Annotated in this window: 50 protein-coding genes and 2 pseudogenes (1 of these 52 only partly in view); 30 read left to right on the top strand and 22 right to left on the bottom strand. The window is 72.5% G+C overall.

Annotated elements, in window-relative coordinates:
- Nucleotides 1–825: 825 nt before the first annotated feature.
- A complete protein-coding gene (locus ACZ4VL_RS08295; protein WP_468197230.1) occupies nt 826–4,113 on the bottom strand; it encodes a tetratricopeptide repeat protein in 3,288 nt (1,095 codons plus the stop codon).
- A 192-nt stretch (nt 4,114–4,305) separates the two neighbouring features.
- On the bottom strand, nt 4,306–4,866 hold the full coding sequence (locus tag ACZ4VL_RS08300) for a superoxide dismutase family protein (RefSeq protein ID WP_468197232.1): 561 nt from the start codon (nt 4,864–4,866) through the stop codon (nt 4,306–4,308).
- Nucleotides 4,867–5,033: 167 nt separating this feature from the next.
- Here ACZ4VL_RS08300 and ACZ4VL_RS08305 point away from each other — a divergent pair, with 167 nt between their 5' ends.
- The 3 genes and pseudogenes from ACZ4VL_RS08305 to ACZ4VL_RS08315 all read left to right on the top strand — a co-directional run bounded on the left by ACZ4VL_RS08305 (nt 5,034) and on the right by ACZ4VL_RS08315 (nt 6,141).
- The gene (locus ACZ4VL_RS08305; RefSeq protein ID WP_468197234.1) at nt 5,034–5,702 is read left to right on the top strand and encodes a hypothetical protein; all 669 of its coding nucleotides are present in this window, start codon (nt 5,034–5,036) and stop codon (nt 5,700–5,702) included.
- 73 nt (nt 5,703–5,775) lie between these two features.
- Nucleotides 5,776–5,934 (top strand): annotated as a pseudogene (locus tag ACZ4VL_RS08310) (DUF255 domain-containing protein); the annotation flags it as partial.
- 57 nt (nt 5,935–5,991) lie between these two features.
- A complete protein-coding gene (locus tag ACZ4VL_RS08315; RefSeq protein WP_468197236.1) occupies nt 5,992–6,141 on the top strand; it encodes a hypothetical protein in 150 nt (49 codons plus the stop codon).
- A gap of 168 nt (nt 6,142–6,309) precedes the next feature.
- On the opposite strand, the gene ACZ4VL_RS08320 is transcribed toward ACZ4VL_RS08315, so the two are convergent.
- The 4 genes and pseudogenes from ACZ4VL_RS08320 to ACZ4VL_RS08335 all read right to left on the bottom strand — a co-directional run bounded on the left by ACZ4VL_RS08320 (nt 6,310) and on the right by ACZ4VL_RS08335 (nt 10,107).
- Nucleotides 6,310–7,242: a HEPN domain-containing protein gene (locus ACZ4VL_RS08320; protein WP_468197237.1), complete on the bottom strand. Its 933-nt coding sequence runs from the start codon at nt 7,240–7,242 to the stop codon at nt 6,310–6,312.
- A 2-nt stretch (nt 7,243–7,244) separates the two neighbouring features.
- Nucleotides 7,245–8,543, bottom strand: a complete 1,299-nt coding sequence (locus ACZ4VL_RS08325) for a DUF262 domain-containing protein (protein ID WP_468197432.1) — start codon at nt 8,541–8,543, stop codon at nt 7,245–7,247.
- 57 nt (nt 8,544–8,600) lie between these two features.
- Nucleotides 8,601–8,788 (bottom strand): annotated as a pseudogene (locus ACZ4VL_RS08330) (IS701 family transposase); the annotation flags it as partial.
- Between the two features lie 752 nt (nt 8,789–9,540).
- Nucleotides 9,541–10,107 (bottom strand): Uma2 family endonuclease, encoded by a 567-nt coding sequence (locus tag ACZ4VL_RS08335; RefSeq protein ID WP_468197239.1) that lies wholly within the window; start codon nt 10,105–10,107, stop codon nt 9,541–9,543.
- A gap of 232 nt (nt 10,108–10,339) precedes the next feature.
- Here ACZ4VL_RS08335 and ACZ4VL_RS08340 point away from each other — a divergent pair, with 232 nt between their 5' ends.
- Nucleotides 10,340–12,409: a thioredoxin domain-containing protein gene (locus ACZ4VL_RS08340; RefSeq protein ID WP_468197242.1), complete on the top strand. Its 2,070-nt coding sequence runs from the start codon at nt 10,340–10,342 to the stop codon at nt 12,407–12,409.
- 107 nt (nt 12,410–12,516) lie between these two features.
- Here the strand turns inward: ACZ4VL_RS08340 and trhA are convergent, their stop codons facing one another.
- Entirely contained in the window at nt 12,517–13,221 is a 705-nt protein-coding gene (gene trhA / locus ACZ4VL_RS08345; RefSeq protein ID WP_468197244.1) for a PAQR family membrane homeostasis protein TrhA, read from the bottom strand.
- Nucleotides 13,222–13,432: 211 nt separating this feature from the next.
- Here trhA and ACZ4VL_RS08350 point away from each other — a divergent pair, with 211 nt between their 5' ends.
- On the top strand, nt 13,433–15,265 hold the full coding sequence (locus tag ACZ4VL_RS08350) for a phosphoenolpyruvate carboxykinase (GTP) (protein ID WP_468197246.1): 1,833 nt from the start codon (nt 13,433–13,435) through the stop codon (nt 15,263–15,265).
- A 134-nt stretch (nt 15,266–15,399) separates the two neighbouring features.
- Here ACZ4VL_RS08350 and ACZ4VL_RS08355 read toward each other — a convergent pair whose 3' ends face one another.
- From ACZ4VL_RS08355 to ACZ4VL_RS08370, 4 genes are read right to left on the bottom strand one after another with little or no spacing between them, the layout of a single operon-like run.
- On the bottom strand, nt 15,400–16,017 hold the full coding sequence (locus ACZ4VL_RS08355) for a hypothetical protein (RefSeq protein ID WP_468197249.1): 618 nt from the start codon (nt 16,015–16,017) through the stop codon (nt 15,400–15,402).
- Nucleotides 16,004–17,623: a substrate-binding and vWA domain-containing protein gene (locus ACZ4VL_RS08360; RefSeq protein ID WP_468197251.1), complete on the bottom strand. Its 1,620-nt coding sequence runs from the start codon at nt 17,621–17,623 to the stop codon at nt 16,004–16,006. The genes ACZ4VL_RS08355 and ACZ4VL_RS08360 overlap by 14 nt, the downstream gene beginning before the upstream one ends.
- The gene (locus ACZ4VL_RS08365; RefSeq protein ID WP_468197253.1) at nt 17,620–18,804 is read right to left on the bottom strand and encodes a toxic anion resistance protein; all 1,185 of its coding nucleotides are present in this window, start codon (nt 18,802–18,804) and stop codon (nt 17,620–17,622) included. Before ACZ4VL_RS08365 ends, ACZ4VL_RS08360 begins: the two co-directional genes overlap by 4 nt.
- A 12-nt stretch (nt 18,805–18,816) precedes the next feature.
- Nucleotides 18,817–19,890, bottom strand: coding sequence for a hypothetical protein (locus ACZ4VL_RS08370; protein ID WP_468197255.1), 1,074 nt, complete (start codon nt 19,888–19,890; stop codon nt 18,817–18,819).
- 137 nt (nt 19,891–20,027) lie between these two features.
- Here ACZ4VL_RS08370 and ACZ4VL_RS08375 point away from each other — a divergent pair, with 137 nt between their 5' ends.
- Together ACZ4VL_RS08375 and ACZ4VL_RS08380 are read left to right on the top strand one after the other, a co-directional pair.
- The gene (locus ACZ4VL_RS08375) at nt 20,028–20,540 is read left to right on the top strand and encodes a hypothetical protein (protein WP_468197258.1); all 513 of its coding nucleotides are present in this window, start codon (nt 20,028–20,030) and stop codon (nt 20,538–20,540) included.
- A 47-nt stretch (nt 20,541–20,587) separates the two neighbouring features.
- Nucleotides 20,588–21,025, top strand: coding sequence for an SCO4983 family protein (locus ACZ4VL_RS08380; protein WP_468197260.1), 438 nt, complete (start codon nt 20,588–20,590; stop codon nt 21,023–21,025).
- A gap of 86 nt (nt 21,026–21,111) precedes the next feature.
- On the opposite strand, the gene ACZ4VL_RS08385 is transcribed toward ACZ4VL_RS08380, so the two are convergent.
- Nucleotides 21,112–22,323 (bottom strand): pyridoxal phosphate-dependent aminotransferase, encoded by a 1,212-nt coding sequence (locus tag ACZ4VL_RS08385; protein WP_468197263.1) that lies wholly within the window; start codon nt 22,321–22,323, stop codon nt 21,112–21,114.
- Nucleotides 22,324–22,733: 410 nt separating this feature from the next.
- Here ACZ4VL_RS08385 and ACZ4VL_RS08390 point away from each other — a divergent pair, with 410 nt between their 5' ends.
- From ACZ4VL_RS08390 to ACZ4VL_RS08410, 5 genes are all read left to right on the top strand, one after another.
- Nucleotides 22,734–22,952 carry a hypothetical protein gene (locus ACZ4VL_RS08390; protein ID WP_468197265.1) on the top strand — a complete coding sequence of 73 codons (219 nt, stop codon included), beginning with the start codon at nt 22,734–22,736 and terminating at the stop codon, nt 22,950–22,952.
- Between the two features lie 141 nt (nt 22,953–23,093).
- Nucleotides 23,094–23,534, top strand: coding sequence for an effector-associated constant component EACC1 (locus ACZ4VL_RS08395; RefSeq protein WP_468197267.1), 441 nt, complete (start codon nt 23,094–23,096; stop codon nt 23,532–23,534).
- Nucleotides 23,535–23,542: 8 nt separating this feature from the next.
- Entirely contained in the window at nt 23,543–26,029 is a 2,487-nt protein-coding gene (locus ACZ4VL_RS08400) for a caspase, EACC1-associated type (protein WP_468197269.1), read from the top strand.
- Between the two features lie 37 nt (nt 26,030–26,066).
- On the top strand, nt 26,067–26,543 hold the full coding sequence (locus ACZ4VL_RS08405; protein ID WP_468197271.1) for a macro domain-containing protein: 477 nt from the start codon (nt 26,067–26,069) through the stop codon (nt 26,541–26,543).
- A 123-nt stretch (nt 26,544–26,666) separates the two neighbouring features.
- On the top strand, nt 26,667–27,014 hold the full coding sequence (locus ACZ4VL_RS08410) for a hypothetical protein (RefSeq protein ID WP_468197274.1): 348 nt from the start codon (nt 26,667–26,669) through the stop codon (nt 27,012–27,014).
- A gap of 49 nt (nt 27,015–27,063) precedes the next feature.
- Here ACZ4VL_RS08410 and ACZ4VL_RS08415 read toward each other — a convergent pair whose 3' ends face one another.
- Both ACZ4VL_RS08415 and ACZ4VL_RS08420 read right to left on the bottom strand, forming a co-directional pair.
- On the bottom strand, nt 27,064–27,885 hold the full coding sequence (locus ACZ4VL_RS08415) for a hypothetical protein (protein ID WP_468197276.1): 822 nt from the start codon (nt 27,883–27,885) through the stop codon (nt 27,064–27,066).
- Nucleotides 27,886–27,997: 112 nt separating this feature from the next.
- On the bottom strand, nt 27,998–29,191 hold the full coding sequence (locus tag ACZ4VL_RS08420) for a S8 family peptidase (protein WP_468197277.1): 1,194 nt from the start codon (nt 29,189–29,191) through the stop codon (nt 27,998–28,000).
- Nucleotides 29,192–29,616: 425 nt separating this feature from the next.
- Here ACZ4VL_RS08420 and ACZ4VL_RS08425 point away from each other — a divergent pair, with 425 nt between their 5' ends.
- Complete coding sequence (locus ACZ4VL_RS08425; protein ID WP_468197280.1) at nt 29,617–30,003, top strand: protease inhibitor I9 family protein; 387 nt, start codon at nt 29,617–29,619, stop codon at nt 30,001–30,003.
- A 9-nt stretch (nt 30,004–30,012) separates the two neighbouring features.
- Here ACZ4VL_RS08425 and ACZ4VL_RS08430 read toward each other — a convergent pair whose 3' ends face one another.
- Entirely contained in the window at nt 30,013–30,777 is a 765-nt protein-coding gene (locus tag ACZ4VL_RS08430) for a pentapeptide repeat-containing protein (RefSeq protein ID WP_468197282.1), read from the bottom strand.
- A 189-nt stretch (nt 30,778–30,966) separates the two neighbouring features.
- Between ACZ4VL_RS08430 and ACZ4VL_RS08435 the strand changes: the two genes are divergently transcribed.
- Complete coding sequence (locus tag ACZ4VL_RS08435) at nt 30,967–31,584, top strand: GNAT family N-acetyltransferase (protein WP_468197284.1); 618 nt, start codon at nt 30,967–30,969, stop codon at nt 31,582–31,584.
- 109 nt (nt 31,585–31,693) lie between these two features.
- Entirely contained in the window at nt 31,694–32,353 is a 660-nt protein-coding gene (locus ACZ4VL_RS08440) for a hypothetical protein (RefSeq protein WP_468197286.1), read from the top strand.
- Here the strand turns inward: ACZ4VL_RS08440 and ACZ4VL_RS08445 are convergent.
- Entirely contained in the window at nt 32,350–32,811 is a 462-nt protein-coding gene (locus ACZ4VL_RS08445) for a nitroreductase family deazaflavin-dependent oxidoreductase (RefSeq protein WP_468197288.1), read from the bottom strand. The two genes, ACZ4VL_RS08440 and ACZ4VL_RS08445, sit on opposite strands and share 4 nt — an antisense overlap.
- A 1,000-nt stretch (nt 32,812–33,811) precedes the next feature.
- Here ACZ4VL_RS08445 and ACZ4VL_RS08450 point away from each other — a divergent pair.
- On the top strand, nt 33,812–35,269 hold the full coding sequence (locus ACZ4VL_RS08450; RefSeq protein WP_468197290.1) for an APC family permease: 1,458 nt from the start codon (nt 33,812–33,814) through the stop codon (nt 35,267–35,269).
- A gap of 205 nt (nt 35,270–35,474) precedes the next feature.
- On the opposite strand, the gene ACZ4VL_RS08455 is transcribed toward ACZ4VL_RS08450, so the two are convergent.
- The 6 genes from ACZ4VL_RS08455 to ACZ4VL_RS08480 all read right to left on the bottom strand — a co-directional run bounded on the left by ACZ4VL_RS08455 (nt 35,475) and on the right by ACZ4VL_RS08480 (nt 43,157).
- Nucleotides 35,475–35,669 (bottom strand): hypothetical protein, encoded by a 195-nt coding sequence (locus ACZ4VL_RS08455; protein ID WP_468197292.1) that lies wholly within the window; start codon nt 35,667–35,669, stop codon nt 35,475–35,477.
- Between the two features lie 95 nt (nt 35,670–35,764).
- Entirely contained in the window at nt 35,765–36,775 is a 1,011-nt protein-coding gene (locus ACZ4VL_RS08460; RefSeq protein ID WP_468197294.1) for a YdcF family protein, read from the bottom strand.
- Nucleotides 36,776–36,875: 100 nt separating this feature from the next.
- Entirely contained in the window at nt 36,876–38,447 is a 1,572-nt protein-coding gene (locus ACZ4VL_RS08465; RefSeq protein ID WP_468197296.1) for an N-acyl-D-amino-acid deacylase family protein, read from the bottom strand.
- Between the two features lie 37 nt (nt 38,448–38,484).
- On the bottom strand, nt 38,485–39,768 hold the full coding sequence (locus ACZ4VL_RS08470) for an amino acid deaminase (RefSeq protein WP_468197298.1): 1,284 nt from the start codon (nt 39,766–39,768) through the stop codon (nt 38,485–38,487).
- A 238-nt stretch (nt 39,769–40,006) separates the two neighbouring features.
- Nucleotides 40,007–41,338 (bottom strand): M14 family metallopeptidase, encoded by a 1,332-nt coding sequence (locus tag ACZ4VL_RS08475; RefSeq protein WP_468197301.1) that lies wholly within the window; start codon nt 41,336–41,338, stop codon nt 40,007–40,009.
- A 124-nt stretch (nt 41,339–41,462) separates the two neighbouring features.
- Entirely contained in the window at nt 41,463–43,157 is a 1,695-nt protein-coding gene (locus ACZ4VL_RS08480) for a chitinase (RefSeq protein WP_468197303.1), read from the bottom strand.
- A gap of 406 nt (nt 43,158–43,563) precedes the next feature.
- Here ACZ4VL_RS08480 and ACZ4VL_RS08485 point away from each other — a divergent pair, with 406 nt between their 5' ends.
- From ACZ4VL_RS08485 to ACZ4VL_RS08550, 14 genes are all read left to right on the top strand, one after another.
- The gene (locus ACZ4VL_RS08485; RefSeq protein ID WP_468197305.1) at nt 43,564–44,589 is read left to right on the top strand and encodes a hypothetical protein; all 1,026 of its coding nucleotides are present in this window, start codon (nt 43,564–43,566) and stop codon (nt 44,587–44,589) included.
- Nucleotides 44,590–44,633: 44 nt separating this feature from the next.
- Entirely contained in the window at nt 44,634–45,335 is a 702-nt protein-coding gene (cpaB, locus tag ACZ4VL_RS08490; RefSeq protein WP_361100468.1) for a Flp pilus assembly protein CpaB, read from the top strand.
- Between the two features lie 7 nt (nt 45,336–45,342).
- On the top strand, nt 45,343–46,695 hold the full coding sequence (locus ACZ4VL_RS08495; protein ID WP_468197308.1) for an AAA family ATPase: 1,353 nt from the start codon (nt 45,343–45,345) through the stop codon (nt 46,693–46,695).
- Nucleotide 46,696: 1 nt separating this feature from the next.
- Nucleotides 46,697–47,101 (top strand): TadE/TadG family type IV pilus assembly protein, encoded by a 405-nt coding sequence (locus ACZ4VL_RS08500; RefSeq protein WP_468197310.1) that lies wholly within the window; start codon nt 46,697–46,699, stop codon nt 47,099–47,101.
- 1 nt (nt 47,102) lies between these two features.
- The gene (locus ACZ4VL_RS08505) at nt 47,103–48,080 is read left to right on the top strand and encodes a TadE/TadG family type IV pilus assembly protein (RefSeq protein WP_468197313.1); all 978 of its coding nucleotides are present in this window, start codon (nt 47,103–47,105) and stop codon (nt 48,078–48,080) included.
- A 2-nt stretch (nt 48,081–48,082) separates the two neighbouring features.
- Nucleotides 48,083–49,429, top strand: coding sequence for a CpaF family protein (locus ACZ4VL_RS08510; protein ID WP_468197315.1), 1,347 nt, complete (start codon nt 48,083–48,085; stop codon nt 49,427–49,429).
- Entirely contained in the window at nt 49,426–50,364 is a 939-nt protein-coding gene (locus ACZ4VL_RS08515) for a type II secretion system F family protein (protein ID WP_468197317.1), read from the top strand. Before ACZ4VL_RS08510 ends, ACZ4VL_RS08515 begins: the two co-directional genes overlap by 4 nt.
- Nucleotides 50,365–50,380: 16 nt before the next feature.
- The gene (locus ACZ4VL_RS08520; RefSeq protein WP_468197319.1) at nt 50,381–51,304 is read left to right on the top strand and encodes a DUF5936 domain-containing protein; all 924 of its coding nucleotides are present in this window, start codon (nt 50,381–50,383) and stop codon (nt 51,302–51,304) included.
- A gap of 6 nt (nt 51,305–51,310) precedes the next feature.
- Nucleotides 51,311–52,771, top strand: coding sequence for a sensor histidine kinase (locus tag ACZ4VL_RS08525; protein WP_468197321.1), 1,461 nt, complete (start codon nt 51,311–51,313; stop codon nt 52,769–52,771).
- On the top strand, nt 52,771–53,457 hold the full coding sequence (locus ACZ4VL_RS08530) for a response regulator (RefSeq protein ID WP_468197324.1): 687 nt from the start codon (nt 52,771–52,773) through the stop codon (nt 53,455–53,457). The genes ACZ4VL_RS08525 and ACZ4VL_RS08530 overlap by 1 nt, the downstream gene beginning before the upstream one ends.
- Nucleotides 53,458–53,567: 110 nt before the next feature.
- On the top strand, nt 53,568–53,765 hold the full coding sequence (locus ACZ4VL_RS08535) for a hypothetical protein (RefSeq protein ID WP_468197325.1): 198 nt from the start codon (nt 53,568–53,570) through the stop codon (nt 53,763–53,765).
- Nucleotides 53,762–54,409, top strand: a complete 648-nt coding sequence (locus ACZ4VL_RS08540; RefSeq protein WP_468197328.1) for a pilus assembly protein TadG-related protein — start codon at nt 53,762–53,764, stop codon at nt 54,407–54,409. The genes ACZ4VL_RS08535 and ACZ4VL_RS08540 overlap by 4 nt, the downstream gene beginning before the upstream one ends.
- Before the next feature lie 29 nt (nt 54,410–54,438).
- Nucleotides 54,439–55,026 carry a hypothetical protein gene (locus tag ACZ4VL_RS08545; RefSeq protein ID WP_468197330.1) on the top strand — a complete coding sequence of 196 codons (588 nt, stop codon included), beginning with the start codon at nt 54,439–54,441 and terminating at the stop codon, nt 55,024–55,026.
- Nucleotides 55,027–55,030: 4 nt separating this feature from the next.
- Nucleotides 55,031–55,609 carry the 5' portion of an OmpA family protein gene (locus ACZ4VL_RS08550; protein WP_468197332.1) on the top strand. It continues 75 nt past the right edge of the window, so 579 of the gene's 654 nt are visible here — the first part of the coding sequence; its start codon is at nt 55,031–55,033; its stop codon lies beyond the right edge, outside the window.

Consider the following 55,609-nt stretch of genomic DNA (forward strand, 5'->3'; position numbering starts at 1 on the left):
CTCCGGCCCGGTCTGACGCCGTGGCCCTGCCCGGCCGGCCTCCGGCCCGGTCTGACGCCGTGGCCCTGCCCGGCCGGCCTCCGGCCCGGTCTGACGCCGTGGCCCTGCCCGGCCGGCCTCCGGCCCGGTCTGACGGCGCGGCCCTGCCCGGCCGGCCCCAGGCCCGGCCTACGGCGTGGCCCTGCCCTGCCGGCCCTCGGCTCTGGCTGACGACGTGGCTCCGTCCCACGGCCCGGCCGTGCCGTGGTGGCGCGGGCCCGGTCGGGGCCCGGGTATGGCGACCCCGTCCGACGGTGCCCACCGCCGGGCGGGCCACCGGCATGCCGCTGCGGGTGCCGGGTGCCGGGTGCCGGGTGCCGGGTGCCGGGTGCCGCTGCGCGGAGCCGTTCCCCACCCCGCCCCTTCCCGAAACCGGGGCTCCGCCCCCGGGCCCTTTCGCCTCAAACGCCGGCGGGGCTGGGATGTGCGCCGGCGGTGCTGGGTTCCGGGCGCTGCGCGCCCGGTGCGCTCAAACGCCGCGCGGGCTGTATCTTCCAGCCCCGCCGGCGTTTGAGGCGCGGGGGTACGGGGGCGGAGCCCCCGCAGGGGTCCGGGCGGAGCCCGGTTTCGGGAAGGGGCGGGGTGGGGAACCGCTCCGCGCAGCGGCATACGGCGAGCCGGTAGCGCGCCCGGCCTGGGAAACGGCTCCGCGCGGCGGCGTGCGGCGGCGGCTGCCGGGGAACGGCTCCGCCGCAGCGGCATACGGCGAGCCGGCGGCGCGGCCGGCCCGGGGAAAGGGCTCCGCGCGGCCGGCGCGGGCGGCCGGCGCTGCGGGCCGTCAGGGGGTCATCGGCAGGGGACGCCCATGATTTCGCGGGCCCGGAGGGCCGGGGTCAGGCCCAGGCGCCACGCCTGCCACCCTTCGGCCGGGTCCACCCCCCGCCCCAGCACCACCGCGTACGCGTCCAGGCAGTCCCCCAGCCGCCCGTCCCGCGCGGGATGCGGCGCCTCCGCCAGGCGGGCGAGCTCGGCCCGCGCCTCCTCCACGCCCGCGACCCCCGGCACGGCGTACGGCAGCAGCGTGCACCGCAGGAACCGCGCCCAGTCCTCCCCCCGCCGGTCCCCGTACGAGATGAACAGCCGGGCCGCTTCCTCGCACAGGCCCAGCGCCTGTTCGACCCGTTCGTTGCCGGCGTCGACGACCGCCAGTTCGATGCAGGTCCAGGCTTCCCCGTGGGCGAGGCCGATCCGCCGGAAGTCGGCGCGGGCGTCGACGAGGAGCTGTCGGGCGAAGCCGGAGTTCTTCAGGTTGCCGGTCTGGGCGGCCCGCTGGTCGCGGGTGACGCGGCCCGAGTGGTGCCGTGCGTAGGCCAGCCCGTACACGTCCCGCATCCGCGAGAACATGGTCCGGGCCCGTTCCAGCTCGCGTACGGCCTGGTCGAGGTCGCCGGTCTCCTCCAGCGCCTGCCCGAGGTAGTAGAGGGTCCACGCCTCGCCGCGGGCGTCCTCCGCTTCCCGGTGCCGGGCCAGCGCCTCCCGTAGCTGGTCCGTGGCCGGTCCGGGGTCCGCGTCCACCACGCGGGCCCGGCCCAGCTGGGTCAGGGCCCAGGCCCGGCCGCGGTCGTCGCGGGTGCGCCCGTACAGGTCGAGGGCGAGCCGCAGTTCCTCCTCGGCCCGCGGTACCGCGCCGAGCCGCAGGTACACCTGTCCCAGTTGGAAGTGCGCCCAGGCTTCGCCGTGCACGCTCTCGTTCTCCTGGTGCAGGGCCAGTGACTGTTCGAGCAGGGCCATGGCTTCGGCGAGCCGTGCCCGGTCGCGTTCCACCGCGGCCAGGGCGTGCAGGCCCCAGGCCCGGTCGCCGGCGAGCTTGTCGGGCTCCTGGAGCTCCAGTGCCTCGCGGATCCGGGCCGCCGCCTCCGCCAGTTGCCCCTGGTGGTGGAGGGTGATGCCGAGCGAGATCAGCGCCATGGCCGCCCCGGCGTCCTGCTGCGCCTCCCGGTACTGGTCGACGACCGACGTCAGGGTGGTGCGGGCCTTGTCCAGTTCGCCGAGCTGGCGGGCCGCGATGCCGGTGCGCCACTGCACCGACCGGACGAGCCGGCCCTGGCCCGGCTGGCCCCGGCGGGCCGCCTCCACCGCCTGCGTCAGTTCGTTGATCTCGCCCAGCCGGTACAGGTCCCCGCGCAGCAGGCAGAAGTCGCACAGTGCGCCCAGCAGGTCCAGGACCGCCTGGAGGTCGACGTCCTCGGTGTGCCGCAGCGCCGCGGTGATGAAGCTCGATTCCTCGTCGAGCCAGCGCAGTGCCGCGTCGAGGGAGGGGAAGCCGTGGCCGCCGAAGTGGTCGGCGCGGGTCGACGTCTTGCCGTCGACCATGCGGATCACGGCGTCCGCGAGCTGCGCGTGGTTGCGGATCAGCCGGCCGTGCGCCGCCGAGGACTCGGCCCGGTCCTCGTCCGCGGCCAGCCGTGCCGACGCGTACGAGCGCACCGCGTCGTGCATGCGGAACCGTTCCCCGCGTACGGGGTCCAGCAGGCCCGCCCGGGCCAGCTCGTGCAGCAGCCGCCCGGCCGCCGCCCGGTCCGTGTCGATGAGCGCCGCCGCGGCCGACGGTCCGAGGGAGGCCCGCCCGGCCAGGGTGAGGCGGCGCAGCAGCCGGCGCCGCTCCTCGGGCAGGCAGGCGTAGGCCAGGCCGAGGGCCCGCTCCAGCCCGGACCCGGGCGTCCCGGCGGCGGGGTCGGGCGGCGTCTCGGCGGCCGCGGCCAGGGCTTCCGGGGCGGTCGCGGCGACCGGGGTGAGGACGCGCAGGGCCAGCGGCAGTCCGCCGGCCACGGCGAGGAGTCCGGGCGGGGTGTCCTCCCGGCCGTCGTCGGTGGTGTCCGCTGCGGCCCGGAGCAGCTCGGCGGCGTCGGCGTCGGCCAGCGGTTCCACGGGGAGCTGGTACACCCACGCCTTGGTGTCGGGCAGCTCCAGAGGCTGCCGCGCGGTCACCAGGACGAGGCTCTCGGACCGCTCCGGCACGAGCATCCGGACCTGCTCGGCGTCCACCGCGTCGTCGAGCACCACCGTGACCGGCAGCCCCTGCAGGTGCTGGTGGTAGAGCTCGGCGAGCCGCCGTACCTGCTGCTCGGCCGAGGCGCCGTCGCGGAACAGCAGCTGCTCGCGGGGTGCGCCCAGCCGGTTCAGCAGGTGCAGGAGCGCCTCCCGGGTCGGCAGTGGGGCCTCCCCACCGCCGCTTGCGCCGCCGGTTCCGCTGTCGGTCCCGCCGCCCCGCAGGTCCACCACGCACGCGCCCCGGAACTGGTCGCGCAGGGCGTCCGCGGCTCGCAGCGCCAGGGCCGTGCGGCCGGCTCCGGGCCCGCCGTGCAGGACGACGACCACCGGGCGGGTCTCCGTGCTGGCCCGTGCCGCCTGCACCCACTGCGCGATCCGGGTGAGCTCGGCCCGCCGCCCGGTGAACGCGGCCGCTGCCTGCGGGAGTTGCGCCCACGACTGCTCCAGTGTGCGGCGCCGCCGGGCCTCCGCGCTGCGGTCGCCGCCGCGCAGCTGCGGGCCGGCGGCGGGGCGCGGGACCTGCCGGGCGGCCTGGCGGGCCGCGGCCGCCACTGCCCGCTGCTGTTCCAGGAACGGGCGTATTCCGCGCACCTCCAGCGCCGTCAGCCACTGGAGCCTCAGCTGCTCGGGTCCGCCGGGCCGCCCCCGTTCGCCGGCCCGGCGGTTCGCGGCGGGCAGGTGCAGGGCCGTCACTTTGGCGACCGCGGCGGCCGCACCGGCGACCCCGGTGACGGCCCCGGCGACCAGGGCCGTCCCCGTCGCCACGCCCAGCGAGAGGTCCACGCCGGCGGCCGCGACCGCCGCCACCGCCGTGACCAGCAATGCCGTCGAGGTGTCCTGCCGCCGGAAGGCCTCGCCGAGGGACTCCTCCCCGTCGGCCGCCTCGTCCAGGGCCCGTACGTACGCCTCGTACTCGTCGGCGGCGCTCGCCGCGAGCGCGTCCAGTGTCCGGCGGCCGCGCGCCAGCAGGGCCTCCCGGTCGACCGGTGCAGCCGTCGCACCCGTCCCGGCAGCCCGCTGGGCCTCCTCGTCCACGGCCCGTTCCAACAGTCGCTCGGCCTCACCGCGATGGCTGTCCCGCATCGGCATCCCCTCAAGAGAGCTCCGGCAACGTGCCCCAAGTGTGGGACCGCACGGCCCCGCGCGACAGGGAACTTGAGCTAGATCAGAGGGAGTTGGCCCGCATTCGGGAAACCACGTGCATATATGTGCGTCTCCGGCCGGCCCGGCCGGTGAACGCCCACGCACAGTGACGGACGGGGGTCGGACGAGGGGTCAGGCGAACGGCACGGTGAGGCACGCGAGCCGCGGCCCGGCGCTCCCCGCGTGGCCCGGCCCGGTGGCGGTCGGGTGCTCGTGCACCACGACCGAGCGGGCCTCGCCGACCCGGATCCGCCAGGTGACGGCCGTCTGCGAACGGCCGTCGCCGCGCGCGTCCGTGGCCAGGTCCAGCCAGACCTCGTTGCGCGGGTTGGCGTACGCGGGGTCGACGGAGGGCTGCACCGGGTCGGCGAGGTCCTGGTAGTGCGATCCGGCGGCCGCCGGATCGGCCCCGCACGGCTTGCGGTGCACGTGCGCGCCGAAGGTCCGGTCCGCCTCGATGCCCTCCAGCCGCAGCTCGATCCAGGTGCCCTGCGCGCCGGCCCGCTCGGTCACCCGGATCCGGCTGCCGACGGGTACGTGCCCGGGGGCGTAGGTGACCGCGCCGTACCCGACGTCGTCGGCGGCCTTCCGAAAGGTGCCGGAGACGCTCACCGCGCCCTGTCCGGGGCTGGGGGTGCTCACGCCTGCCGTCAGGGCCAGCGACGCGGCGAGCACCGTCGTCATCAAGGCCATCTCGGCCCTCCTCGGTCGGGTGTCAGGCCGTACCCCATGCTGGCCCACGATCCGCCGGCCCACGACTCCCGCGCGGCCGATCGGGCACCGCGGGCCCGGACACCAGGGGCGCGCGGTGGCGGCCCGTACACTCCGGCAAGATCCAACTGCACGTTCCGGGGGACCTGATGACGGTACGAGAGATACGCACGGCGGCCCGGCTGATCGGCCGCCGCACCACCCTGCGCTACCTGGCGCTCGGCGCCGGCGCGGCGCTGCTGTCCGCCTGCACGGGCAAGGACAAGCGGGCCACCTCTCCTGCCCCTTCCACCACTTCCGCCCCACCTTCAGCACCGGCCTCGCCGTCGGCCACGACCACGGCCGCACCCACCACACCCACCACACCGCCCACGCCCGCCGCCACGGGAGTGGTGGGCCGGGCCTTCGCCGAGTTCGTCAAGGGCGCGTGGACGATCCGCTCCACCCTGCCCGGCGGCGGCATCGGCGGCCGCAAGGACACCGGCCGGGCCACCGTCCGCGAGGACGGCACCTGGACGATCGTCTGGTCCGGCATCGCCGGCACCTGGACCGGCCGCTGGTCCGTGCACCGAGGCCGGCTGGACCTCCAGGTCCTCACCGGCCCGGCACACCTCACGGACCCCGACGTCTCCACCTCCTCCGCCCAGAAGGTGCCCGAGACGGTGAAGGACGACTTCGGGATCAACCTCCCCTGGTACCCGATGGGCGCCCAGGACGTGTTCGGCCGTCTGGAGGCCGCGTACAACGGGACCGATCTGCGGATCCGCCACTTCGACATGTCCGGCACCATGTCCATCCACATGTGCAGCCGCGCCTGACCCCGGCGACACCGCCGCCGACCGCACTCCCGTCCGCGGAGCGCGGCCGCGCCCGGTGCGCAAGGATGGCCCCATGCCGAACCGCCTCACGCACGAGACCTCGCCGTATCTCCTCCAGCACGCCGACAACCCCGTCGACTGGTGGCCCTGGTCGCCGGAGGCCTTCGCCGAGGCGCGCGAGCGGGGGGTGCCCGTGTTGCTCAGTGTGGGGTATTCGTCCTGCCACTGGTGCCAATGTACTTAGACAACCAGGTAGTCCTGACCTGGGGTGTTACCAGGGGGTAGTCGCGTGAGTACGTACGATGAGGAACTGAACACGAGTATCGACGCTTGGGTGGAGGCCGAACTGGCCGCCTCGCCCGAGTGGGGGCCAGAGAAGTTCGCCACCATCCGCCAGCTCCTAGAGGGCAGCGCACCCGCTGTCGCCGCTGATGAGTAGGGGGGGGGCGGCTCACATAACAGTGCCGCGTGAGAGAACCGATGGGTTCCCTCGTGCGGCACTGCCGGTACTGTGGCGATGGTCCGCGAGCCCTGCTGCACCTGGGTCAGGTTGCACCTCACGTTTGTCCGCGCACCGTTACTGGGACTGCCCACGGCCGACCGCCAATCACGGCGTCAGGTAGACACGATCACCGCCGTGCGGCTTGCTCAGTCGGACGGCCAAGTGCTCATGCCCAGCTGGGAGTCGATCAAATGCCTGGTTGCCGCACATAATGGTATCGATGCGGGCGATCTTCTTTCGATCTGCCGGCGATCCGATTAGCACGTGGTCGCCTACTCTCACCTGATGGTCAATTTTGGAGAACGGGACGGTATTGCTTCCGAGGCTCATCGCCTTATTGATATCTCCGAGGCGAATGATTCGGGACTGATGAACCCGCGAAAGATGAAGCTCTGTCGTCATGGCGCAATGTTCCATGAAGCCCTGGCAGTCCTGAAGCCATGATTTCATCTCGCCGACACTCCGGGTCTGGACGGGAAGTTCGCCATGAGCAATCGGGTTTCGCTCCGCAACCAGTTCCTTCAGTCGGGAAGCGTAGGTATCGGAGGAGCCAGAAGAAGCGGGGTTGTTCATCCATGACATTTCACCTTGGGTGATGCCAATGCGCTTCATCCACTCCCTGACGACGTCAGGCCAGACATTGCGTTCCAGGTTTAGCAAGGGAGAACTGGCGGACCAATTAGCCGAGTAGGCATCCAGCAAGGTCTGGCGTACCTTGGCCTTCGCTTGGGGGTCGCCGTCGGCCAATTTGCGGGCTCCGTCAAGTGCCATTCGCTCATGGAGTCTGAATACCGCATCGGGCATCGTCTTGGCATACTTGTATCGATTCCCGAGGAACTTTAGGCAACCCTGGCCGATCTCATCCAATGCATGTTGGCAGGCGGCATACGTTATTAGAACCCAGGCTCCGTACATATCGCTGCGCACCGTGGGGACACCGCTTTGCCCGCCGAGTGGTGCAGATGCGTCGATGAACAGGCTGACTTGCTCGAAACGCTCAAGGCATCGGCGCCAGGCAGGATTCAGAAACGTGGCCATGCTCAGGCCTCGGAATCGATGAAGCTGCGGAGATAGCGCTCAAGCTCGATTTCTCTTGTCATTAGGTCTGTGCGATTCTGTCCTCGAAGATTAAATGCTTTCGAGTGTTCCTGGTAGAATCCGGGGAGACCGTTCTGGATGCTTTCCTTCCGGGATACCAGTTCGGACTTCCTGTCCAGTAGCCGCGACAGGACATTCATGAGCGCGTCGTAGATGGAAACGGACGGGACCGTGGTCCAGCTGCGAACCCGGTACCTCTTGAAGGCCTGACTTCCGAAGATCTCCTCGGCGAGGCTGATTGTCTCAAGGAAGACGGTCCGAAGTCTATCGAGAGTCTCCGACTCGAATGAATTTGCAGCCTTCAGGTAGGCATCCAGGTAGTCGCGGATGTTGTTTCGGTAAACGATCATGCGCTGACGGTTTGCAAAGAATCGAAGAACTAGCTCCACATCCGTCATTTCCCGCCAAGCCCGAGGGATGATGGCTGGCTCGTCGAGTTCCTCGATCGTCAGGTCGGAGGTCTTCTCCAGTGATTCTTCGGATTCTGGCGCATGGCCAACTAGATCTTCGACGTTCTGGGGAATGTCCCACAGATGCCTAAGGGCAGGCGTTGCCGCCAATTCCTTGCAAAGTTCATTCATTGGGCCGTTGTAGAGAGCGTTTCGAACCTCTTGATGTGAAAGCTGAACGCCGCCCGTATTGATCCGGCCAAAAACGAACCGCTTGAGCCGTTCGGGATCTTCGTCGCCGTGAGTTGTTTCTTTCAGCAGGACAATCGAAGAGAGGTAGCGACGGCTGATCCCATCCCTAATTCTGGACGGAAGGCGTGAGTACTTCATCCCCTCCAGTTCTGTCCAGTACTCCAGGCCGGAGAGTTCAAAGGAGTTGGAGTAGAATTCCTTGACTGCTGTAAGGCGCTGGAGTCCATCCATTACTTCATATCGATTGAAATCGTACTCGTAGAGGAAGATCGGTGGAACTGGGACATTCATGATGAAGGACTCGATGAGCCGGCTCTTCTGGTCGACTGACCAGCGATGCCGTCGCTGATAGTCAGGGTCAAGCTTGTAATTCCCCGAGTCCAGCAGGCCTGTAATGGATTCGAGCGGGTAGCGGGCCTGCTCGGTAACGATGCGGATCTCGCCTTGGTCATAGCGATCATTGATCTCGTCATCTGAGGGAACCTGAAGGGGCTGCTCTTCGACCAGTTGCTCTGCAACGAGTTCGCCCGCAAGCAGCGCGTCGCGTTGCCGCCTCACAAGGCTGCGGCGGAGTGCCTCCTGGTCTTGCTCATGCGCCATGTCAACTCCCATAGGTTGCAACACCGGAGCCCCAGAGTAGGGGAGCGTACAGCTCGATCCGACGTAGCGACGGGCCTCGTGCTGGTCTAGGCCGCACTGGTTCTTTGCGCTCCTCGGTCTTCCAACGACGTCTGGCGATACGAACCAGGTCGGCGGCGGCGGGCCTCCAGCAGGGCGCAGGCGAGGTAGTAGGCAATCTCGTCGGGTTTGCCGATGCTGCCGCGGGCCAGCATCCACCGCTGCTGGTTCCGCCCTGGGCTCCCGGTCCCGCCGACAGACGCAGGTCTGTACGGCCTTCGGGTCTGTTCCGTAGTGAGTGTGGTCAGCCCGGGACACGGTGGCGGAGGAGTGGGGCCGTTGTGGTGCGTCAGGGTGAGGGCTTGTAGGTGGGCCAGGTCCTCGGCCTGGTTCGAGGTGATCCAGGCACTCAACAGGGCGGTATTGCGGTTGGTGGGATCCAGGAGCGCGGCGAAACGGTGAATGAGGCCGGTCGGAGCGGCCATCTCGTGGCGGTCGGCGCGGTCGGCGTCGGTACGTTTCCGCTGGTGGTCCTTGAGGGGGTCGGGGGGTGGGGAGGTAGCGGACCAGGCGCTGGGGTGAGAGTGCGGGCCGGTCGGCCTCTACACGGCCCTGGTTGATATAGCGGACCAGTGGGTTCGTGCTGCCGGTGTGGCCCAGTTCCCTGACTTCTTGGAGGAGACGGATGACGGGGACGGTGGGTTCTCCGGCCAGCGTCGGCGCAGGTGATCGCGCCAGGAATCCATGTTGGTGGGCCAGTACTTGGGGGCGCGGATGAGGCGGTTGGGCTCGGCGACACGGTCGTAGTGTGATGTTATTGAGAGCAAGGTTGAGGCGGCGCTTGCAGTCCAGCGGGCCGACTCTGCGATCGTGCAGGGCGCGGATCTGCCGTCAGCGCTCGCAGGTGGTGGCGGTCTCCCTCTCGGTCGGGGGCTCGCTTTCGCCCAGCAAGTGCTGTGCACGGTGACTTCTCCGTTTCTTACATGACCCCAAGGTCGACCGTGATGGAGAAAGGTGCGGTGGCTTTCACTGTGCCGGTGAACATCTCGCCGTCCCTGTAAGCCCTGGTGGCAGGGTCGAGGACGTACGTGTAGACGATCGGGACGCCGGTCGCGGCCTGCTCGACCCGCCAGTAGAAGGCGATGCCGGCCTTGGCGTACTGGTCCACCTTCACGATCCGGTCGGTGGTCTCCGAGCCGGGCGACACGACCTCGACGACCAGGAGGACGTGCTCGGGACGAGTAGGCGTGAGGTCGATGGTCTCCGCCCGGTAGACGATGACGTCCGGACGGCGGTTGGTGAGCGGAACGTCCTGAAGGCGGACGTCGAAGTCCGTGTCGGCGTTCCAGTCCGGGCCTGCGGCTGCGTCAAGGGCATTTGCCAGGAGTCGAGCCAGCCTGTTGTGCCGCTTCGAGGCGCTCGGGCTCACGACGACCATCCCGTCCACGATCTCGATGCCGGCGCACTGCTCCTCGGACCAGGAGTCGTACTGCTCCGCGCTGATCTGCGTATGCATCCACGCGGGCGCCACCATCTCGGCGGTCATGAAGTACCTCCTTCGCGGGTGCGGTGCTGCTCGACTCAGCGTACTGCCCGCGTCCAGCCGGGCACCGGCTTTGGATCGGGGCGGAACCCCCGTCGTCCGCAGGAGCGACCGGGGTGCAAATGGGGCGATCCGCATCCACCACGTGATGGCGCATGAGTGCAAATCGGCCAAGTAGGGCGGGGGCTTGCGGGCCGAACCGGCAGGGTCGGGTCGCCGTGAGAGGCTGGGTCTCATGAACCGGCTAGCTGGTGTGACCTCGCCTTATCTGCTTCAGCACGCTGACAATCCGGTCGACTGGTGGCCGTGGGGACCGGAGGCGTTCGAGGAAGCGAAACGGCGCAATGTACCCGTTCTGCTGTCGGTCGGATACTCCGCGTGCCACTGGTGCCACGTCATGGCGCACGAGTCCTTCGAGGACGAGCTCTCCGCCGCGTACCTGAACGAGCACTTCGTCAGCATCAAGGTGGACCGCGAGGAGCGGCCCGACGTCGACGCCGTCTACATGGAGGCCGTGCAGGCCGCCACCGGGCAGGGCGGCTGGCCCATGACCGTGTTCCTCACCCCCGACGCCGAGCCCTTCTACTTCGGCACCTACTTCCCGCCGGAGCCCCGGCACGGCATGCCCTCCTTCCTGCAGGTGCTGGAAGGGGTGCAGACGGCCTGGGCCGGGCGGCGCGAGGAGGTCGCCGACGTCGCGCAGCGGATCGTGCGCGACCTGGCCGGCCGGCAGCTGGACTACGGCCGGGCCGGCGCCCCTGGCCCGGAGGAGCAGGCGCAGGCGCTGCTCGGCCTGACCCGCGAGTACGACGCGGTGCGCGGCGGCTTCGGCGGCGCGCCGAAGTTCCCGCCGTCGATGGTGCTGGAGTTCCTGCTGCGCCACCACGCCCGCACCGGCGCCGAGGGGGCGCTGCAGATGGCCGCGGACACCTGCGAGGCGATGGCCCGCGGCGGCATCTACGACCAGCTCGGCGGCGGCTTCGCCCGCTACTCCGTGGACCGCGAGTGGGTGGTCCCGCACTTCGAGAAGATGCTCTACGACAACGCCCTGCTGTGCCGGGTGTACGCGCACCTGTGGCGGGCCACCGGGTCCGACCTGGCGCGGCGGGTGGCGGTGGAGACGGCCGACTTCATGGTGCGTGAACTGCGTACGCCCGAGGGCGGGTTCGCCTCGGCGCTCGACGCCGACAGCGAGGACCCGGACACCGGCAAGCCGGCCGAGGGCGCGTACTACGCCTGGACGCCGGAGCAGTTGGCCGTGGTGCTCGGCGCGGAGGACGGGGCGCTGGCGGCGGCGTACTTCGGGGTGACGGAGGAGGGGACCTTCGAGCACGGCCGGTCGGTGCTGCAACTGCCGCAGGACGGGCCGGTCGTGGACGCCGCCCGGATCGCCGCCGTGCGGGAGCGGCTGCTCGCGGCGCGCGGCGGGCGGCCCGCGCCCGGCCGGGACGACAAGGTGGTCGCGGCGTGGAACGGCCTGGCCGTCGCCGCCCTCGCCGAATGCGGCGCCTACTTCGACCGGCCGGACCTGGTCGAGCGGGCCACCGAGGCCGCCGACCTGCTGGTACGGGTCCACTTCGAGGCGTCGGCCGGCCGGGCCCCGCGCCTCGTCCGCACCAGCAAGGACGGGCGGGCCGGTGGCAACGCCGGGGTGCTGGAGGACTACGGCGACGTCGCCGAGGGCTTCCTCGCGCTGGCGGCCGTGACCGGTGAGGGGGTCTGGCTGGAGTTCGCCGGGATCCTGCTCGACCTGGTGCTGGACCTGTTCACCGCCGAGGACGGCAGTCTCTACGACACCGCGCACGACGCCGAGCAGCTGATCCGGCGCCCCCAGGACCCGACCGACACGGCGACCCCGTCCGGCTGGACGGCCGCGGCCGGCGCGCTGCTGTCGTACGCCGCGCACACCGGCTCGCAGGCGCACCGCACCGCCGCCGAGCGGGCGCTCGGCGTGGTGCACGCGCTGGGTCCGCGGGTGCCGCGGTTCATCGGGCACGGGCTGGCGGTCGCCGAGGCGCTGCTGGACGGGCCGCGCGAGGTGGCCGTGGTGGGCCACCCCGACGATCCGGCGCGGGCCGAGCTGCACCGGACGGCGTTGCTGGGGACGGCTCCCGGGGCGGTGGTGGCGGCAGGGATGCCGCGGGCCGCGGACGGCAGCGGGGGCGAGTTCCCCCTCCTGGCGGAACGCGCTCTCGTGGACGACCGCCCCACGGCCTACGTGTGCCGCCACTTCGTCTGTGCGCGGCCGACGACGGATCCGCAGGAGCTGGGGGAGCAGGTGGGGACGGCGACTCCGCGCACCTGACGGGCGCGGAGGCCCGGCCCGGCTGCTCCGTCGCGGTCGGCCCCGGCCCGACCGCGACGGCCCCGGCCCAACGCCACGGGGCCGGGCCGGGCCGGCCGGCGGCGCGGTCAGTGCCGGTAGGCGGCGAGCGAGATGCCGACGTAGTGCGCGATGAACGCCGCGAGCGTCAGCGAGTGGAAGACCTCGTGGAAGCCGAAGAAGCGCGGGGAGGGGTTGGGGCGCTTGATCCCGTAGATGACCCCTCCCGCGCTGTACAGCAGCCCGCCGACGACCACCAGGACGAGGACGGCGATGCCGCCGGTGCGCAGGAAGTCGGGCAGGAAGAAGACCGCCGCCCAGCCCATCGCTATGTAGCAGGGGGTGTAGAGCCAGCGCGGGGCACCGACCCAGAAGACCCGGAAGGCGATCCCGGCGGCGGCCGCGAGCCACACCGCCCACAGCAGGGTCCGCCCGGTGGAGGGCGGGAGGAGGATCACGGTCAGCGGGGTGTACGTCCCCGCGATGATCAGGAAGATGTTGGCGTGGTCGAGGCGGCGCAGGACGGCCTCGCCCCGCGGGCCCCAGGTGCCGCGGTGGTACACGGCGCTGACTCCGAACAGCAGGCAGGCCGTGAGGATGTAGACCCCGCAGGCGATCCGTGCCTCGGCCGAGTCCGTGAAGGCCATCAGTGCCAGGCCCGCGACGACCACGGCGGGGAACATCCCGGCGTGCAGCCAGCCGCGCATGAGCGGCTTGGCCTCCGGTGCTGCTGTGGCGGCCGGCCCGGCGGCGGCCTCCGGCGCGACTACGGCGTCAGAAGTCATGGTCGTCATGCTACCTACGGGTCCGTAGGTTTCCGGCGGTCTGCTTTACGGAAGATTGACGGGAGTGGCGATGCTCACGTGAGAGGCCCTCTGGACATATGCGCACATGCACCGGATGATCAGATGAGTGCGGTCGGCACCGGATGAGCGGAGCGCGAAGCGTCCGGGTCGCAGCCCCCACGGGGCATACACCAAACAAACCCCTCAACAAGGAGCAATCGTGGCGCGCGACAACGCGGCTCCCACTTCCGTCCCGACGAACCACAAGGACCTGATCGCCTGGGTCGACGAGATCGCGGCGATCACCGAGCCTGACCGTGTCGTCTGGTGTGACGGTTCCGAGGCCGAGTACGAGCGCCTGTGCGGGGAGCTCGTGGCCAAGGGCACCTTCAAGAAGCTCGACGAGAGCAAGCGCCCGAACTCGTACTACGCCGCCTCCGACCCGTCCGACGTCGCGCGCGTCGAGGACCGGACCTTCATCTGCTCCGAGAAGGAAGAGGACGCGGGCCCGACCAACCACTGGATGGCCCCGGCGGAGATGAAGGACGTCTTCGCCGGCGAGAAGGGCATCTTCCGCGGCGCGATGAAGGGCCGGACGATGTACGTCGTCCCGTTCTGCATGGGCCCCCTGGGCTCCGAGCTCTCCGCGATCGGCGTCGAGATCACCGACTCCGCCTACGTCGCGGTCGCCATGCGCACCATGACCCGCATGGGCAAGGCCGTCCTCGACGAGCTCGGCGCCGACGGGTTCTTCGTCAAGGCCGTGCACACCCTCGGCGCCCCGCTCGCCGAGGGCGAGGCCGACGTGCCGTGGCCGTGCAACACCACCAAGTACATCTCGCACTTCCCGGAGACCCGCGAGATCTGGTCCTTCGGCTCGGGCTACGGCGGCAACGCCCTCCTCGGCAAGAAGTGCTACGCCCTGCGCATCGCGTCCGTCATGGCCCGCGACGAGGGCTGGCTCGCCGAGCACATGCTGATCCTCAAGCTCACCCCGCCGGCCGGCGAGGGCGAGAGCAAGTACGTCGCCGCCGCCTTCCCGTCCGCCTGCGGCAAGACCAACCTCGCCATGCTGGAGCCGACCATCCCCGGCTGGACGGTCGAGACCATCGGCGACGACATCGCCTGGATGCGCTTCGGCGAGGACGGCCGCCTCTACGCGATCAACCCCGAGGCCGGCTTCTTCGGCGTCGCCCCCGGCACCGGCGCGCACACCAACGCCAACGCCATGAAGACGATGTACGCCAACACCGTCTTCACCAACGTCGCGCTCACCCCGGACGGCGGCGACGTCTGGTGGGAGGGCATGACCGAGGAGACCCCGGCCGAGCTGATCGACTGGAAGGGCAACCCCTGGACCCCGGAGTCGGGGACCCCGGCGGCCCACCCGAACGCCCGCTTCGCCGTCCCGGCCGCCCAGTGCCCGACGATCGCCCCCGAGTGGGAGGACCCCAAGGGCGTCCCGATCTCCGCGATCCTCTTCGGCGGCCGCCGCGCCTCCGCCGTCCCGCTGGTCACCGAGTCCTTCGACTGGAACCACGGCGTGTTCATCGGCTCGAACATCGCCTCCGAGAAGACCGCCGCCGCCGAGGGCAAGGTCGGCGAGCTGCGCCGCGACCCGTTCGCCATGCTGCCGTTCTGCGGCTACAACATGGGCGACTACATGGCCCACTGGATCAAGGTCGGGGGCAACGCCGACGCCGCGAAGCTCCCGAAGATCTACTACGTGAACTGGTTCCGCAAGAACGACGCGGGCAAGTTCGTGTGGCCCGGCTTCGGCGAGAACAGCCGCGTCCTGAAGTGGATCGTCGGCCGCCTCGACGGCACCGCCGAGGGCGTCGAGACCCCCATCGGCATCCTGCCGACCAAGGAGTCCCTCGACCTCGACGGCCTCGACATCGCCGACGAGGACCTCGAGTTCCTCCTGACCGTCGACAAGAAGGTCTGGCGCGAAGAGGCCGCCCTCGTCCCCGAGCACCTCAACACCTACGGCGAGCACACGCCGAAGGAGCTGTGGGACCAGTACCACGCCCTGGTCGAGCGCCTGGGCTGACGTACGACCGCCCTGCACGCCAGGGCCGCCCTGCCTGCCAGGGCCCGAAGATGTGGGAGCCCCCGACCAAGCGGTTTCCCACCGTAGTGGGAGCCCCCGACCAAGCGGTTCCCACCGCAGCCACGGCCTGCCTGTCAGGAGCGTCCGCGCTCCTCCAGGTAGGCCGTGTGCGTGTGCTGGCGGCGGGCCTCCGTCTCGCGCAGGTCCGCCGCCACCCGCTCCGCCTCCTCGTGCAGCAGCTCCAGCTGCCGCTCCAGGTGCCGCTCCGGAGACTCCCCGCCCGGGGTGAGCCGGGTCCACCACCGGGTCCGGTTGAAGGTGTCCACGCACTCCGGCACGTCCACCTCGATCGCCCGCGACAGCGCGTGCACCAGCTCCGGTTCCCCGGCCAGCACGTCCGCCACCCAGCCCGGCTCCAGCAGCGCCCCGTACAGCTCGACCAGCTCGGCGAGCCGCCCCCCGGCCGGCTCCGGCAGCTCCACCTCGGCCAGGTACTCCCGCAGCCGCCCGAACTGCTCGCGCACCCCGTTCAACTGCTCGGTGAGCCCCGCCGGCGGGGGCGGGGCCGGCCGCTCGGGCGGGGCGACCAGTGCCCCCGCCCCGTACAGCCCGGCCACCACCACCGGCCAGTACGCGCCGGCCGCCCCCGTGAGGGTGAGCACCACGCCCGCCACCCCGCACGCGGAGCCGGCCAGGTTCTTCTTCGACTCCAGGTAGCGCAAGGCCCCTCCGGCCGTCCTACTGGTAGCCACGGATCTCCTCGAAGGCCCCGCGCAGGGAGTCGTTGCCGGCGGTCGCGTCGAAGAGGCGCCCACCGGTCACCTCGGTGATCCGGGTGAGCTCCTTGCGGTCGGAGTCCCCGAACAGCACCGCGAAGACGGGGGTGTGCCGCTGCGCCTCCGGCAGGGCCGCGTGGAAGGACTCGAAGTCCTTCGCCCTGTCCCCGCTCTGCCCGTCGGTCATCAACACGATCGAGGTGAACGCGTCCGTGTTCCCCTTGCCCAGGTGCTCGTACGCCGCCCGCAGGCTCGCGTACACCGCCGTGCCCCCCTCGGGCCGCAGCGCGCCCGCGTCCTTGCGGATCCCGTCCAGCGCCGGACCCGGGTTGCCCGGCTCCACGACGTGGGTGAGGACCTGCTTCACCTTGTCGCCGAAGGGCAGCAGCGTCACCTCCTCGCGGTCCCGGAACCGCTGCCCGGGACCCGAGTCCCCGGTCCCCGTCAGCTGGGTGAGTGCGTCCCGCAACCGCCCGATGCGGTTCTCCTCCGCCATCGAACCGGAGGTGTCCAGCACGTACACCGTCCGCGAGGGCCGGCGCAGTTCGTTCTCGTACGAGGCCAGCAGCCCGTCGGCGACCTGCCGGCTCCCCGGGAACGGCAGCTCGCGCCGCTTCTCCGGGTTCAGCCCGGCCGCCGGAGCCGCCCCGGCCGCCACCGGCCGCCGGAACGTCCTCTCCGTGATCATCTTCTGTGCCTCGGCGCCGCGCAGCCAGTCGGTCAGGGACCGCCCCGACTCACGGGCCCCGGCCGGCGCCGAGGTCAGCAGGGTCAGCGGGTAGTGCGCGGTGACGACCCCGTCGCGCGGCCGGACCACCGTCAGGCCCGACTTCGCGTCCCGGTCCACCGCCAGCAGCACCGACTCGTAGTTGACGAGCGCGTCCACGTCCCCGCGCTTGGCGTACGCCGTCGCCAGCCAGCCGGAGGAGCCGGACGTCAGCTTCTGCCCGGAGAAGAACTGCTTCAGCTTGGGCTGCGCCGTCTTCACGTCCGCGTCGGTCAGCGCCGCCTGCGCCCCCGACAGCCCGGACGCCACCGAAACCAGCGCCGAGAAACCCGAGTTGGAGCGAACCGGGTCGGTCATCCCGTACGTCAGCTTGCCCGCGGCCACCGCCTCGTGCACCGCCGACCAGGTGACCTCCTCCGGCTTCCAGCCGAGCCGGGCCAGCACGTCCGCCTTCACGCCGAGCGCGACGGGCGAGGACATCACCGGGGTCTCGCTGCCGATCTTCACGGCCGCCTCGGGGCGCAGCCGCAGGTAGTCGTTGGAAGACAGCCAGATCGCGTCGTACTTGCCGTCGGCCTTGCCGGAGGCGACCTCCTCGGCCGCGTCCAGGGTGCCCGACCAGGTCATCTCGACGCTGACGCCGGTGGCCTGCTTCGCGGCCTTCAGCACCGGCTCCATGTCGGCGAGCTCGCTGGAGGCGAGCACCCGCAGCGTGCCGTCCTTGTAGACGCTCTTCCCCGGTTCGGCGGACCCGTCGGCGGTGCAGCCCGCCGTACCGGCGGCCAGGACCGCGAGGACGAGGGCCGCGGCGGGCCACCGCCGGAGCCGGCCGGTCGTCGTTCTGATGCCGTTCACAGCGCGCCCCCCTCGGCGGCGTCCGCCGCCCGCGTCCGCGCCAGGTAGGAGGAGGCGGTCTGCAGCTCCCCGCTCAGGGCGTCGACGGTGGCGGCCATGGTCTCGGCGGCCTGCACCTTGAAGGTGTCGATGGCGTCGAGCGTCGTGTAGATCTGAGCGAACGCGGCCCGCAGGGTCTCGGCGCCCACGGCCGGGTCGGCCGCGATCCGCTGGACCTCCCCGCTCTGCGTGGCCAGCATCTCGGCGTTGCCGCGGATCAGGTCCTCGGTCGTCGACCGCAGGGCGCCCACCTGCTCGGTCACCCTGCGCTGGTTGTCCAGGGCCGAGGCGAGCATCACGGCGATCCGCAGGGCGGCCACGGTGGTCGTCGCCGCCCGGTCCACCCCCTTGATCAGCTCCTCGTTGCTGCGCCGGACCACGTCCATCGCCAAGTAGCCCTGCGCGCACACGGCCAGCTGCGTCAGCAGGTCCTGGTGTTTCTGCCGGACGGGGAACAGCACGTCCGCGCGGAGCGCGTCGGCCGTCTCCGGATCGGCGTACGAGGCCTCCACGATCCGCTGCTCGACGGCCCCGTCGAGGGCCTCGGTCAGCAGCGCGTACTCCTGGAGCCGGCCCATGGTCTCCCACAGCCGGGCCCGCTCGGTGTGCAGCGCCGCGTTGTCCCGGCGCAGCTCGTCCTGGCCGCTGCGCAGCGCACCGACGATCTTGTCGAGGGTGGCCTGCGCGGACGCGTACTTCGCGACGTGGTCGCGGAACCGGTTGCCGCCGGGCAGCTTGGCCAGCAGCCGGCGCGCCCCCCGGCCCGGCGTGTCCCGCGGGTCGAGGTCCTCGACGGTGCGGCGCAGCTCGACCAGCGAGCCCGCCACCCGCCCCTGGGCGTCGCCGCCCTCGGAGCCGAGCGCGCGCACGGCCCGCTCCAGCATCCGGTTGGACTGCCGGTCGGCGGTGCGCATGTCGGCCGCGCCGAGCCCGGTGACCTCGCCGATCCGGGCGGCGAACCCGGGGGAGCGCGGGTCGATCCCGGTGAGCGAGCCGGCGTACTCCGCGGCCCGGCGGGCCACTTCGGCGCGGACGGCGTCGTCGAGCGGGACGAGGCCGGAGGCCTGCTCCCGCCGGACGGCGGGCACAGGCTCGGGCGCGGTGAGGACGAGCGGGCCGTCCTCCGGAGGTGAAAGCGTCATGTGCGGGTCCCCCTAGCCCTTGGCGCGCTCGGCCAGCGCCATGAGGATCTTGACGGTGGGTGCGCCGACCTGGCGGATGCCGGTCAGCTCCGGGTTGAGGTACGCCCCGTGCGCGGCGGTCGCGGCGGTGAACTCGGGCACGCCGTCCTGCGGCCGGAAGCCGTGCCGGACGGCCAGCTTGCGCAACTCGGGGTCGGTGGCCAGGAGGGTGCCGAGCTCGCGGGCCTTGTCGTTGATCGGGATGAAGGTGTGCGGGGAGTTGACGGTGGTGTCCGGGTAGAGGACGACCATGTCGGCGGGGGCCTGCTTCTGCTGGACCAGGGCGGCGACCTGGGCCTCGTAGGCGAGGATGAGCGGTTCGCCGCTGCCGCTGATGAAGGAGCGGAAGGGGTCGTCGGTGCTCGGCTCCAGGGCGCCCTGGACGGAGATCAGCTTCCGCAGCAGCGGGGCCGTCCGCTCGATGCCCGCGTCGTCGGCGACGACCTTGTTGTCGTTGGCGGCGTTGGAGGTGGCGGCGAGGAACAGCGCGCCGGAGTTGGAGGTCGCCGGGTCGGTGGTCTTGATGAACACGGTGCCGGTCAGTTCGGGGTGGGCGGCCGAGCCGGGCAGCTGCTGCCAGGTCCGGTCCTCCCCGGCGGCCTTCAGGTACGGCCCCATCAGGAGCGTGCCGGAGTTCCTGCCGGTCATCCTCGCCAGGCCGTTGTCGGCCAGTACCTTGGCCGCGTTGGATCGGGCGATGACGACGAGCGGCGAGAAGAACGGCCGCGCGGTCTGGGCCCCCTTGATGCCGGCCGCCGTCTCGATCTCCGGGGCGGGCTCGCTGCTGGAGGGGAACGCGAAGTCGTACTTGCTCAGCTGGAGCCGGTCCATGGCCCAGGATCCGGACGTCTCGGTCCTGACGGTGTAGCCCTTGTTCTTCAGGGCCTTGACGACGTCGGGGTCGCGGAAGAACTCGGCCTTCTCCGACCCGATGACGCCTTCCACGGTCTTCGTTGCCGTGGGTTGGGAGCCTCCGTCGAGGACGACGACGAGTGCAACGCCGCCGAGGAGGAGGACACCCAGCACGATTGCCAGAATGCGTCTCACGGGTGCAGCCTGCTCACGGAAACCCACATTCCGCGACGCGTTGGGTGAACGCCGGGTTACCGGGCGGTCCCACTTCGAAATGCCGTATGAATCCGTGGGTGCTGGCAGTGGGGGCGGCGGGCCGCCAGGATCGTGGCATGGCCGTGAGCGCGAGCGGGAGCAATGGCGAGAGCGCGAGCGAGAGCGAGAGCAGGAGCAGGAGCACGTTGCAGTGGCAGGGTTGGGTCGTCGGCCTGTCGGCGCTGGCCGCCCTGCTGGTGTTCGCCCCGCTGGGCCTGTACGTGTGGGCCGGCGACGGCGCGGGCGGCGCGCCGCCGCGGGCGGCCGTGTCGGACGTACGGGTCACGGGGTGCCGGGTCGACGCGGTGAGCCGGCGCGTGGTGGCGTCCGTGGAGGCGGCGGGCCGGCCGGAGGGCGTCGGCGCGTACGTCATCACGGTCGAGTTCCGCGAGCAGGCCGAGCCGGTGCCGGGCGGGCGCGCGGCCCAGGCGCTGGTGAAGGTGCCCGGGGTGGCCCCGGGTGCGGTGGAGCGCGGGGAGGCGGTCGGCCCGGTGTGGCCGGCGGCGGCGGTGCCGTGGTGCGGGGTGGCGGGGGCGGAGTTCACGCAGTTGACAGAGTTCGCACCTCTTCAGGATCGAACTCAATTTTAGAATGAATCCAATGTAGGATGGTCTCCTGACCCGCAGGAGGCCACCTCATGTACGAGCCGATCCGGACCAAGCCGGCCGTCCACCGTGTGGGCGGCCACCACGCCGGCAGTCATGCCGGCAGTCACGACGACCGTGGTAGCTATCCGCACAGCACCCGTGCCGAAGCGCTGGACCACCAGCTCGCCGGCCACCTCTCCGCCCTGCTCGCCGTCACCGATCAGCTGGGCCTCGACAGCGCGGGCGCCCGTATCGCCGCCCAGGTCACGCGCCTGCGCGGCAGCGAGCCCGTCCGCGCGCCCCGGGCGCAGGAGGCGGACCCCGCCGCCCTGCACCAGCGCGCCCACGACATCGCCGGCCGGGCGCTCGTCGTGGCCGCGTCCCGCGCCGACACCACCGTCGCGATCCTCGCCGCCGAGCGGATGGACGCGCACGCCGCCGCCCTCGACCCGGACGCGGCCTCCCGGGACCTGGCCGGGCGCCCCTGACCGGCCCCGGTCCGGGGCCGCGCAGGCTCCGGGCCGGGTGCCACGGGTTTTCGGCTGTCGTGCCGCCGCCGGCCGTCGTGCCTTGGTTACGGCTGGCCGTAACCGTCCAGGAAGTTTCCGATCCGGGTCACGGCGTCGGCGAGGTCCGTCGCGTTCGGCAGGGTCACGATGCGGAAGTGGTCCGGCTCGGTCCAGTTGAAGCCCGTACCGTGCACCACCATGATCTTCTCGGCCCGCAGCAGGTCCAGGACCATCTGCCGGTCGTCCTTGATCTTGTAGACGGCCGGGTCGAGCTTCGGGAACAGGTACAGCGCACCCTTCGGCTTCACACAGGTGATGCCCGGGATCTGGGTGAGCAGGTCGTACGCGGTGTCCCGCTGCTCCAGCAGCCGCCCGCCGGGCAGCACCAGGTCCTCGATGGACTGCCGCCCGCCCAGGGCCGTCGCCACGGCGTGCTGCGAGGGCATGTTCGCGCACAGTCGCATGTTGGCCAGGATGGTCAGGCCCTCGATGTACGACGAGGCGTGCTCCTTCGGGCCGCACACCGCCATCCAGCCGGCGCGGTAGCCGGCGACGCGGTAGTTCTTGGAGAGCCCGTTGAAGGTGAGGGTCAGCAGGTCGGGGGCGATCGCGGCGGTGTTGGTGTGCGTGGCGCCGTCGTAGAGGATCCGGTCGTAGATCTCGTCCGAGCAGACGATCAGGTTGTGGCGGCGCGCGATGTCGGTGAGGCCCCGCAGCATCTCGTCGTCGTAGACGGCGCCGGTCGGGTTGTTCGGGTTGATGATGACGATCGCACGGGTGCGGTCGGTGACCTTGCGCTCGATGTCGGCCAGGTCCGGCATCCAGTCGGACTGCTCGTCGCAGCGGTAGTGCACCGCGGTGCCGCCGGCCAGCGACACGGAGGCGGTCCACAGCGGGTAGTCCGGGGCCGGGACGAGCACCTCGTCGCCGTCGTCGAGCAGCGCCTGCATGGCCATCTGGATCAGCTCGGAGACGCCGTTGCCGAGGTAGATGTCCTCGACGTCCAGCTCGATGCCCTTGGTCTGGTAGTGCTGCATCACCGCGCGGCGCGCGGAGAGCAGCCCCTTCGCGTCCCCGTAGCCGTGGGCGCTGCCCAGGTTGCGGAGCATGTCCTCAAGGATCTCCGGCGGGCACTCGAAGCCGAAGGCCGCGGGGTTGCCGGTGTTGAGCTTGAGGATGCGATGACCTGCTGCTTCGAGCCGCATCGCCTCTTCGAGGACGGGGCCGCGGATCTCGTAGCAGACATTGGCGAGCTTCGTTGACTGGATCACCTGCATAACAGGAGCTTAAGGGCCCGGGGGGCGGGTGGCGGCGGAATTGATGTCACGAAGCCGTGGCAGAAATGTCCGGATTTCGTGGATGGGTGGGTGCCGGTGCGGTCCCTCCTTGGAAACGGCGGACGGGGGGCGGATCGGCCTGCGGAATCGGCGGAAGGGGGTGCGGGCGGGGAAGGGGGACGGGTGTGATGTTGTGCTCGTCACGTGGCGCCGGGTGGGCTGAGTCGGGGGCGTTGGCCGGGCTGCCTGCGCTGCGTGCGGTTGTCTGCGCTGCCTGAGTACGTGACCTGAGTACGGGCGCTCATGCGGGGCGGGGGCGTGGTGGCAGAGGCTGGTCTCGGGGGCGGAGGGGCGGAAAGCGGAAAGCGGAGAGGCGGAGGGGCGGAGCGGTGGATTTCGCAGTCGGCGACATGACGATCACGACGGTGGGCACGGACGGCGACGATCGGGCGATCGAGTTCCAGGTCCACCCGCACGGTGGCGGGAGCGGCCACGACGGGCACTTCGCGATCTACCGGGAGCACGACCGCGGCTGGGAGGACGCCCGCCTCGCCATCGACCCGGCTTCCGGCAGCGTCCCGATAGCGGCCGTGGAGTGGGCGGTGGAGTTCGCCCGCGAGTACCTCTGACCGGGGATTCGGACGGGCGGTGCCTCTGGTGCCGGTGGTGCCCGTCGATGTGGCCGTTCCCCGGACCCGGCCCGGTCCGCGGTGCCAGGATGAGGGATCTGGGCATCCGGTGCACGACTGCTGGGCGGGTGAAGGGGCTCCATGCGCGTCGATCTGCAGGTCCACGGCGACCGATCCCAGTTGCGATCCCTCTACAAGTGGCTCTCCCGCGATCCTGACGTGCGCCGGACCGCTCACGTCGGATGGGCCGGGCGGGAGCCCCGGCCCGGGGACATGGGCGACGTCCTGGACGTGGTGACCCTGATCGTCGGCAGCGGCTGGTCCGCTGCTTCGCTCGGGGTGGCCATCGCGGCCTGGCGGGCGACGCGCCCCGACCCGCCGGCGGTCACGGTCCGGCGCGGCGACCTGGAGATCGTTCTCGCCGGTGCCGACGAAGAGCAGATGCGCCGGGCCGTCGCCGTGCTGGACGCCCGGCCCGCCCCGACGGACGACGTGCCGGACCGTCCTGCCGGGCCGTCCGACGGGGAGGCCGGAGCAGGCGGGACGGGCGCCTGCGGCGTGCTGGATGGGCAGGGGGCGTAGGGCGGGCCATGCCGCTGCCCGATCCGGGCGCCTCCCGCGCCGTGCTCGTCGGCGTCGGCCGGTACCGCAGCCTGCCGGAGCTGCCGCACGTCGAGCGCAACCTCGCCGACCTGCGGACGCTGCTGACGAGCCGCACGTCCTGGAACCTGCCCGAGGCCCACTGCACCGTGATGGCCGAGCCGTCCAGCCAGGAGGAGGTGCTCGACGCCATCCGCGCGGCCGCGGCGCAGGCCACCGACACGCTGCTCGTGTACTTCGCCGGCCACGGCCTGGTCGATCCCGACACCGATGAGCTGTACCTCGGGCTTCCGAGCGCCCGGACCGGGTACGCGTACACCGGGATCGAGTACCGGCACCTGCGCCCGGCCGTCCTGAAGGCCCCGTCCCTGCGGCGGGTGGTGGTCCTCGACTGCTGCTACAGCGGGCTCGCCGCCAACGCCATGAGCGGCGGCGCGGACCTCGCCGCCCACGCCAAGGTCGAGGGCATCTGCCTGCTGGCCGCCGCCCACGCCACGGCCAGGGCCGAGCCGGGCGAACGGAACACCGTCTTCACGGGGGAGCTGCTCCGCGTCCTGGAACAGGGGGTGGCGGGTGGTCCGGCCCTGATCGACCTCAACACCCTGTACGAGCAGGCCCGCGGCCGGCTCGTCGGGCGGGGCCTGCCCGAGCCGCAGAAGAGCGACCTCAACACCGCGGGCAGCCTCGGCGTGGCCCACAACCCGGCCTACCGGCCCGTCCTGGCGAAGCCGGAGCGGGCGGTCACGCCCGAGCAGGACCCGGATCCCGACCCGGACGCCGAGCAGCCGGCCGTGCGGTACGTCCGCCGACAGCACGGTGGGCGGATGATGCTGCTGCTGTACGGCCTGTTGGGCGCGCTCCTCGTCTTCTGGAGCCTCGTCGCCTACGGAGACGTCACCACCTTCGCGGCGGAGCTGTCGCGGGCGGACCGGAACGGGCAGTCGATGGACGAGGTGTACGCGAGGGTTCCCGACGCCGTCTTCCTGTCCTCCGTGGCCTCTGCCGCGCTGGTCGGTTGGCTGGGCTCCCGGCGCTTCACGGAGCCGTACGGGTTGGAGGCCTCCGCCGACGAAGTCGTACTCGTCCGCGGGAAACCCGGTCAACCCCGCCGCCGCTACCGGTACGCGTGGCACCGGATCTCCGAAGCCCGGCTGGCCTGGTGCCCGCGCCCGTTCTCCCGCACCCGTGGCACGTTCTACCTCGTACTGGACCTGCTGCCCGACACCCCGAGGCGCAGCTACCTGTTCCTCGGGCGTGCCTGGGTCTCACGGCGGCTCGGCGGGGTGATCGCCGCCGATGTCTCCCGGCTCGACTGCACGCCGGAGCAGATCGGCAAGGTGCTGGAGCGGTTCGGCGGACCGGTGTGGAAGCCGGCCCGGGACACCGAGCGCCCACCGCCGTACGCGGCCCGGCGGCCATCGCGCCGCGCTCCCGTCCAGGGGTTCCACCGCACCACGCGACGGGCCCGGCTCGCCGTGTCGGCGCTCCTGCTCGCCGGTGTCGCCGCGACACCGGCGGTGCTGGCCCTGACCGGGCCGTCCCATCGTTCGGGCGTGCTCGACGGGGTGCTCCTGGTGGTGTGGACCCTGCTCCTGTGCGTTCCGGTGGTTCCGCCGGCGTTCTGCCTCTGCTTCCCGGGGGCCCTCACGCTGGACGCGGAGGGCGTGACCTACGTGCATCGGGGCCGTACGGCCCGCTGGCCGTGGAGCGCCGTCGCCCAGGTGGGCGTCGTGTCGTGGCGGCGCGGCAACGCGTCCAACGGGGCCCTGTTCGTGCGCCCGCTCGACGCGGGCACGGACGAGCGGGCCGCACGGTGGGGCCCGCCGTGGCGGGTCCCGCGTCTGGGCGGGGTGATCGTGTGCGACTTGTTCTCCCTCGGGGCCCGGCGGGCCGAGGTGGAGGCGGCACTGGAGCGCTTCGCCCCGCACGTGTGGGATCGCCATGTGCGACCCGAGCACGGCATCGCCCGCGACGACGAGGACGGGGCGCGGTTCGAGGGCAGTGTGCCGGGCTGGCGCACGCTGGCCGTCGGGGTGGCGTCCGTGGCCGTGGCGCTCGTTCTCTCCCGTAGCCTTCCGCCGACGCAGGGTGGTCTTCGGTTCCTGCTCCTGCTCTATTCGGGCTTCCTCGCCGCTTTCCCGGTGCCGTTCCTCGTCCGGGACCGGTTCTCCCTGGTCCTGGACCGGCAGGCCCTCACCCTGCGGGTGCGTGGCCGTAGCCTGGACGTTCCGTGGGAGGACGTCCACCTGGTGACCCGCAGGAACACGAAGATGCGCGACCCCGTCCGGCACCAGCTGGTCGTCTGGCTGGGGGAGGGAGCGGCCTCGCGGTACCGGCGCGTGTGGCGGTTCTACGTGGCGCGGTCCGGCGGGGAGATGAACATCCACCTGCTGGACGCGAAGGGCCAGTTCCTGCCGCTGCCGCGGCAGCGGGTGGACGCGGCCCTGAAGCGGTTCGCGGGGGACCGGTTCAGATAGGCGTGGCGTTGTCGGCGGTCCCGTTTACGGTGGGGTGATGACAGCGCTGAGGATCATTGCCGGGGACGCGACGAGTCCGCAGGCCAAGGGGCCGAAGATCATCGCGCACGTCTGCAACGACATCGGCGGCTGGGGCAAGGGATTCGTCCTGGCCCTGTCGAAGCGGTGGTCGGAGCCCGAGGCGGACTACCGGGCCTGGCACCGCGGCCGGGCCGGGAACGACTTCGGGCTGGGTGCGGTCCGGCTCGTCCGGGTCAAGGACGACACCTGGGTCGCCAACATGGTCGGCCAGCGCGGCATACGCACCGGCAGCGCGGGCGTTCCGATCCGCTACGACGCCCTGGAGCGCTGCCTGGCGGCCCTCGCCGGGCACGCCGTCGAGCTGGGTGCCTCCGTCCACATGCCGCGGATCGGCTGCGGGCTGGCGGGCGGCAAGTGGTCCCGCGTCGAGCCGATGGTCACGGAGGCGCTGACTGAGAGGGGTGTCGCGGTGACGGTGTACGACCGGGGTTGACGCCTGGTGGGCCGTTCGGGGGAGGGCGGATCGATTCGGCGCCGGGCGGCAGTGACCTGCGGTGCGGGGTGCGGGAAAGGTGGTTCCTGCACGTTGTTGCTCCTTGTGAGGGGAACCCCATCCATGCGTCTTCGCAGTGCTGCCGCCGCCGCGTTCGGTGCGCTGACCCTTGTCCTGACGATCCCCACGTCCGCCGTCGCCGCCACGGGCCAGTTCACGTACGTCTACTCCGGGCTCGACGGGCGCCCGCAGGTCGGCGTCCTGGAGAACCCGGTCAGCCGCGAGTGCTTCACCCTGCCGGAAGTCGCCGACCCGGGCTCCAGCAGTCCCGCCCACTCGCCGCGCAACCGGACCGACTCCACGGCGACCGTGTTCACCGAACCCGACTGCCAGGGCGACCGGTTCACCCTGCGTCCGTACACCGGGTACGGGTCGGAGCGGCTGAAGCTGCGGTCCGTTCTCTTCGGCTGATCGGGTTCGTCGGGGCTCGGCGGGGACGGTGTCGTCCGTCCTCGTCGACTCATCGTGACGGTGTGGCGGGGGCTTCGCTTCGGGCGTGGAGGGTCTTCGTCAGGACGCCGCCGATGACGATCAGGGCGACGCCCAGCCACCACAGGTCGCCGTCGAAGACGAGGACGGCGATGCCGATCGGCACCAGCAGGCCGGCCACCGGCAGCATCAGCGAGGCCACGTTCGGCGGCTCGCGGCTGAGTCCACTCGCCTCGCGGGCGGCGCGGGCCCGTACGACGTCCGGGTACCAGGCGGTGAACCGGAGGGCGGCGACGATCGCCAGGATCGGGATGATCCACTGGGTCCACATGTTGTCCGGGCTGCGCAGGACCAGGTCACCGAAGAGACCGGCCAGGCCGGACACCAGGAAGGCGAGCCCCCACGCCCCGGTGATCATGTAGTTGGTCCGGATGAAGGTGCGGCTGTGCCAGATGGACGGGTCGGTCTGTTCACGGGCGTACTGCAGGGTGAACGGCATGCCCACGGCCATCGAGCCGAAGGCGATCGCGGCGAGGGTGAAGGTCGCGACCTCGCCCGCGTACGTCTCCAGCCAGGTGCGCGTGCCCTCGCTCGCCAGGGCGCCGATGGCGGTCAGCGCACCGAAGAAGACGACGTCGGCCAGTTCCAGCAGCTTCCAGGAGCTGCCCCGGTTGACCACGCGGCCCAGGACGACGAGGGCGACGGCAGCCGCCAGGGAGATCGCGACCGCCAACTCGAACCGCCCCGGTCCCGCCAGGAGCGAGAAGATGATCCACGGGGACATCCCGATGACGGGGTTCTCCAGGAGCCCGGACAGCGCGCCGGTGGCCGTGCCGGGTGTCTCGGTTCCCATCCCTCCAGCGTGCGCGTTCGATGTGCGGGCGGCCATTCGGGGGTGCTGGCCCCCTGTGTACCCCGCCCAGGGTGCTGGGGTGGGGCACAGGGGGGGCCACCTGCGGCGACGCTCAGTAGTCGGCGGTGTTGAGGAGCCGGTTCGGGGTGTTGTAGCTGAGGCGGTTCAGGATGTCCTTCGTCGACTGCTGCTCCAGGAAGGCGGCCACCTGGTCCGGGGTCTCGTCGGGGTGCGCCGCCTTGTAGAGGGCGGCGACGCCCGTGACGTGCGGGGCGGCCATCGAGGTGCCGTCCATGGACACGCTGCCGCCGGACAGGCGCGCGGAGACGATGTCCTGGCCGGGGGCGTAGAGGGCGACGCACTGGCCGAAGTTGGAGAAGTCCGTCTCCTGGTCGCCCCGGTCGGTGGCCGCCACCGTCACCGCGCGGGACGCCGAGGCGGGGGAGACGTTGCAGGCGTCCTGGGCCTCGTTGCCGGCCGCGAAGACGGGGAGGACACCTGCGTCGAAGAGCGCGTCGGCGGCGGCGTTGACGGCGGTGGAGCGGCTGCCGCCCAGGGAGCCGTTCAGGACGGCGGGCTGCTTGGCGTTCGCCGCGACCCAGTCGAGGGCCGCGATGATCCCGGAGTAGGAGCCCCTGCCGTCGCAGCCGAGGACGCGGACGCTGACCAGGTTCACCTTGGTGGCCACCCCGTACGTCCGGCCGCCGACCGTGCCCGCGACGTGCGTGCCGTGGCCGTGGCAGTCCAGGCCGCCCCGGCCGTCGCCGACGGCGTCGAAGCCCGCCTTGGCGCGGCCGCCGAACTCGCTGTGCGCGAAGTCGATGCCGGTGTCGAGGATGTACGCCGTCACGCCGGCGCCGTTGCCCTGCACGGTGAACTGGCCGTCCAGCGGCAGCTGCTTCTGGTCGATGCGGTCCAGTCCCCAGGAGCCGGCCACGGCCCGGGGCGCGGGCGCGGCGACCGCCGGGACGGGCGGGGCCGTCAGGGCCGCGTCCTCCTCCACCGAGGTCACGCCCGGCAGCACCCGGATCGCCTTGAGCTGGGAGGCGGTGAGGGGCGCGGCGAACCCGCGCATCGTCCTGGAGTACGTGAACGACGGCTTCACGCCCGCCACCGCGGCGACCGCGGTCGGGTCGGCGGCCTTGTCGAGGGTGACGATGTACTGGCCGGGGATCGCGTTCGCGGAGGTGTGCAGCGGGACCGGGGTGGGCTCGGGGGTGTCGGCGGCGGCCGCACCGCCGAGCGGGGCGGGGGCCAGGGCGAGCAGGGCGGCAGCGGCGGTCGTCAAGGGCGCGAGCAGGCGCATGGGCAGGGCTCCAGGGGGCGCGGCGGACGGGAGGCGGGCGGACGGGCGTCGGAGGGGCGTCGTGGGCGAGGGGCGCGCTGCCGGACCCGCCGGGCCCGCCGGAGGTGGCGGGGGCGGGGGCTGCGGGGCCCTTCCCTGCATCGGTGGTCGCGCGGGCCCGACTTGAACGGCCCGCTCCGTTCGGCCGAGGGCCGCGGGCGGGGGTGGGGGAGCGGGGGCACGCGGGCCGGGGGAACGATTCACCAGGGCTGCGGCGGGCCGTGTCGCCGTCAGGCCCCTGCCCCCGGTGTTCCGGGGCGAGCTGCGAATCCACCCGTACGGCCGGTGCCCGGCCCGGGGCGCACTCCGGGGCGTGCTCCCGGAGGCCGCCGCCGCGCCGCGGGGAGTCGTTGACCGGCGCAGGCCGGGCGTGATCGCCTCGCACCATGCGCACCAGCCTCGGGCGTGCCCTCCCGGCGGCGTTCGCCGCCGCCCTGGCCGCCGTAGCCGCCCTGCCCGCCGTCAGCCACGCCGTCGGCACCCCCGTCGGCCCCGGGACGCGCGAAGTCCGCGCGGTGCCCGTCGCCCCCGCCGACTGGCCGACGTACATCGTCACCGTCGACCGCTCCCTCGACCCGGCCGACGTCGCGGGCCGGGTCGACGGCGTCCGCCCGCTCCACGTCTACCGCGACGCCCTGAACGGCTTCGCCGCCCGCCTCACCCCGGACCAGCTGGCGTCCCTCGCCTCGATGCCGGACGTGGAATCCATCGAGGAGGACGGCACCGCCTCGGCGGACGGCCCCACAACGGGGCTCGGGGTGTTCTCGGGCTGAGGGGCGTCATCAGGACTGCCATTCCGGGTAGTTGCGCTCGCCGTGCTTCCAAAGGACGCACGCCGGTGCCTGCTGCCCGCCGAACACGTGGTCCTCGGCCAGGTCCTCCCGCACCGTGAGGGTCCGCCCGCTCCTGTCGTCGACGTATCCCTCCACTGCCACCCCGTTGAGCAGCTTGTCGAGCTGCTCGTGCGTCAGCCCCTTCGGCCAGCACGTGCGCGCGTTCACCTTCGCTCCCGAGAAGGAGGTCTTCGGGCCGGTGACGATCGCGTGGCTGAGGTTCGCGCTGTGCAGCGAGGCCTGGCCCAGGTCCGCATCGGCGAGGCTCGCGTCCTGCAGGTTGGCTCCGATGAGGTTCGCCCGCCGCAGATCGGCGCCCGCGAAGCTCGCCCCCGTCAGATCGGCGTCCTGGAACCTGGCGTCCCTCAGGTCGGCCCCGGTGAAGTCCGCGTTGTGGAGCGATTTCCCGCTGAAGTTGATGCCCTTGATGTCGTGGCCGGCGACCGTCAACCCGGGGATGCTGTCCGCGCTCTCCACGCTCGCGCGCCAGGCTGCGTTCTCCTGGGACACGCGGATCGACTCACCCAGGAAGAGGGCCGAAAGCCCCACGGCGATCCCGCACACCAGCCCGCCCCCGATTCCGGCCAGCACCTCGATCCTGGGCTCCGACTCCGGCTCTCTGGAGGCCATCCGCCAGGCGCGGAAGGCCAGGAAACAGCCGAGGACGAGCAACACGGAGGTCAGGGCCCACTGCCATGGGCCTGCATCGGGCATGGGGAACCTCCCCAGCACGTAAGCAGGATGAACTGAAGAAGAGATGAACCGGCGAAAACACGGTCCTTTCTTCCTCTATACGCCCCACCGGGGCCATCGGCAAGACGGCGAGGGCGAGTCGAAGCGGAGGTGTTGGCTCCGGTGGGGTGGGCGACCCCCGTGGAGGGGCTCAAGATCATCGCGTGCAGAATGACCGGTATGTCGAATGCGAACACCCCGCGGGCGGCTGAGCCCGACGATGCGTCAACCGTCAGCACCACCCTGGCCCGTGCCTTCGGTGACGACCCGATGATGCGCTGGTTCTTCCCCGACGAGGCCTCCCGCGAGGACGGCATGCGCCGCTACTTCGCCACCCTCTTCACCCGGCAGTACGGCCGCCACGGCCTCTGCGAGCGCACCGACGCGGCCGCCGCCTTCTGGGTGCCGCCGCACGCGCTCGACAAGGCCGTGCCCGACGCCGCCACCGTCGAGGAGCTCCAGGCCATCCTCGGAGACCGGGCCCCCCTCTTCCGCGACGCCGTCCGGGCGGCCGCCGCGGCCCCGTCGAAGGACCCCCACTGGTACCTGGCCGTCGTCGGCGCCGACCCGGCCGCCCAGGGCCAGGGCCACGGCGCCGCCCTGCTCCGCTCGGGCCTGGCCAAGGCCGACGCGGAGGGCATGCCCGTCGCGCTGGAGTCCTCCAAGCCGGAGAACATCCCGGTCTACGAGCACTTCGGCTTCACCGTGGTCGCCGAGATGGAACTCCCGGGCGGCGGCCCCGCGCTGTGGGCCATGTGGCGCGAGGCCCGTCCCGCGGCCGGCCGGTAGGCGGGCGGGGTCCATCCGGGCGGGGCGCCCGGCCCGTACCGGCATGGCGCCGGGGGCCGCGGCGCTCCGCGGCGGATGCTGGGGCCTCCCCTCCCGGAGAGGCGCGCGAGTGAGCGATCCCAGCCGTCGAGGAACCGGCCCGGGCACCCGCGGAGCCCCGGGCCCGGCCCCGACCGCCGGCCCGACGCCGGCCCCGACGCCGGCCCCGTCCCCGGCGGGTGACGACGTCCCCGCACCCGGGGTCATCGGCATCGGGCTCGCGGCGGTGCTCACCTTCGCCCTCGCCCAGGGCTCGTGGCAGTGGTTCGCCACCTTCATCGGGGCGACGCTCCTCGCGATCATGCTCGCCTTCCAGCGGCGGCCGCCGTGGACGCCGGACCTCCGCTCGGGCTACATGCGCAGCCTCGTCGCGTACGCCCTGGTCGTCGGTCTGTGCGTGGCGATCGCGCTCGCCCCCGTGCTCCAGCGACGGGCCTGGCTGTTCCCGATGCCGGAGACCCGCAGCAGCTGCGCGCTGGCGGGCCGGTACGCGGCCCTGCAGGCGGAGGCCGCGCTGGGCGGCCTGGCCGGCGGCGACGCCGCGGCCCTGGCCTTCGCGCGGGCGGACCAGAGCCGCCGGGCCGTGGCCGACTGCCTGGCCGCCACCACGACCCTGTGGCTGCCCGTGTACGCGGTGGCGGTGGCCGTCCTGGTGGGCGTGGTGGCGTGGACCCGCGACCGGGCCCGGGCGGCCGGTGCGGCCGGTGCGGCTCGTGGTGGGCGTGGCTAGTGGTGGGCGTGGGGTACGGGGTCCAGGATCACCAGGGGGATCAGGCGGAGGGTGTGCTCCTGGTAGTCGTCGAAGGCGGGCCACAGGGCCGCCAGGGCCGGCCAGTACACCTCGCGCTCGGCGGCCGTCGCCCGGTGGGCCACGGCCGTGCGGACCACCGGACCCACCTGGACGCGTGCCTCCGGGTGCGCGACCAGGTTCCGGTACCAGGCCGGGTGCCGCGGGGCGCCCCAGCCGGCCGCGGCGACGACCAGGCGGGGCCCGTCCTCCACGTAGATCAGCGGGGTGCGGGAGGTGCGGCCCGTGGCGCGGTTCAGGGTCGTGAGCAGGAGGGTGGGCACCCCGTGCCAGAGGTGGCCGTCGATGCCGCCGGTGCGCACGTAGTCGCGTACGTGGTCCCGGGCGAGTTCCGGCGAGGGGTCGGTGGGGTTGTCCCAGTCGACGGTGATCGTCTGCATGCTGCCTCCGAGTAACGACCCCCGGCAGCCTTAACGATCCTTCAGCTCGGCCGGATACGGTCCGTCACACCCATGGCGCAACGCCGGTGGTCCGGACCGGGCCCGTGGCATGGACCGGGGCGAGGTGTCCCAGGACCGTCGCCGAGTCTGCCTTCGCCGAGTCCGGTCCGCCGACCGCCTGCCCCGCGCCGCCGCCCCCATGCTGCTGCCGTGCTCGGGCGGGCCCGGCCGGCGCCCGGTCTCCGGCTCCCGGCAGATCGAACGGTGCGGGGCGGGGAGCCGTTCGTACGCGGCCGGGACGGCGTGCCCGGCCCCGCTCGGGGAGCTCCTGCTCGACCGGGTCGGGGTGCTGCTGCCCGCGTCTGCGGGCGCCAGGGGCCGGGCGCTCCCGGAGGAGGCCGTCCGCTTCGACGGCGAGGGCGCCGGGGGGCCACGGCTCGGCGTGAGGTGCGGGCCGCTCCTGCTCGGCGGGCTCGTGGGCCGGGCGCACGCCGAGGGCCCGGGTGCGCGTGACGGCGTACGCCTCCTGGTCCGAGCGCGCCACCCGTTGGCTGCCCGCGCCGTCGCCGCCGGGCGGGCGGCCGGACTTCGCGCTGGTCGGGGCGTGCGGGGGGACACGCCGCTCAAGCCGGGGGCGGCTCCGGGCCGGGGCGGCCCCGGGGCTGGCGGGCCTGGCCCGGACGGAGGTGGCGTGCGACCCCGTGCCCGTGATGCCGGCCCGGAGGCCACCCGCTCGGCCGCCGCGCCGGCTGGTCAGCCGGCCGCCTGCCGGGACCCGCGGGCGGGCGGCAGCTGCTCGGCCGGCACCCCGCAGGGTGGGCGGCGGCTCGGGCTGCCGTCGGCCCGCCGCCCCGTCCTGCGCGGGGGCGGCCCCGGCTGCGCTGCCGACCGGGGTCGGCCACTCGGGTAACCCGTGTCGTATCGGGACATGCCGGACGAAGGCCGTGAGGATGGTCCGTCGGGTTGGTCGACGGCGTCGACGGAAGGTGTGGTGGCCGAGGTGGCGGAGAATCCGATCAGCGGGCAGGGCGGCGGGGACGCCGTCGAGCTCGGTGGCTACCAGCAGGAGCTGAAGCGGACGCTGGGCTCGTTCCAGGTGTTCGCGATCTCGTTCGCGTTCATCTCCGTCGCGGTCGGGATCTTCGCCACGTACGACGACGTCCTGCAGAACGCCGGGCCCGTCGGCATCTGGCTCTGGATCATCGCGGCGATCGGGCAGACGATGGTGGCGCTGGTGGTCGCGCAGTTCGCGGCCCGGATCCCGCTCAGCGGGTCCTCGTACCAGTGGGCCTCGCGGCTGGCCAACCCGAAGATCGGTTGGGGGTTCGGCTGGCTGTCCTTCTGCTACCTGGGCGTCGCCGTGGTGGCCATCGCCAACGCGCTGGCCAGCCAGGCGTTCATGCCGCTGTTCGGCATGCGGCCGGACGAGGGCACGGCGCGGGTGATCACCCTGGTGGTCCTGTTGGCGCAGACCGTGATCGCGATCGCCTCCACCCGCCTCGTCAGCTTCATCAACACGCTGGCCGTCGGGCTCGAGGTCGTGCTGGTCGTGGTGGTGGCGGTCGCGCTCGTCCTCGCCGTGGTGATCACGGGCGACGGCGAGGCCGGCAACCTCGTGTCGCGCGGCGTCACCGAGGACGTGCCCGGGTACTTCGCGATCGGCGGCGGGCTGATGATCGCGATGATCATGGGCCTCTCCACCCTCGTCGGCTTCGACTCCGCAGCCAACCTGGCCGAGGAGGCCAAGGACCCCTACCGCACCGTCCCGCGGGCGATCGTGGCGTCGGTCGTCGCGGCCGGGGTGCTCGGCATGCTGTTCCTGATCGCCCTCACCGTCGCCATCGACGACATCCCGAAGGTCACGCAGAGCGGGTCGCCGGTCGCGGCGATCCTGCGGGTGCAGCTGGGGCCGGCGATGGAGAAGGTGCTGCTGGTGGCGATCACCATCGCGTTCTTCGGCGCCGGGGTGGTGGCGATGGTCGCCTGCGCGCGGCTGGTCTTCGCGATGGCGCGCGACGGACGCTTCCCCGCGAGCCGGCTGATGCGGCGGGTCGGCGCGCGCACCTGCACCCCGATCCCGGCCACGATCCTGATCTTCGTACTGGGGGTGGCGCTGATGGTGGCGCTGCCGGGTATGGCCCTGCTGGAGCTGATCACCGCGGGGACGATCCTCCCGGCGCTCACGTACGCCGCCACGATCGTCCTGTACCTGTCCGTGCGGGGACGGCTGAGCCGGCAGGAAGGAGCGTTCGACCTGGGGCGGTTCGAGATGCCGGTCGCGGTCTGTGCGCTGGTGTGGACGGTGGTCGCGCTGTTCGTGCTGGTTTCCCCGCGGGAGGCGCTGGTGTCGATCGTGATCGTGGTCGGCCTGCTGCTCGCGGGTGGGGTGTTCTTCCTGATCATGTGGAAGTGCAACCGCTCGGCGCTGGAATCCGAACCGGGCCGGCTCCCGCTCTGATCGGTCGGCCGGCTGTGGCTGGTCGCGCGGTTCCCCGCCCCTGGTCCCGCCACCTCTTGTCATCACCCTGCGGCCTGCGCCGCCGCCACCCCGTCCTGCGCGCTGCGCCCCGCCCGTTGCGGGTGTTGCGGCGGGGAGGGGGAGGGGTGGCCCCGGGCCGGTGGGGGCCGGTCGGGGCCCGGCCGCAGCCTTCGTACGTCCCCCGTTACGGGAGGAAGCGCTCGATGACCGCCCTGCCCTCCTTCTCGATCAGCTTCCGGGCCTTTTCGACCCGCTCCGGAGTCGGGTCGGCGCCCGTCGCCATGACGAGGTCCTCGGGGTCGTAGGCGCCCTCCCCGCCGGTGTTCAGCCTGACCGGCCGGGACGTGGCCTCGGGCTGCTGGTCCGATTCAGTTCCCATCGGTGCCTCCATTGCAGTGCCCTGCTCGGTTGCCCCCATCCTCCGGCCGCGGAGTCATGAACGCACGTCGGCGGCTGCGGCCACTGCACCGGCGGCTACGCGACGAGCGCCGCGACGCCCGTGGCCGCGACGACCGCACCGCAGACCACCAGGTTGACCAGCCGGTGCTCCCAGAACACCGCGACGAACTCGCGGATGGTGGCGCTCGGCCAGAAGTAGCGGGCCGTCGGCGAGCCCACGACCTGCCCGTTCACCCCGGCCTTGCGGGCGGTCATCGCGGCGCGGAAGGCGTGGAAGTTGTTGGTGACGACCACGCACCGGTAGTCCGGCCCGGCCTCCTCCTCCATCACCGCCCGGCTGAAGGCCAGGTTCTCGTCCGTCGTCCGGGAGCGGTCCTCCAGCCGGATCAGCTCCGCCGCCACGCCCTGCGCGATCAGCCAGTCGGCCATCGCCCGCGCCTCCGGCAGCTTCTCGTCCGGGCCCTGTCCGCCCGACGGCAGCAGCAGCGGCACCTTCCCGCCGCGCGCCGCCTGCGCGGCCTGGATCCGCCGGCCCTTCTCCAGGCGGGAGGCCAGCAGGGGCGGCACCCGCTCGCCGCCGATCAGGCCGGAGCCCAGCACGACCACGTAGTCCACCTCGCTGCGCACCGGCGCCCGCCCGTACAGGAAGGCGTACGCGAGGAAGCACGCGAAGAGGAAGGAGACGTAGCCGACGAGCAGCACCAGCCCGCCCACGGCCGCGTCCATCGCCGCGGAGCCCCGGTCGCCGGTGTAGCCGATCAGCGCGATCAGCCCGAAGATGCCCAGCCCGGCGGAGAGCGACAGCAGGTTGGCGGGGCGGCGGCCCTCCTTGCGGAGCATGGTGATGCCGTTGCTGATGAGGAACACGCCGAGCGCGAGGGTGCCCAGCGCCGGCACCAGCAGGACCAGGGCCAGCGCGGTGATCGCGAGTACCGGCGGCAGCGACGGGATCAGGAACAGCACCCCGATCGCGGCCCATATGAGGGTCAGCCCCAGCAGGACGGCGTTCCGGAAGCGCCGCCGGTCGGTCCACACGCTCATCAGGAACAGCAGCAGCAGGACGGCGGCCGGCGCGAAAGCGATCATGCGGCCAGCCTATGGGCGGTCCGGCCCGCGCAGATCAGCCCGCAGGAGGACCCGCGCCGGCCGTCGTGCCCGCCCCGGGGAGGAGCGGAAGGGGCCGACCTCATCGGCCGCGGTACGGGGTGCGGCGTACCGACCGCCCCGCCAGCTCGTCCGTGCGGCGCCCGTCCCGCATCACGAAGCGGCCGTCGACCAGCACGTACGGGATCCCGGTCGGCAGGGTCCGCGGGCTGTCGTACGTCGCCCCGGCCGCGACCGTCTCCGGGTCGAACAGGACCAGGTCGGCGCGGAACCCGACCCGGACCAGCCCCCGGTCCGGCAGCCGCAGCCGGGCCGCCGGCCGGCCCGCCAGGTGCGCCACGCACTCCTCCAGCGAGAGCACCCCCAGCTCGCGCACGTACCGGCCGAGGTAGTGCGGGAAGGCGCCGTACGCCCGCGGGTGCGGCTTCGCGCCGCGCAGGATGCCGTCGGAGCCGCCGGTGTGCACCGGATGCCGCATGATGGCCCGGACGTTGTCCTCGTTCCCGACGTGGTGGAGGACCGTCGTGCCCAGCCGGTCGGCCAGCAGCAGCCGCCGGGCCTCCTCCCAGCCGCGCAGCCGCCGCCCCACCCACGCGCCGTGCGCCGGGTCCGCGGTTCCCGACACCTCGACCGACGGCCAGTCCACGGGCACGCCGTGGCAGCCGTCCGACCCGGTCACCTCCAGTGCGTGCCGGATCCGCTCGGCCACCGCGTCGTCCCGCAGCCGGGCGAGCACCGCCCCCGGGCCGCCCTCGCCGGCCCAGCCGGGCAGCAGCGCGGCGAGGGTGGTGCAGCCGGGGGTGTACGGGTAGCTGTCCAGGGTGATGTCGGCGCCCGCCGCGAGCGCGTCGTCCAGCAGGGCGAGGAGTTCGGGGGCCCGGCCGGCGTTCTCGGGGAAGTTCAAGGTGGCGTGCGCCAGGTGCAGGGCGCAGCCGGTCTCCCGGGCCAGGGCGACCATCTCGGCGTACGCGGCGAGCGCCCCGCGGCCGTAGCTGCGGTGGTGCGGGCAGTGGTAGCCGCCGTACGCGGCCACGACCCGGCACAGCCAGGCCAGTTCGGCACCGGACGCGTACATGCCCGGGGTGTAGGTCAGCCCGGACGACATGCCGACGGCGCCCTGCGCGAGGCCGTCGGCGACGAGGGCCCGCATCCGGTCGAGCTCGGCGGGGGTCGCGGGCCGGTCCGCCCAACCGACGGCGTACGCGCGGACGGTGCCGTGCGGGACCAGGTAGGCGGCGTTGACGGCGGTGCCGGTGCGGTCGATCCGGTCGAGGTAGCCGCCGACCGTGCGCCAGCCGAAGTCGGCGTCCTCGCCGGGGCCGTTCCAGCCGGTGACGGCCGCCCGGACCGCGGCCAGGGTCCGGTCGTCGGCGGGCGCGTACGACAGCCCGTCCTGGCCGAGGACCTCCAGGGTGATGCCCTGGGCGGCCTTGGCGCTGTGGTCCGGGTCGTGGAGCAACGCCAGGTCGCTGTGGGCGTGCATGTCGGTGAACCCGGGGGCCAGTGCCAGCCCGTGGGCGTCGAGGACCGCCCGGCCGCCGGCCCGGATCCGGCCGATCGCGTCGATGCGGCCGGCGCGGACGCCGACGTCGGCGCGGTACGAGGGCCCGCCCGTGCCGTCGACGACGCGGGCCCCCCGGATCACCAGGTCCATCGGCGTCCCCCGGGGGGCGCCGGCCGGTCCGGCCGGATCAGAAGAAGGTGCGGACGAACTCCGTGACGGTGCCGTCCGCCTGCACGACCGGGATCAGCGGCCACTTCTCGAAGATGGTGCACGGGTGGGACATGCCCAGCGCCACCCAGTCGCCCACCTCGACGGCGTCCGCGGAGTCGGTCTCCAGCCAGGCGTGCTGGTCGGAGAGCTTCACCACCCGCACCCCGGCGGCGGGCCGCTCCTCGCCGGTCAGGGCGTCGCGGACCAGCTCGGCCACGGGCAGGCCGAGGTCGTAGGCGACGTCCCGCTTGCCCGCGTTGACGAACGCCTGGGTGGGGGACGGCCGGGAGACGACCTGGGTCCACAGCCGGAACGCGGGCCGCAGCCCGCCCTCCTGCGGGACCCGGTTGAACGGGGTCAGGCGGGTGTACCAGCCGTGGTCGTGGGAGACGTACGCGCCGGAGCGCAGCAGCCGCAGCACCGGCCGGGACAGTTCGGGCAGCTCGGTGAAGACGTCGGCGACGGCGTCGAACCAGGCGGAGCCGCCCGCGCTGACGACGATCTCCTCCAGGTCGGGTGCGAACCGTCCGGCCTTGTCGAACTCGACGGCCAGCGCGGTGAGCCGGCGCAGCCAGGCGTGGACCTTCTCCGCGTCCGCGTCCGGCACCTCGGCCTCGTACCCGGCGACGCCGACCAGGCGCAGGGTGGCGGCGTCGGCGACCGCGTCGGCGACCGCGCGGCAGTCCTCCTCGGTGCGCGCGCCGGTACGGGCCCCCTCGCCGGCGCCGAGCTCGACGACGACGTCGACGACGGCGGCCCGGCCGCGCAGGGCCCGGTCCATGAGGTGGACGCCGCGCACGGAGTCCACGTAGCAGACGAACCGGAAGTCCGGGTCGGAGGCGAGTTCCTCGGCGACCCAGTGCAGGGCGGCCGGGTCGACGAGCTCGTTCGCCAGGAAGATCCGGCGGATGCCGAAGGCCCGGTAGACGCGGGCCTGGTGGGGTACGGCCGCGGTGATGCCCCAGGCGCCGTGCTCCAGCTGGCGCTCGAAGAGCTGCGGGGCCATGCAGGTCTTGCCGTGCGGGGCGAAGGCCAGGTGGTGGCGGGAGGCGTACTCACCGAGCGCGGTGAGGTTGTGCTCCAGCGCGTCGGCGTCGAGGGTGAGGACCGGGGTGGTGAACCCGCCGGTGAACAGGTTGCGCTGCTGCGCCGCGAGTCCGCCGACGGTCATGGCGGCCCGTTCGGCGTCCGGGGGCAGGCCCTTGAAGCGGTGGTCGACGGGCTCGTCGGCGAGCCCCCGGACTGCGTCGCTGCTGCCCATGCGGATCCTCCTCGCGTTGCCTGCTCTGCAACGTTTGTTACGGGTAGTACCGCCTGCTGTCTAACATCCCGGGTGGGCGCGGGTCCACACGGGCGGGGGCGGGGGGCCGCCCGCCGGCAGCGGAACGGGGCGCCCCCTGCCCTGCGGGGGCGCCCCGGGACCACCGGTGCCACGGCCTTGCGGCAGCGCTACGAGCAGTGCGGCACGAGGGTAGCGCTGCGGCAGCGCCACGGCAGTACTACGAGCAGTACTGCGCCTCCTTGCCGATCGAGCGGTACATGCAGTCCGCGTTCTCCAGCAGCTGGAGCACCGCGTCCTTGTTGCGCGCGGTCTCGCGGTCGATGACCTCGTCCGGCGGGTAGAAGCCGCCGCCGCCCGACTCCGGGTACATCTCGAAGGTGTAGGCGAAGATCTTCTGGTTGCCCCACAGCCAGTCGTCGATGGTGCCGTCCGTGATGTACAGGTCGCTGGACTGCTCGGGGGTGTAGCCGTTGCTGCTGGCCATGCGGGTGCCGATGGTCTTGTACACGGCCAGGTCGTCCGCGGTCAGGCCGGGCGCGGTGTCGTTGTACGTCCACCCGTACGGCCACAGCACCAGTTCGCTGTAGGTGTGGAAGTCGATGGCGGCCTTGATCTGCTGCTTGCCGCCGACGACGCGGCTGCGGACGAAGTCCGCGACGGCCTTGACCTCGGGCGCGGACTCGCCGGCCGCACCGCGGTAGGTCTCGGAGCTCTTGCTGCTGCTGGAGCCGCCGCAGCAGCCCCACTTGTAGTTCCAGTTGCGGTTCTCGTCCGTGCCGACGTAGGAGGAGCCGGAGTTCGGCTGCCGGTTCTTGCGCCAGGAGCGGTACGAGCCGGTGGCGATGTCGTACTCGCCGCCGTCCGGGTTGAGGTCGGGGACGATCCAGACCTCCCGGGAGTTGACCGTGTTGGTGATGCGGGTGTCGGTGCCGTAGCCGGCGCCGAACTCCTTGAGCAGGTAGAGCGCCATCTCGACGGTCAGGTGCTCGCGGGCGTGCTGGTGGTGGGTGAAGAGGACCTCGGGCTCGTTCTCGTCGGTCGCCACGTTGTCGCTGATCTTGATGGCGACGATGTCGCGGCCCTGGTACGACTTCCCGATCACCCGCTTGCTCATGATCGAGGGGTACTGGGCGATGCGCTGGTCGATCTCGGCGTTCATCTCGGCGTAGTTGTGGTAGCGGGAGTCCGCGGACGGGAAGTCCATCGGGCTCGCCTTCGCCTCCCGCTCGGTGCGGTCCGGCGGGCCGGGCAGCGGGGTGAGGGCGTAGCCGAGCGCGCGCAGGGCCCCGGCCTGCATGGGGTCGGCGCTGACGACGACCGAGCGGGCGTCGACCTCGTCGATGGAGACGCCCGTGCGGAGCAGCGCGGTGCGTTCCTGCGGGGTGGCCGGGCCCTTGATCTCGTACTGGACCACGGCCTCGTCCCGGGTGGCGGTGGACGGCGTGGGCGGCGGGGCCGCCGTGGCGCTCATGCCGTAGGCGGGTGCGCCGAGCGCGAGAGCGAGCAGGGCCGCCGTGACGGCGGCCCTGCGTCGGGTGTGGAGCCGCATGCGTTCTCCTGGGTGGGGAGTGTGGGGGTGCCGTGCGGACGCGCACAGCGTGCTCTTGTGGCATGTCCCGGTCAAGGGCCCGGATTCGGCCAGATCCCGTGCAGGACACCCCCACAGGTACCGCCTACGGCAGGCCGTGGACCTTCGGACCCACCGCGTTCGACCAAGCACCACCCGCCTTGGCGTCCCAGTTGGTCGACCAGGTCATCGCGCCGCGCAGCCCCGGGTAGGTCTTCGACGGCTTGAAGGACCCGCAGTTGGTGCCCCTGGTCAGGCAGTCGAGCGCGTCGTTGACCACGGTCGGGGGGACGTAGCCGCTGCCCGCCCCGCTGGGCGAGGCCGGCACGCCGATGCCCACCTGCGAGGGGTCGAGGCCGCCCTCCAACTGGACGCAGGCCAGCGCGGTGAGGAAGTCCACCGAGCCCTGGGAGTAGACCTTGCCGTCGCAGCCGTTCATCGAGCCGCTGTTGTAGTACTGCATGTTGACGACGGTGAGGATGTCCTTGACGTTCAACGCCGTCCGGAAGTAGCCGCCGGACGGGGACTGCATGTCGATGGTCTGCGGGGCCATCGTCAGGACGAGCGAGGGGCCGGCCTTGGCGGACAGGGCGCGCAGCGCCTGGGTCATGTAGGTCGGGTCGAGGCCGTTCTCCAGGTCGATGTCGATGCCGTTGAAGCCGTACTCCTGCATCAGGGCGTACGCCGAGTTCGCCAGGTTGGCGGCGGAGGCGGCGTCGTTGACCGTGATGGTGCCCTTCTCGCCGCCGATGGAGAGGGTGACGGACTTGCCGGCCGCCTTCTTCGCGGCGATGTCCGCCTTGAACCGGTCCACGGTGTAGCCGCCGAGCCCCGCCGAGTCGAGGTTGAAGGTGATCGCGCCGGGCGTGGTCGTGGCGTCGGCGAAGGAGACGGCGATGATGTCGTACTGGGCGGGGACGTCGGAGATCCGCTGCACCGTCGCGCCGTTGTCGAAGTTCTGCCAGTAGCCGGTCAGGGCGTGCCGGGGCACCGTCGGGTTCGGGTTCGGGCCGCCGCCCCCGGTCGTGGTGCCGGTCACCGGCGCCGAGCGCGGGCCCTCGCCCGCTGCGTTGTACGCGCTCACCTGGAAGGCGTACGAGGTCGCCGGCGCGAGTCCGGTGATCCGGGCCGGGGGAGCGGTGACCGTCCGGACGCGGACGCCGTCCCGGTAGACGTGGTAGCCGTCCGCCCCGCCGACCGCGTCCCACGAAAGGGTCAGCGCGTCCTGGCTCCGGCCGGAAACGACGGCCCCGGCCGGGGCGCCCGGCAGCGAGGGGCCGGGATCCGTCGGGCCGCCGCCGTCCGGGCCGAAGACGCTGAACTCGTCCACGGTGTAGGCCGGCTGGCCGTACCAGCCGTGCGTCCAGACGGTGACCTGGGTGGTGGCCGGGCCGGTGGTGAAGGTCGTCGACAGCTTCTGCCAGCCGCCGCCCGAGCCGGGGGTCCAGGTGGACACGTCCTGGGTGCCGGTGCCGGTCGCGCCGAGGTACACGTACGCGCCCTGGACCTGCGTGCTGAGCGTGTACGTGGAGTTCGGCTTGACCGTGACGGTCTGGCTGCACCTCGCGTTGTCCTGGCCCGACGGGGTGGCCCGCAGGGCGGCGGTTCCGGAATGGACCGGCGAGGAGGTGACGGCCCCGCTGCCGGAGCTGCAGCTCCAGTGCGCGAGACCGGACTCGAAGCCTCCGTTGCGGACGGCGTCGACGTCGGCGGCCTGCGCCGGGCCGGCGGTGAGGGCCGTCAGGCCGCCTGCGGTGAGGGTCGCGGCGCCCAGGAGGGCGAGGGAGCGTATGCGGTTCACGTGGTCTCCGTGGGGGGAGGAAGGGAGGTGAACGGGGGTGGGGAAGGGGTGGTGCGGAGGGCGGGGAGCGGTGGGGAACGGCAGTGAAGCGGACGGGGAAACCGGGCCGGCGGCGCGTGCGGGGACCCCGGCACACAAGTTGGTCCAGACCAATCCTGGTGTCAAGGGTCTTTGCGAAGTGGCTTGAACTGATCGACCGTCCGATCCCGGTTGTCCGGGTTTCCCGCCACCTGTGACATGTGCTCACGGCACGGGAATTTCCAAGGCCCTGCCCTGCCAGGGGCGACGCGGATATGGTTCTGGGGCAAGGGGGAAGTGCGTCGGCCGTTTGCGGTCGCGCAGGGTGTGTACGTATGCGGCGGCCATGCGAACTGCTGCGCGCGTACGGGTGAACAGGGGGGTTCGCGTGCCGATCGCCATTGCCGTCACCAGCGCCGATCTGGTGCTGCCGGCCCCTGACCGGCACACCCCGACGGCCGCAGTCCTCGGCCCGCCGGGACGGCTCGACCTCGACGGCAGCCTCGCCGAGGTGAGCGAGCTGTTAGAACGGCACGGCCACATCCTGGCCGTCGTGCCGTCCTGGCTGCCGCCCGCCACCGTCCGGCGGCTGCACACCGTACGGGCCATCCTGGAAACCGACCGGATCGCCCTCCTCGACAGCGATCTACCGCCGCTCGCGACCGCCCTGCTGGTGCGTCAGCTGCGCCAGCTCAGCATCTGCGACTTCAGCCCCGGCGTCATCGCCGCGGCCGCCCGCCTGCTGTCCCACTACATCCACGCCGGGGCCCTGCTCGGCTCGGTCGCCCGGCTCGACCGGGTCCCGGTCGGGCTCAAGGCGCACGCCCGGTCCTGGTCGCCCGGGGCCCAGTTCGCCGTCCTGGCCCACCCGACACCGCACCTGGCCCGACTGGGGGCCGCGGGTGCGGGATCGGGGGCGGGTTCCGGTTCTGGTTCCGGTTCCGACCCCGGGGGCGGCCGGGCGGGAGGCCGGGAGGGGCGCGGTCGGCGGGGGCGCGGGGTGCGCGGGGCCCTCGTCGCCGGGGCCGGCGGGGCCCGGGGCGGCGTCCTGCCCCCGGGGCCCGCGTACGCCACCCAGCTCACCTTCGCCCGCGGCCAGCTCGCCTCCGACTGGGTGACGGCCGAACTCGCCCCCGCCTGGCAGGTCCAGGGCGTCATGGAGAACCCGCTGCCCGCCGACTCCGCCACCTGGTGGGCCACGCCGAAGCTGGTGGAGTTCGCCGCCGGCATCGCGGACCTGCCCGTCCTCTACCAACTGGTCGCCTCCGTCCGCCGCGACGAGTGCCGCTGGTGCGGCCTCGAACTCATCGGCGACCGGTGCGGCTTCTGCGCCGCCCCGCTGCACCCCCCGCAGTCGGCCGCACCGCCGCCGGCCGAGGCCGCGGGCGGCTCCCGCGCCTCGTCCAGACACTGACCCGACCACCCCGAAGAACGAAGAACGGCGAGGTAGTACGGCACATGAACTCACGCCAGCGCCGCGGCGTCATCCTGCTTCTCCTGTCGGTCCTGTGCGCCCTCGCGGCGTTCGGCGGGGTCCTCGTGGTGATCGGCGACGTCAACTCAAAGGTCGGGGCCGAGGTCGTCGCGTACCGGGCCAAGGCCGATATCGCCCCCTACAGCCCGCTGACGGCCGGGCAGTTCGAGGAGGTCAGCATCCCCCGGCGGTGGCTGTCCGAGACGGCCGTCACCGACCTCGGCGGACTCAAGGACAAGATCGCGCTGACCACGCTGCGGAAGGGCTCGCTGCTCCAGACGGACATGTACGTCGACAAGCCGCAGCTCCAGCCCGGCGAGCAGGAGATCGCCATCATGATCGACGCGGCGACGGGCGTGGCCGGGAAGATCCACTCGGGGGCGAAGGTCAACATCATCGCCACCTTCAAGGGCGCCAAGGAGTCCGACCCGTCCCGGTCCGTGATCATCGTCGCCAACGCGCGCGTCATCAACGTCGGCAAACTCACCGCCCTCGACAAGGACAGCGACCGCAAGGGTCCCGCCGAAGCCGTCCCGATCACCTTCGCCCTGAACACCAAGGACACCCAGCGCGTCGCCTACGCCGAGTCCTTCGCGGAGCACGTGCGCCTGGCCCTGGTGGCCCCCGGCACCGACTCCGCGCCCAGCGCGGCCGACCGCACGTACACCCTCGACGGGGACAAGTGAGGCCCGGATGACCACCCGAATCCTCCCCGCGGCCGGCGACCCGGACGCCGCCCGCGCCATCTCCACCCTCCTCAGCCAGCTCCCGGCCGCCGAGCCGGCCGCCCCCGTCCCCGACTCCGCCGCCCTGCTCGACACCCTGGGCCGGCTGGCCGCCGAATCCGTCGACGAACTGCCCGAGGTCGTCCTCGTCCACGAGCGGATCGGCCCCGTGCCCGCGCTCGACCTCATCCGCGAGGTCGCCCTCCGCTTCCCGGCGGTGGGGGTCGTGCTGCTGTCCTCGGACACCGGCCCGGCGCTCTTCTCCGCCGCCATGGACTCCGGCGCCCGCGGTCTGGTCGGGCTGCCGCCCTCGTACGAGGAGCTCGCCGCCCGGGTCCAGGCCGCCGCCCAGTGGGCCGCCGGCGTACGCCGCCACCTCGGCCGGCCCGCCGAGGCGCCGACCGGGCCCGGCGGCCGCGTGGTCACCGTCGCCGGGGCCAAGGGCGGGGTCGGCACCACCTTCACGGCGGTGCAGTTCGCGCTGGCCGCGGCCGCCGCCGGGCGGCGCACCGCCCTGGTCGACATGGACCTCCAGGCCGGCGACGTCGGCTCCTACCTCGACGTGCAGTTCCGGCGCTCCGTCGCCGACCTCGTCGGCATCCAGGACATCTCCCCGCGCGTCCTCCAGGACGCGGTCTACGACGACCGCACCGGCCTCGCCCTCCTGCTGGCCCCGGCCGACGGCGAACGCGGCGAGGAGGTCGACGACCGGACCGCCCGGCACGTCGTCGCCGCCCTGCGCAGCCGGTACGAGCTCGTCGTCATCGACTGCGGCACCCAGGTGACCGGCGCCAACGCGGCCGCCGTCGAGGGAGCGGACGTGGCGGTCCTCGTCACCACCCCGGACGTGGTCTCCGTACGCGCCACCAAGCGGATGGTCCGCATGTGGGAGAGGCTCCAGGTCCGCAAGGCCGAGGACACGGCGGTCGTCGTCAACCGCTGGAGCAAGCACACCGAGATCCAGCCGGCGCTGATCGAGAAGATCACCAAGACGCGGGTGGTGCGGACGCCGGTGCCGGCGGCGTTCAAGGAGCTCCAGGCGGTGGTGGACGCGGGCCGCGTCCAGGACCTCGACAACCGCTCCACCGTCAAACAGGCCCTGTGGACGGTGGCCGCCGACCTGGGCCTCCTGGCGGCCCCGGCCGCCGCCGCGGAACTCCCGGCCGCGGTGGCGGCGGGCCCTGCCACCGGGGCGGCCTCCCCGCCCGCCCCCGGATCCGCCCTGGCCGTCCGCACGCCCGGCCCCGTGGCCCGTCTGCGCCGCGGCGCGGGCGACCGCGGCGCCCTGGGACCCTGGCTCCGCCGAAGCCGGGAGCACTGACATGCCCACTCCCAGACCTGTTCCGCCCGCCCGCCCCGCCGCCCGCGGCCGCCGCTGCGGCGGTGACCGCGGGCAGGTGGCGGTCGAGTTCGTCGGCATGGTCCCGCTGATCCTGCTGCTCGTCGCGGCGGTCTGGGAGTGCGTCCTGATCGGCTACGCCTTCTCCCTGGCGGGCAACGCCGCGGACGAGGCAGCCCGCGCGGGCGCGGTCAAGGATCCGTCGGCGTGCGCCGCGGCAGCCGCCGAGCACATCGGCAGCGCCTGGAACATGACCTCGCACTGCACCGAGGCGGGCGCGCTCTTCAAGGCCACCGTCGAGCTCGAAATCCCGGTGCTCCACCCGTCGCTGAGCTTCGGCCGCATCCGCGGTGAGGCCGGCGCGGCCATGGAGAGGGAGGAGGACTGACATGACGGGCCACCCCCACTTCAGGCCCGGCCGGGACGGCCGAACCGCCACCCCCGCTCGCGCGGCCGGAGGCGGCGAACGGCCCTCGCCGAAACCGCCCTCGCCCGCAACGGCGGAGACGGCCCCGCCCGGCCCGGACACGGCCCCCGGGTACGCGGCTCCCGTACCCGCACGGACCGGTGCCGCCGGCCGGGACCGGCGGGCGCGCCTGCGGGCGGCCGGCGAAGCCGACGCCCAGTCTGTCGACCCCGGTGTCCGGCTTGACGGGCGCGGCGTCCGGCCTGGCGACCCCGGCGTCCGGCCTGGCGGGTCCGAGGGCTGGCTTGGCGAGCCCGGCCTCCGGCCCGGCGAGCCCGAGGAGCGGGCCGGCGAGACCGACGTCCGGCCCTGCGGCTGTGGGCGCCGGCCCGCCGCGGACCTCGTCACGGTCGGCGGCCCCACCTTCATGCGCGGTGCCGGTGGCGGCCCCGCCCCGGTTCCCGGTGCCGGTGGCCGCCCCGTCTCCGCGCGCGCTGCCGACGGCCGCATGCCCGCGCCCGCCCGCCCGGGCCGCGGCAGCAGCCGCCGGCGTGATGGCGCCGACCGCCCCGCGGCCCGCCGTCACGCGCCGCGGGGCGACCGCGGGCAGGTGGCGCTCGAGTACATCGGGTTCATCCCGATCCTGCTGTTCGTCGCGCTCTGCGGAATCCAGCTCGGCTGGGTCGCGTACGTGCACGAGCAGGCCGACACCGCGGCGCGGACCGCCGCCCGCGTGGAGGCCCGCAAACCCGGGGCCGGACGGGCGGCCGGCCAGGCCGCGATCCGCTCCGGCCTCGACGCGCGCATCGAGGTGGGGCCCGGCGGCGGCGACGCCGTCACCGCCACCGTGACCATCACGGTGAAGTCGATCGTGCCCGGTCTGTCCCTCGACCCGGCCACGGCAACAGCCGTCATGCCCAACGACGACCCCGACCCCGACCGCGACCTGAAGGGACCCTGACCATGAGCCTGCGTTCCCGGGTCGCCACGCCGGACGACCGGCACGGCCCCCGCGAGGACGGCCTGCTCGTCTCCTCCTACCGCGCCAAGCTGCTGGAGGAGATCGACCTCGCCGAGATGTCCGCGCTCAGCCCCGCCGAGCGGCGGACCCGGCTGGAGCGCGTGCTCGGGCACATCATCAGCCGTGAGGGCCCCGTCCTCTCCACCGCCGAGCGCGCCCAGCTGATCCGTCGCGTCGTCGACGAAGCCCTCGGCCTCGGCGTGCTCGAACCGCTGCTCGAAGACCCCTCGATCTCCGAGATCATGGTCAACGGCCCGGACCAGATCTTCGTGGAGCGCGCCGGCCGCGTCGAGCAGCTCCCCCTCCGCTTCGCCTCGCACGAGCAGCTCATGCAGACCATCGAGCGCATCGTCTCCACCGTCAACCGCCGCGTGGACGAGGCGAACCCGATGGTCGACGCCCGACTGCCCAGCGGCGAGCGCGTCAACGTCATCATCCCGCCGCTCTCCCTCACCGGCGCCACGCTCACCATCCGCCGCTTCCCGCGCGCCTTCACCCTCCACGAGATGATCGCGCTCGGCTCGCTCGACGAGCAGATGCTCCTGCTGCTGTCGGGCCTGGTCCAGTCGAAGATGAACGTGATCGTCTCCGGCGCCACCGGCACCGGCAAGACCACCCTCCTCAACGCCCTCTCCGGCCTCATCCCCGAGGGCGAGCGGGTCATCACCATCGAGGACTCCGCGGAGCTCCAGCTCCAGCAGGCCCACGTCATCCGTCTCGAATCCCGCCCCGCCAACGTGGAGGGCAAGGGCCAGATCACCATCCGCGACCTCGTACGCAACAGCCTCCGCATGCGCCCCGACCGCATCATCGTCGGCGAGGTCCGCGGCGGCGAGACCCTCGACATGCTGCAGGCGATGTCCACCGGCCATGACGGCTCCCTCGCCACCGTCCACGCCAACAGCGCCGAGGACGCCCTGATGCGCCTGCAGACCCTCGCCTCCATGTCCGAGGTGGAGGTGCCCTTCGAAGCCCTCCAGGACCAGATCAACAGCGCGGTGAACGTGGTCGTCCAGCTCACCCGGTTCGGCGACGGCTCCCGCCGCGTCACCGAGATCGCCATCCTCGACTCCCACGGCCGCGAACCCTTCCGCATCACCACCGTCTGCCGTTTCGCGGCCCAGCCGATGGGCGCCGACGGCCGCGTCCAGGGCTGGTTCGAGTACCACCCGCTGCCGCGCCGCATCGCCGAGCGCCTCTACATGAACAACCAGCCGATCCCGCAGGCCTTCGGGGTCGCCACGTCGGACGACCAGCTCGCCACCCGCATCACCCGGACCGCCCCGTGAACCCACTCGTCCTCCTCACCCTCGGCGCCACCCTGCTGGCCTGCGTCCTCGTCATCGCGGGCGTACACGTGTACCTGGCCGGCCGGGCCCAGCGCGCCGCGCTCGTCGAACGCCTCGCGACCGACGGCGCCCCCGAACCGCCCGGCCGCAGACGCCGCTTCACCGCCGTCGACCGCCGGCTGCGCACGACGGCGCTCGGCAAGCGGATCGAGGTCAAACTGGCCGTCACCGGCCTCGACCTCACCCCGGGCGAATTCTTCGTCTACATGCTCATGTCAGTCGCCGGGCTCTGGCTGGTCGCGGCCAGCTTCCTCGCCCCGTTCTTCGGCCCGGTCGCCGGCCTGATCGGCCTGTGGGCGGCGGACGCCTTCCTCAACTGGCAGCGGGCCCGCCGCACCGAGCGGTTCATCAACCAGCTCCCCGAGCTCGCCCGCATCCTCGCCAACGCCACCCAGGCCGGCCTGGCCCTGCGCACCGCCATCGCCATAGCGGCGGAGGAGCTGGAGGCCCCGGCGGGCGAGGAGCTCTCCCGGGTCGCCGACCGCCTCGCCGTCGGCCACTCCATCGAGGAGTCCCTCGGCGAGATCGCCGAACGGCTCCCCTCCCGCGAGCTCGTCGTCCTCGTCTCCACCCTGGTGCTGTCCGCGCGGGCGGGCGGCGCGCTCGTCGGCTCCCTGCGCAACCTGACGGTCACCCTGGAGCAGCGCAAGGAGACGCGGCGCGAGATCCGCACCCAGCTGTCCCAGGTGACGGTGACCGCGTACCTGGTCCCGGCGATCGGGCTCGGCTCGCTGCTACTGGTGAACCTGATGATGCCGGGCGCCCTGGACCGGATGACCGGCGCGTTCCTCGGCCAGAGCGCGGTGCTCGTCGCAATCGGACTGTTCACGCTCGGGTTCGTGCTCATCCGCCGCCTGTCGAAGATCGACGTGTGAGGGGGCGGGCGACGACATGACCACGACCGTGACCACGGCCACGACCGTGACCGCGATCCTGCTGGCCCTGGCCCTCGGCCTGTCCGTCCTCGGCATCTTCCACGGGCTGCGCCTCTACCGCGCCGAGACCAGACTCCCGTCCGACCTGGCCCTCGCCCTGGAGGTCGGCGCCACCCGCACCACCGCCGTCGGCTCCGCCGTCGACCGGCTCGGCATCCGCTGGGCGCCGCTGGTACTGCGGCTGATGGGCCCGGAGCGGGTGGCGCGCAAGCGCCGCCAGATCGACATGGCCGGCAACCCGGCCGGCCTCACCATCGACCGCTACGCCGCCCGGCGCGCCGTGTACGGCTTCCTCGGCGCGCTCGGCGCCTTCGCGATGCTGATCAACGGGCAGCTCGTACCGGCCCTGCTCATGGTCGCGTTCGGCCTGTTCTGGATCGAGGTCGGCCTGTGGTCGGCGATCCGGATCCGCCGCGACCACATCGAGCGGACCCTGCCCGACTTCCTGGACGTCCTCGCGGTCGTCGTCAGCGCCGGGCTCGGCTTCCGGCAGGCCCTGGAGCGGGTCGCGGCCAAGTACGAGGGCCCCTGGTCGGACGAGATCCGCATCACCCTCCAGCAGATGGACATGGGCGTCAGCCGCCGCCAGGCCTTCGACGAGCTGCGCCGGCGCAACGACTCCGAGCAGGTCGCCCAGTTCGTCACCGCGCTCCAGCAGGGCGAGGAACTCGGCTCCCCGATCGTCGACACGCTGATCGCCATCGCCGAGGACATGCGCCGTACGGACGCGCAGAACGCCCGCCGGCGCGCCGCCCGCGCCGTCCCCAAGGCCACCTTCGCGGTGACCATGTTCATGCTGCCGGGGACGCTGATCCTGCTGGTGTGCGGGTTCGTGTACGGGGCCGACGTCGACTTCGGCGCGCTGCTCGGGGGCGGGTGAGCGGCGATGCCACTGCTGCCGGACAGTGCGGCGTCACTGCCGCTGCCAGGGCCGTGGCCGTGGCGCCGGGGGCCGCGGGGAGGGGCCGCGGGGGCCGGGGCGGAGGCCGGAGCGGGGGCGGGGGCGTGGGCGGGGGCGTGGGCTCCGACCGGGACCCGGCACGAGGACGGCGGTTCTCCGGCCCTCCAGGCGAACGCCCTGCAGGCCCTGTGCCGCCGCGTCTTCGCCTTCCGGATGCTGGCCATCGGCCTCGGCGCGCCCGTCGCCCTGGGCCGGACCGCCCCGGGCGCGCCCACGTACCTCGTCGCGGGCGCGGTCCTGCTCACCTTCATGCTGTCGTACGCCCTCTTCCGCGACTGGGAGCGCCTCGGGCCGCTGCTGCTGCGCCACCGCTGGCTGCTCGCCTGCGACACGGCGTTCAGCGGCCTGCTGCTGGTCACGGCGACTCCCGAATCGCCGCTCGGCTTCGTCTCGCTGTGCACCCCGCTGCTGGCCGGGCTCGTCCACGGCTGGCGCGGCTCGGCGGTGTACGCGGCCCTGCAGGCGGTCGCCGTCGCCGCGCTCTCCGGCGGGCTCACCACCCTGTCCGTACTGTGCCTGGTCGCCGGGGCGGCCGGCTCCTCGCTGCGCGACCTGCTGTTCCGCTTCGGCGCGGCCAGCCGGGCCCTGACCGAGACGCGGGCCCGCCTGGCGGTGGCCGAGGCCGTGCGCGCCGAACGGGAACGCCTGGCCCGCGACATGCACGACTCGGTGGCGAAGACCCTGCACGGCCTCGCCCTCGCCGCCGACGCGCTCGCCCGCACCGACGACCCCGACGCCGTCCGCCGCCAGGCGGGTGCGCTGTCCGACGCCGCCCGCCGGGCCGCCGCCGAATCCCGCGCCCTGCTCGCCGACCTCCGCCAGGAGACCGACGCCCCCGGCGTCCACCTCCCGCCGGAACTCCACCGCCTGGCGACGGCGCACCCTGGGCCGGGCGGAGCCGGCGGAGCCGAGGGGGCCGAGGGAGCCGGGGGGGCCGGGGGGCCGGGGGGAGCCGTCAGGGCCGAGGTGACCACCTCCGGAATCCTGCCGCTGGTCCCGGCCCCGGTGGCCCGCCACCTCCTCGCCGTGGCCGCGGAAGCCCTGGACAACGCCCGCCGCCACGCCGCCGCCACCCACATCCGCATCACCCTCTCGACCCCGGCCGCTGCCGGGGCCGGGGCCGCCGACACGGGGGCCGCACACCTCACCCTCACCGTCGAGGACGACGGCCGCGGCCTCCCCGCCGGCGGGCCCGACCTCGCCGCCCTGCGCGGCGCCGGCCACTACGGCCTGCTCGGCATGGCGGAACACGCCGCCGCCGTCGGCGCCCGCCTGCACCTCGGCCCCGCGGGCACCCCCGCATCCCCCGCATCGTCCGCCCGGCCCGGCACCCGGATCCGCGTGGACCTCCCGCTCGCGGCCCTCACCCCCGAAGGGAGCCCGTGATGGCACCGCTGCGCATCCTCATCGCCGACGACAACCCCGTGGTCCGGGCCGGCCTGGCCGCGCTCCTCGGCACCGCGGGCGACCTCGCCGTCGTCGCCCAGGCCGCCGACGGCCGCGAGGCGCTGAGCCTGACCCGCCGCCACGCCCCGGACGTGATCCTGCTGGACGTGCGCATGCCGGGCGTCGACGGCATCTCGGCCCTGCCCCACCTCGTACGCCTCGCACCCGTACTGATGCTGACGTACAACCAGGAATCGCAGATTGTCCGAGAAGCGCTCCTCCTGGGCGCAGGCGGCTACCTCGTCCACGGCGAGTTCACGGCGGACGACCTGGTCCGGGCGGTCCGCGACGTCCGCGAGGGCCGCGCCCATTTCACGACGACGGCCGCCAGCGCCCTCCTCGCCGATCTCCGCACCTCTTCGCAACCGCAACGAACTGTGGCACAGTCTCCGGAGCGTCTGCACAACTCAGCTCTGTTCAACTTGAGTTCGCGGGAGGTGGAGATCATGGATCTGATCGCGTCCGGGATGAGCAACCAACAGATCGCGGCCGCCTGCTTCATCAGCGAGAAGACGGTGAAGAACCACATCAACCGCATTTTCGCCAAGCTGCAGAGCACCAGCCGCAGCGAGGCGATAGCCCGCTGGCTGGGAACCGCCCGCCCGGGGGTGACGGGACATGGGTAGACGCAGTGCGCAGTGGGTCCGTAATTGGGCCCCGGGACCCTTGGTGACGACCCGTGACGCGCCGTACCGTCCGCAAACCAACAGCGCCACCGGACCGGGAGGGACCCCTCATGAAGCAGAGCACGCTGGCGCGGCTGCGGAAGCGGTACGAGCAGACCGGCCGCGACCGCGGCCAGACGGCATTCGAATACCTCGGGATCATCCTGGTGGTCGTAGTGATCATCGGCGCCATCGTCGGCACGGGCATCGGCCAGGCGATCACGAACCGGATTGCCACGGCAGTGACATCGATCACCGCAGGGAAGTGAGTCGACGGAGGTCGTGGGACGACCGCGGGCAAGCGTTTCCGATCTACGCCGTCGCCGTGGTCGGCCTACTCTTCGCAGCACTGGCGTTCTTCGTTGTGGGCCAGGCAGGCGTTACGCGTAGCAACGCGCAAGGCGCTGCGGATGCGGCTGCCCTCGCGGCCGCCGGAGAAGCCAGGGACAACGTCTTCCTGGGTCTCGATCTGCTCAGCCTCGAGCCCGATGACTGGAGGAAGCTCGTCGAGGGCGACCTTCTCACCGGGCGGGGGGCGTGCCGAAAGGCTGACGAGTTCGCCGCTCTGAACGACGCCACGGCGGAGTGTGAGGCTGCCATCCCCGTGGTGACTGTCAAGGTGACCACGAACAGGACAGTCGGAAAGTCGGTGGTGCCCGGCACTGAGGGAATGTTGGGCAGGGCGACGGCCAAGGCGAGCATCAGGCCCCGCTGTTCGCTGCGGTCGGCCCCCGTTCCCGTCCCGCCCGCCCCTTCGCCGAACCCATCGCCCAGCCCGAGCCCGACCGCCTCGTCAGGACTGGGGGGCGTCACCTTCGTCTGCGACGGGAAGCCACTCACCCTGGATCCGGCGAAGCCGGGCCCCCTGGCGAAGCTGGCAAAAGCGCTCTTCACGGTTCGACTGGTCGACTGACAAGTACGCGAGAGAAGGAAGCTTCACAGATGAGCACTCGGCACTCGGCAAAGATCCGCGGGGGAGCGGCTGCCGCGTTGGCGGTCGCTTTGGCGATCACGGTGGCGGGTTGCGGCGGGGGAGACGACGACAAGGGAAAGGCGGCCCAGAACCAGTCGTCGAAGCCGCAAGGTGCCGCGCCGCAGTCGCAAGCGCCGAGCAGTGGCTCCGCCCCCGCCCCGACTGAAGTGCTTGCCACGGTCAATGGTGAGAACGGTATGACCCTCACCATCAATTCGGCTGTGCGTGACGCGGGTGGCTTCCTCACCGTGAACGGCCAGTTGAAGAACACCGGCAGCCAGGCCTTTGCGAGCACAGCAGCCTGGCGCGGCAACGAGCTCAACAGCAGCGGATCCTCCGTGGCGGGGGTGACCCTCGTCGACAAGGCCGGAAAGAAGCGGTACTACGTACTTCGTGACACTGAGGGGCGGTGCCTTTGCACCACGGGGCTGACTGTCATCGAGGCTGGTCAAACCGTGCCGTTCTTTGCGCAGTTCCCCGTGCCCCCTGCCAGTACCACCCAGGTGGACTTCACGCTTCCCACCTTTGCCACGGCCACCATCAAAATCTCTGGGTGACCCCATGACAAAACGCCACCGCACCGCCGCGTCAGTAGCCGTCATCGGTCTGGTCATGGCCGGGGTCCAAGCCGTCGGGGTCGGCGTGGCGAGCGCCGACGACGTCAAGCCGTCCGTACCCCCCGGCACGGAGCCCTCCGCCGCCGCTCCCGTCCCCATCGACTCCAACGCCCCCGGCCTGAAGATCCCCCAGGGTGGGACCCTCGCCCCGATCAAGGTGCTCGACATCGCCGAGGTCGTCGAGGACCTCGGCGGCGAGCAGCGCCGCCAGGAGACCAACCAGACGGTCATGATGGCGCTGCAGTCCGAGGTCCTCTTCCCGGAGAACAGCGCCGTCTTCAACGCCCAGGCCGCCGCCCGCATCCAGGCCATCGCGCAGGAGATCAACACGCAGAAGGCCACCCGCATCCGCGTGTTCGGCTTCACCGACGACCAGGGCACCTACGAGCACGGCAAGGAGCTGTCCAAGCAGCGTGCCGACGCCGTACAGGCGGAGCTCGCCAAGACCGTCAACGTCTCGGGCGTGGTCTACGACGTCCGCGGCTACAGCGAGGACTACCCGATCGCGGACAACAGCACCGAG

This window comes from Streptomyces sp. NPDC029014 (assembly GCF_055564695.1).

Excerpts from the sequence above, each read along its gene's own strand:
- ACZ4VL_RS08295 (WP_468197230.1), bottom strand. The coding sequence starts at position 4,113 with ATGCGGGACAGCCATCGCGGTGAGGCCGAGCGACTGTTGGAACGGGCC.
- ACZ4VL_RS08300 (WP_468197232.1), bottom strand. The coding sequence starts at position 4,866 with ATGGCCTTGATGACGACGGTGCTCGCCGCGTCGCTGGCCCTGACGGCA.
- ACZ4VL_RS08305 (WP_468197234.1), top strand. The coding sequence starts at position 5,034 with ATGACGGTACGAGAGATACGCACGGCGGCCCGGCTGATCGGCCGCCGC.
- ACZ4VL_RS08320 (WP_468197237.1), bottom strand. The coding sequence starts at position 7,242 with ATGGCCACGTTTCTGAATCCTGCCTGGCGCCGATGCCTTGAGCGTTTC.
- ACZ4VL_RS08325 (WP_468197432.1), bottom strand. The coding sequence starts at position 8,543 with ATGGCGCATGAGCAAGACCAGGAGGCACTCCGCCGCAGCCTTGTGAGG.
- ACZ4VL_RS08335 (WP_468197239.1), bottom strand. The coding sequence starts at position 10,107 with ATGACCGCCGAGATGGTGGCGCCCGCGTGGATGCATACGCAGATCAGC.
- ACZ4VL_RS08340 (WP_468197242.1), top strand. The coding sequence starts at position 10,340 with ATGAACCGGCTAGCTGGTGTGACCTCGCCTTATCTGCTTCAGCACGCT.
- trhA (WP_468197244.1), bottom strand. The coding sequence starts at position 13,221 with ATGACGACCATGACTTCTGACGCCGTAGTCGCGCCGGAGGCCGCCGCC.
- ACZ4VL_RS08365 (WP_468197253.1), bottom strand. The coding sequence starts at position 18,804 with ATGACGCTTTCACCTCCGGAGGACGGCCCGCTCGTCCTCACCGCGCCC.
- ACZ4VL_RS08375 (WP_468197258.1), top strand. The coding sequence starts at position 20,028 with ATGGCCGTGAGCGCGAGCGGGAGCAATGGCGAGAGCGCGAGCGAGAGC.
- ACZ4VL_RS08380 (WP_468197260.1), top strand. The coding sequence starts at position 20,588 with ATGTACGAGCCGATCCGGACCAAGCCGGCCGTCCACCGTGTGGGCGGC.
- ACZ4VL_RS08385 (WP_468197263.1), bottom strand. The coding sequence starts at position 22,323 with ATGCAGGTGATCCAGTCAACGAAGCTCGCCAATGTCTGCTACGAGATC.
- ACZ4VL_RS08390 (WP_468197265.1), top strand. The coding sequence starts at position 22,734 with ATGACGATCACGACGGTGGGCACGGACGGCGACGATCGGGCGATCGAG.
- ACZ4VL_RS08395 (WP_468197267.1), top strand. The coding sequence starts at position 23,094 with ATGCGCGTCGATCTGCAGGTCCACGGCGACCGATCCCAGTTGCGATCC.
- ACZ4VL_RS08400 (WP_468197269.1), top strand. The coding sequence starts at position 23,543 with ATGCCGCTGCCCGATCCGGGCGCCTCCCGCGCCGTGCTCGTCGGCGTC.
- ACZ4VL_RS08405 (WP_468197271.1), top strand. The coding sequence starts at position 26,067 with ATGACAGCGCTGAGGATCATTGCCGGGGACGCGACGAGTCCGCAGGCC.
- ACZ4VL_RS08410 (WP_468197274.1), top strand. The coding sequence starts at position 26,667 with ATGCGTCTTCGCAGTGCTGCCGCCGCCGCGTTCGGTGCGCTGACCCTT.
- ACZ4VL_RS08415 (WP_468197276.1), bottom strand. The coding sequence starts at position 27,885 with ATGGGAACCGAGACACCCGGCACGGCCACCGGCGCGCTGTCCGGGCTC.
- ACZ4VL_RS08420 (WP_468197277.1), bottom strand. The coding sequence starts at position 29,191 with ATGCGCCTGCTCGCGCCCTTGACGACCGCCGCTGCCGCCCTGCTCGCC.
- ACZ4VL_RS08425 (WP_468197280.1), top strand. The coding sequence starts at position 29,617 with ATGCGCACCAGCCTCGGGCGTGCCCTCCCGGCGGCGTTCGCCGCCGCC.
- ACZ4VL_RS08430 (WP_468197282.1), bottom strand. The coding sequence starts at position 30,777 with ATGCCCGATGCAGGCCCATGGCAGTGGGCCCTGACCTCCGTGTTGCTC.
- ACZ4VL_RS08435 (WP_468197284.1), top strand. The coding sequence starts at position 30,967 with ATGACCGGTATGTCGAATGCGAACACCCCGCGGGCGGCTGAGCCCGAC.
- ACZ4VL_RS08445 (WP_468197288.1), bottom strand. The coding sequence starts at position 32,811 with ATGCAGACGATCACCGTCGACTGGGACAACCCCACCGACCCCTCGCCG.
- ACZ4VL_RS08455 (WP_468197292.1), bottom strand. The coding sequence starts at position 35,669 with ATGGGAACTGAATCGGACCAGCAGCCCGAGGCCACGTCCCGGCCGGTC.
- ACZ4VL_RS08460 (WP_468197294.1), bottom strand. The coding sequence starts at position 36,775 with ATGATCGCTTTCGCGCCGGCCGCCGTCCTGCTGCTGCTGTTCCTGATG.
- ACZ4VL_RS08465 (WP_468197296.1), bottom strand. The coding sequence starts at position 38,447 with ATGGACCTGGTGATCCGGGGGGCCCGCGTCGTCGACGGCACGGGCGGG.
- ACZ4VL_RS08470 (WP_468197298.1), bottom strand. The coding sequence starts at position 39,768 with ATGGGCAGCAGCGACGCAGTCCGGGGGCTCGCCGACGAGCCCGTCGAC.
- ACZ4VL_RS08475 (WP_468197301.1), bottom strand. The coding sequence starts at position 41,338 with ATGCGGCTCCACACCCGACGCAGGGCCGCCGTCACGGCGGCCCTGCTC.
- cpaB (WP_361100468.1), top strand. The coding sequence starts at position 44,634 with ATGAACTCACGCCAGCGCCGCGGCGTCATCCTGCTTCTCCTGTCGGTC.
- ACZ4VL_RS08495 (WP_468197308.1), top strand. The coding sequence starts at position 45,343 with ATGACCACCCGAATCCTCCCCGCGGCCGGCGACCCGGACGCCGCCCGC.
- ACZ4VL_RS08500 (WP_468197310.1), top strand. The coding sequence starts at position 46,697 with ATGCCCACTCCCAGACCTGTTCCGCCCGCCCGCCCCGCCGCCCGCGGC.
- ACZ4VL_RS08505 (WP_468197313.1), top strand. The coding sequence starts at position 47,103 with ATGACGGGCCACCCCCACTTCAGGCCCGGCCGGGACGGCCGAACCGCC.
- ACZ4VL_RS08510 (WP_468197315.1), top strand. The coding sequence starts at position 48,083 with ATGAGCCTGCGTTCCCGGGTCGCCACGCCGGACGACCGGCACGGCCCC.
- ACZ4VL_RS08520 (WP_468197319.1), top strand. The coding sequence starts at position 50,381 with ATGACCACGACCGTGACCACGGCCACGACCGTGACCGCGATCCTGCTG.
- ACZ4VL_RS08525 (WP_468197321.1), top strand. The coding sequence starts at position 51,311 with ATGCCACTGCTGCCGGACAGTGCGGCGTCACTGCCGCTGCCAGGGCCG.
- ACZ4VL_RS08530 (WP_468197324.1), top strand. The coding sequence starts at position 52,771 with ATGGCACCGCTGCGCATCCTCATCGCCGACGACAACCCCGTGGTCCGG.
- ACZ4VL_RS08535 (WP_468197325.1), top strand. The coding sequence starts at position 53,568 with ATGAAGCAGAGCACGCTGGCGCGGCTGCGGAAGCGGTACGAGCAGACC.
- ACZ4VL_RS08545 (WP_468197330.1), top strand. The coding sequence starts at position 54,439 with ATGAGCACTCGGCACTCGGCAAAGATCCGCGGGGGAGCGGCTGCCGCG.